Origin of the sequence: Streptomyces sp. NPDC059009 (genome assembly GCF_042740175.1) — a bacterium.
Lineage (GTDB): Bacteria > Actinomycetota > Actinomycetes > Streptomycetales > Streptomycetaceae > Streptomyces.
On the sequence record NZ_JBHYJB010000001.1, the window covers coordinates 224,790 to 271,042 of the forward strand.

A 46,253-nucleotide genomic window follows, 5' to 3' on the forward strand; every position below is an offset into this window, starting at 1 on the left:
CGGCGGCAAGGGCAGCGCGCAGATCGACCAGAGCCTGTCCTTCGGCTCGCCCGGCGAGGACCTGGAGGGCATCAGCAACACCGGCGCGGTGCAGACCTATTCGGCCATCGGCAAGCCCGGCGACGGCGACCGCTGGATCGAGATCGGCAGCAACGGCATCCCCGGCCCGAAGAAGACCAACCAGTACCTCGGTACGACGCTCACGGCCACGCCGACCAGCCTCTACATCGGCACCCCGTTCGGTCCGGCCGCCAAGGGCGCGGTCCACTCCATCCCGTGGACGACGCTGACCGGCGGTCCGCAGCAGCCGACCACGGTGTTCCAGCCGGGCAAGGACGGCATCCCCAACGAGGGCTCCCGCTTCGGGACCAGCGTTCAGTAGTCCCCTGGCCCCGCGTTCCACAACGGCACCCGGACCCCGGCTCGGCACATTTTCGAGCCTGGGTCCGGGTGTTCGGGGTGAGGTACGTGCGGCCCTGCCGGAAGTACTCAGGTCCGCGAGGGGGGGCGGGAGGAGTCGGCCGTGCCGTTCGGGCGCTGCCCGGCCGGCCGAACCGGGGCGCGATCCTGCCGTCCGCCAACCCCGTATAATGTCAGTATGACGATTACTGAGGCGGAGATCATCGCCGGCGCCCGTGCCATCGCCGCCGCGCTCCATGTCTCCCCGGACACCGTGATCCCCTTCCACCCGCCCCTCGACGGCTGGCCCTACGCCGAGCTGCGGGACGGGAAGGTCCACTACCTCGTGCGGGAACGCGCGCACGTGGATCTCATCGCCACCTTCACCGACCTCGACGCCTTCCTGTATCAGCTCGCCGAGGAGGAAACGTCCAGCCTGGCCAGAAGCTGGGAACTCGAACACCGCACAGGATCGGTCGAGGACCCGGACTTCGACTCCCGTATCGCATGGGTCGCCAAGCAGCTGCAGCTGCTGAACACCGTCGACCCGGCCTGGGCAGAGCGATTCCGCGCCACCGTCGAGACGCGGTTCTCCGGCCTCAGCCTGCAAGACGTCGACCGCCATCCTGTCGGCCCCTGAACGCGGAAGTGGGAGGGGCGCCGAAGCAATCCCCTCCCACCGGACTCGGACCCCGCAACCCCGGGTCGGTGCCATCTGCCCGTCACGCGGACGTCGACACCGGCCGAGCACAGGACACGGACGAGTCACGAGTCACGAGTCACGAGTCACGAGTCACGAGTCACGAGTCACGAGTCACGAGTCACAGGCTGTCCCTCAGCCCGTCACTTCCACGATGTACTTGTTGTCCAGGAGCCACTGGACGTCGACGCCCTTGGGCAGCAGGTACTGCGTGCCGCCGCCCGGCTGCCCGAACCACGGTGCGATCTTCCCGCCCTGGATGTTGCCGTACTTCTCCACTTCCGCCGGCCCCCAGTCCCTGGACCACCTGTACGCGTGGTATCCGGGGCCCTTCGCGCTGGCATCGGCGTTGACATTGGACGGGGGCAGGGCCCGCTCGCTGTAGGGGGTGCCGTCCCTGGGCGCGAGGAAGCCTCCCTTCGGTGAGCCGAAGCGGTCCATGTGCTCGCCGACCTTCGGGAAGTGCGCCTTGGACGCACCCTCGAAGCCGTCTCGCGGCGGGTACTCGAACCAGCCTTCCTTCGTGTTCCAGTACCGGTGGAACCACTCCCCGATGGTCAGGTTGCCGAGCGGCTTGTAGCCGTTCATCAGCTCCTTGGCCTCGGGCCGCATGCTCTCGGTGATCTTCGGCAGGTCGACGATCTGCTTGAAAGCGAACGAGAGTCCGCCGGTCTTGTCGCCCTTGATCGCGGATTCGATGATCGACGACAGAGCCTTGGCGTACTGGTTGGTGGCCACGCCGGCCTTGAGGTCGTTCAGGGCGAGCTTGGCCTTGGAGATCTGCGCGGCCGTGAAGTTGACCTCGACGAGAGGGTCGGTGGTGACCTTCGCCGAGCTGCCGATCCGGCCCAGCGTGACCAGCGAGCCCAGCTGCATGCCGGTGTCGGCGCACTGCTCGGCCGTGGCCCGGGCGAACGGCGGGGCGGCGACGGGCGGGGCGGCGACGACGGGCGGCTCGCCGCCGGAGGTGTCGCCGGAGACGCACTGCATGAACGTCTTCGGCAGGTCCCCGAGCATCTGGCCGATGAACTTGTCCCAGCCGTCAGTGATGCGGTTGTACTCGCGGCTGAACTCCTCGGTCTGCGACTCCGACGAGAACCCGGTCCAACGGATGTCCTTCTCGGGGCACTTGCTGCCGATGCCCGCCGGGACGTCGGCGGCGGTGCAGTAGAACGTGTCGACGCTCAGCACGTAGTCGAGGCGGAACTTCTGCGTGCAGTGCAGGGCACCCTCACACCCGCCGACCGTCGAGACGGTGGGGTTGTTGTTCGGGGTGCGGTCGTCATAGACGCGGGCGGCCATGAACTCGCGCGGCACACCGTAGTAGCCGTTGTCCGGCAGGGCGATGTGGTTCCGCTTCAACTGCCGCAGCGCGGAGGCGGCTCCGCCGTCGGTTTCGCCGTCCTTGTCCGTGAGGCCGTGGGCCTTGATGTCGGCGATCTTGGCCTGCTCGCGGTCGTAGCTCGCCAGGGCTTCCTTGGCGAGCTGCTGCCACTTCGCCTTCACATCGGCGGGCACGTCATCGCGTGGGTCGCCGTTGTTGTCGGAGCCATTGCCGGTGAACTTGACCGGAACGGTGTCGGAGGTCCCGGTGTCGTGCGCGGTGCGGACGTTGAGGGTGTGGGAGGCCGTGACGGGGGCGCCGCCGGCTCGCAGGCCGGTGTCGACGGTCACCGACGTCTTGCCGGCCGCGTCCACCCGCGTCCACGCCCCGTTGTCCAGCTGCCACTCCACCCAGCGGGCCTTGTGGCCGGCGGGCAGGGTAACGGTGAACTCGCCGGGCTTGCCGTTGTTCGCCACGCGGGACGGCGCCACCGGACGGTCATCCGGCGCGTCCACCTTGAACTTCGACCACGGGGACCAGTCCGCCTCGTACGCGGTGCCGTCGTAGGCCGAGGAGCGGACGAGGTAGGTCCAGCCGTCCTTCAGCTTCCCTTTCGAGACGGTGACGGAGGCCGGCGTGCCGGAGGCGACGTACCCGGAGACGAGCACGTCGTACTTGTTGTCGTCGGTGAGGTTCACCTTGGACCCGGCGGTGCCGTCCGCCTTGACGGTCCACACCTCGAAGGTGCTGGTCGTCTTGTCCTTGTCCGGGTCCACCACGGTGTTGCGGAGGGTGGGGGTCAGCGTATTGGTCTGCCATACGCCGGATGCCTGCTTGAAGGGCGGGCCGACTTCGGGTGCTTTGGGAGTGTTCGGCGCGCGGTTGGCGCTGGCCGCGGCGCCCGGGGCACCGAACGCCTGGGCCGCCGCACGCCCATCGAACACGTGGGGTGGTGTTGCTGAGGGCCGCTCGTCGGTGGGAGCGGTGGCCGACGACCGGTCACCGGTGGCGGTGGCGGCAGCTGTGGTCCGCGGGTCGTCGAGGGCGGCGGCGTTGGCCGCTGCGGAGCCGAGAAGTGTCGCCAGGGCCATGGCGCCGGCGACGAAAGACGCTCTCTTTCTGGGAGAACGTCTAGATATGGAGCTTTTCACTGTGGTCCAGTTCGCTTGACTTGATGCGGAACTTATCCCCCGCACAGATCACGGGACTCTACCCGTTGGTCTGGACCAATGCGGTTTCGGCCGCGTGAACCGGGTCACAATGCATCAACTCGCCAACTCCCCTGGCCGCCATAGGGGTTGATCACCATTAACCCCGTTCACCCTTGTTGCCCGATATACAGATCCTGTGGTGTTCAGTCGCCCATTCCCGCCATATCCGCTTGATTATTCTTGATTCGTAATGCTCGATTTAGGGAACTCTGTGGCCTGTGCCCGCTTACGTCAGACGCTGGGTGAGATCGGTACCTGCCGCCCGGTCCGGTGCTCGGCGCCGACGTCTGGCGGCGAGCTTGCGAGCCGCTGACCGGAACATCAACCGTCCGCCAGTGGGCATCGCCAACTTCTCATCGCTCCGCGACCGCATCGGTATCAACTTCACCCAGCTCCGACAGGACAGGCTGTTCATGAGTTTCGTCAGCGCTGGGCTCCGCCCTCGCAGCACTGACGAGCACGAGCTCAAGAGGAGGACGTGACCGGGGACCGCAGGCCGAGCCACTGCTCGGCGTCCCAGGCATGGATCCGCTCTACCTCGGTGAACCCCAGCTTCGCCGCGAGGCGCATCGAGCTGACGTTGGCGGTCTGGGTGGCGAGCACCATCGGCTCGCCGGGAAGGACACCGTCGAACCAATCGAGTGCCGCCGCGCACGCCTCGGCGGCATACCCGAATCCCCACGCTCGCGGCAGGAACAGGTAGCCGAGATCGACCTTTCCCACGGCAGCCGCGCGACGGTGCTCCGTTGCTCGCCTGAGCAGGATCTGACCGATCATCGCCCCATCGAGATCAACGACGAAACTCCCGGGCCACCGCCCGGGCACCCCGGGCATCTCACGCTCAAGCTCGTCGCGAGGGCGGGGACCGCCGAGATAGGCGTGCACCTCTGGCGAAGCCAGCAGCTCAATGAACGTCGCACGGTCCCGGGCCTCGGGCTCACGGAGCACGAGCCGCTCGGTCCTTATCGGGGCAGGCGGCCAGGCGACGGACCCAAGCTCAGTCATGCTGGCCACCCAACCAGCAGGCTCAGCAGCGATCAAGAGCGTCACCAACTCGCGCGCCTCACCCGCCCAAACACCCAACCAGCAGCGGGTTCGGCCTCAAGCAGCTCTCAGATTCTGCGAACCCGCTGGTTTCCCTCTACGAGGAGAGGCACGCCCCTCGGCTGCGCCGCCCCTTGCTCGACTTCACCACGGGCTGCTCCAGCCACCTGCTGCAGGAACCGGCGATCTGTTCTCCGGAGGTTCGCCATCGCGGACTGCTGCTCCGCGTCCAGGAGTTCATCACGCACCACCTACATGACGGGACCGGCCCTCACTCGCGATCGAACTCAATGCGGACGTCGGGCCCCCAGTCCATTTCGTCACCGTCATCGTCGTCACCGTCATCGTCGTCGTCCCAGTCCACCTCCGGGCCACCGGGCCGCCCCACGCGCAACGCGCGATAGAGGTAGCCGTCCTGCTCTGCTTCCTCCCAGGTGAAGAAGACGGCTTCGCCGGGTGTCAGGGAAGCGAACGCGCCGGGGTCCGTGCGCAGGGCCGAGAAGTGTGCCCAGATCTCACCCGGCACTGCGGGCGAGGTCAGTACACCCCAGCCGAACTCGTCGTCCCATGACTGGACGGTGCCGCGCACCGGGTGACTGCTGATGGCTCCTCCTACGGTGCATCCGCATGATCGTCTGGATGGCGTGCGCATTCTGGCCGTGGGTTGGCGGGAGTGTCAACGGCCCTTTGCTATGCGCCCATTGACTGATCGTTACCCACGCCCAGTACGGCGCTCACTTGCCCCTTTGGACAATTGCCGCTGTGTTCACGCTGGTGTGGAGTGCTCGGGACGCAAGTGCCCGACGTCTCACGCAGGGGGACCACACATGACGTACGTGAACAGGGTCGGCCGTATGGCCGTCGTGACCGGAACGGCCGCCGCGATAGCCCTCGGTGCGGTCGGTCTCGCGGAGGCCGCCCCGACGGCCCCCACGGCGGCACCCACCGCGGCGAACGACCAACTGAAGACCGTCTTCACGCCCAAGCACCAGGGTTACTCGACGCCCAAGGCGAAGCGGAAGGCCGGAGTTCTCCACGCCCAGGTCGATCTGCGGGGCAAGCACCCCAAGTACTACCCGATGGCCTGGAGTTTCAAGGTCACCAACAAGAAGCTGAAGGCCATCGCCCGCGGCCCCATGAGCTGCAAGGCCAGTGGTCTCAACGGCAAGTACCACGACAAGCACTACCCCATCCCGGTCGGCTACCAGTGGCACTCCACGGTGGGCAGCAAGAAGCACCCGCACAAGAAGAAGAAGGTCTACAACCTCTCCGGCACCTGCGTGTTCAAGGTGCAGGTCGGTCACAAGCCCGGCAAGGCGACGGTGGGCTTCCACTTCAAGTACGCCATCAACCCGTACAAGAAGAAGGCCGCGGTGCGCAGCGGTGTCTCCGCTCCGGTCACCACCACCAAGGTCGCTCTCAACGACTGACAGGCGTCTTCGGCGGGCCGAGGGCCGGGGCCGGGAGCCGGGAGTCGAGGGCCGGGGGGGGCGATACCCGGCCCCTTCGGCCACGCCCGAGCCTCCCCTGTCCGACGGGACGGTGGCCTCATCGGCTCGTCCACCACGCGACTCCCGTTCCGGCTGCCGCGCTGACCGCAGTGATCAGCCACGCGGGCACGCGCTCGATCGTCAAGTGCAGCCCACCACAGCGCAGTTCGACCTGCGGGTGCCGTTTCCTGCTCTCCCTGGCCTGTGTCATGCGGCCAGTGCAGCACATCAGGTGTCTCACCGGCGCGGGCCCGCTTTGGGGCCACCTTCCGGCGTCACGGAAAGCGCGTGTGGTGCGGGAATGCCACACCCCTATATCGCGCGCGAGAGTGAGAAGCCGCCGAGTCCTTACGCGACTTTCCTTGGGAATTTTCAGCCACTCTTTGTCTCGAAACTCCCCCTTCGCATGCCGCGTTCCCGCAGCCGAAGCCGGGCGCTCGAAGGCCAAAGCCCGTTGCGGCGTGCACCTGGGGGCGTTACCAAGTGTCCAGAAAGGGCTGCTGAGAGCAGGGTTCCTCACTCACCGCTTCTGTCCCATCGCGCCCAGTGGCATGATCCGGCGGATGGATTACCAGCGCTGCATAGACCTGCTCGCAAAGGTGCACGAGAACCCCTACGGGCTTCCTCGGGAGGTGCGACAGGCGAACGTCTCCCGGCTGTTGGAGGCGCTCGGCCGCCCTGAGCGGGAACTGCGCGGGATGCTGGTGGTCGGGACGAACGGCAAGGGGTCGACGTGTGCGCTGGCCGTGTCGGCGGTGGCCGCGACCGGCGCGCGGGTGGGCAGCATGCCCAGCCCGCACCTGCAGGAGCCCAGGGAGCGGATCCGGATCGACGGGGTTCCCGTCACGCGCGCCGAGTACACCGCGGCGTTCACCGAGGTCTGGCAGACGATCGAGCGGCACGGTCTGCCCGTCCTGTCCCAGGGGATCTTCGCGACCACCGCGGCCGTGCACTTCCGGCGGGCGGGGGTTGCGCTGGCGGTGGCCGAGGCGAGCATCGGCGGGAGCCGGGCGGCGGCCGCGGAACTCGGCCTGGACGTGAAGGTCGTCACCGGCATCGGACTCGACCACACCCGGCTGCTCGGCGACTCCCTGACCCGGATCGCCCAGGCCAAGGTCGCAGCCGCGCAGGACGGGGACCATGTCGTTCTCGGACACCTGGTCCCCGAAGCCGCCGCCGCTGCGGAGCAGGTCCTCAAGGAGCGGACGGGACTGTCCGTGTGGCGCGTGGGCCACGAGATCCACTACACCGCCCGTGCAGCCGACCACCACGGTCACAACAGCCGCCACGACAGCCACGGCAGCCACGGCAGCCACGGCAGCCACGGCCCGGCAACCCTGGTCGATGTCTCCACTCCCCGCGCCGTGCACCGTGACCTGCCCTGCCCGTTGACCGGTGCGCACCAGCACCACAACCTCGCGGTCGCCATCGCCGCAGTGGACGCGATGGCCGAACGCGGCCACATCCGCGAGCCGGACGGCGAGCAGCTGCGCGCACGACTGGCGGCCACGCGCTGGCCCGGCCGCCTCGAACTCGTCCCCCACGCCCGGCTGGACGACTGGACGGGCCGCGTCCTCCTGGAAGGCGCCACCAATCCGCAAGGCGTCGCGACCGTAGCTCCGGAGATCCTGCGCCATGCCCGGGCCGACGGCCATACGGAACCGCCCGTGCTGGTCTTCGCCGCGATGGACGACAAAGACGTCTCCGGCATGCTCGCCCCACTCCCCTCCCACTGGCCCCTGGTCCTCACCCGCACCGGCTCGCACCAGGCCGCCGACCCCGCCACCCTGCGCAGTCGGCTCTCTCCCGGCCGCCAGGGACCGTGTCTGACTGCCGAAGACTCCTCGTCGGCGCTGCGCCGAGCCGCCGAACTCGCCGGGCCCGGCGGCCTGGTCGTCGTCTTCGGTTCGCTGCGGCTCGTAGGCGAAACCCGCGCTGCGCTCGCTCTGCAGCCCGCGTGAGGCGGCTCGCGACGGACGTCTGTCCCGCCTTCCTTGTACGGGTGCCCCGACGGACGTCTGTCCCGTTCCTTGTACGGGTGCCCCGGCGGAGTGAGCCCCTGGCGCTGGTGCGACGATGCGGGCATGCGCGAGGTCAATGAGCTGATCGACGTCGAGGACCCCGCCTGGCCACTCCTCACGCAGGAGCTGTCCGGCAGCGACGTACCCGTCGAGGTGCTGCCCGGCGATGCCGGGACCGGCCGCGCCACCCTCCTCCAACTCCAGGTCTCCGCACGGTCGAACTTGGGCGGCACCGTGCTCAATTGCGGCGGTCTGCTCGTGGACGACGGGTGGCTCAGGATCTTCGGAAGCCCGCGCGGCGCGGAACCCGAAGCGCTGCCCGGCCTGGCCGAGGTCAACGCGATGCCCCCGGTGTTCGATCCGGCATGGAGCCCGGGAGCGGGTCTCGTGATCGCACACGACGTGCTGGGCGGGGTCTTCACTCTCAACGGAGGCAACCCCCGTGCGGCCGGGCGGCCCGGAGAGCCGGGCGAGATCCTCTACTTCGCCCCCGAAGCCCTCGGCTGGACGGCCCTGGGCGCCGGTCACTCGGCGTGGCTGTCCTGGATCCTCTCCGGGGGACTCGAGGAGTTCTACGGCGCCGTGCGGTGGGACGGCTGGCGCAATGAAGTCTCCGCGCTGAACGGCCGGCAGGGCTTGTCGTTCTTCCCGCCGTTGTGGTCGGCCGAGGCCCGCCAGGATCTGCGGGCGACCAGCCGTCGTGCGGTGCCCATGGCGGAACTCCTGGGCCTGAGCCGCGACTCGTGCCGTCAACTCGCCGGCACCGACCCGGGCTTCCTCGGAGCCGCATGAACCATGCGGCACCAGATACTCGGCATCCTCAACCGGACGCTTCCTTCGCGGAGTTGATGCCCCCGGTGCGCCGCTCCGGTGCCAGGCCGGAAGACACGGCAAGTACGGCGGCGGTCAGCACGAGGCCGAGGGCGCCCGGATTGACGTAACCAGGGATGACATCGGCGGAGTACATGCCATCGTCCGGGACATGGCAGTTGAGCTGCAACGGGAGGTAGCTGCCCTCATAACGGTCGATGGAGGCGGCTCGCGCTCCCCCCACCGCGTCCTGGCAGGCACTGCTCTGCTCCGGGCCGACCATCAGAGCGAGCTGTACGACGCCCCACGCGTACACGGCGACTGCCGCACCGGCGGCGAGAGCGGCGAATCCGCGGAGCACGACCCTCGTGCCCGAGTGCCTGATGCCCTGCCGGGCCAGGGTCGAGAAGCCGTACACGGCGAGCGTGGGCACGATGACGAGCGCGGCCAGGATGATCAGGATCAGGCCGAGAGGATCATGCCCCTCGAAGGAATCGGACGCCGTCATCTCCGTGACTCTATCTCCCTGACTCTTCCATCTCCCCGACTCTTCCTGAGAGTTGGGCGCGCAAGGTTCGCCGCCCAGGGCCGGAAAGCGGCGCAGCGGCGTAACCCGGCCGCGTACTTGGCGAGTTCTTGATCCCCCGGCCCGCACCCGCCCCCACCCTGTGACAGCACTTCGCCCCGCCGTACAGCGGCGGGGCGAAGTGCGGTCGGGCTCGGATCGGCCAACAGCATCCCTGCGAGGGGCGGGCCGCGCACCGGGCGGCTTATGCGACTGCCGGGGCCTTGGGGGCGTCCGTCGCGGCCGGGTAGTCGATGTACCCCTCCGCCCCTCCCCCGTACAGGTTCTCCGTCGGCGGCCCCGCGAGCGGGGTGCCGTTGGCGAGGCGGGCGGGCAGGTCCGGGTTCGTCATGAACAGGCGGCCGAGGGCGACCACGTCCGCGTGCCCGTCCCGCACCCACCGCGCCCCCGCCTCGGGGCTGCTGGGCACCGGGCCGTTCGTGTTGGCGACGAGCGTTCCCGACCAGCGCGTCCGCAGGTCCGCGATGGCTCCGTACGCGCCGTTCTCCAGCACGTGCAGATAGGCCAGGCCCAGCGGGTCCAGTGCGTCGACCAGCGCACGGTACGTGGTGCGTGCGTCGGCCTCGGCGAGCTGGTTCTCGGCGTTGTCCGGCGAGATGCGCAGGCCCACGCGGTCCGCGCCGACCTCGGTGACGACCGCCTCGACGACCTCCGTGGCGAACCTCAGACGGCCGGTGACCGAGCCTCCGTACTCGTCCGTGCGCAGGTTGGTGTTGTCGGCGATGAACTGCTGGATGAGGTAGCCGTTCGCGCCGTGGATCTCCACGCCGTCGAAGCCCGCCTCGATCGCACGCCGGGCCGCGGACGCGAAGTCCCGCACCGTCTGCGCGATTTCACCGGCCGTCAGCGCACGCGGGGTCACGTGGTCGAGCAGCCCGTCCCGGGTGAAGATCTGCTTCCCCTCGATGGCGACGGCCGACGGGGCCACCGGCAGCTCGCCGTCCGGCAGCGTCAGCGGGTGGGTCATCCGGCCCACGTGCCACAGCTGGGCGAAGACCGTGCCGCCCTCGGCGTGCACCGCGTCCGTCACCTCTCGCCAGCCGCGCGTCTGCGCGTCGGTCACCAGGCCCGGAATGCCGGGGCCGCCCTTGGCGAGCGCGTTGACGTACACGCCCTCCGTGATCAGCAGCCCGGCTCCGGCGCGCTGCCGGTAGTACGTCGCCGCGTACGGGCTCGGCACCCCCGTCACGTCGTCGGCCCGGCCCCGCGTCATCGGAGCCATCGCCACCCGGTTCGCCAGGTCAAGGCGGCCCGCCCGGTACGGCTCCAGCAACTCCCGCATTCCCACACCCTCTTCCAGCTCTTCCGGCATCTCCGTGTCCCGCGTCCCTCCCGTCACGGCCCCGGCGCTCATGCGGCACTCCGGTCCAGCGCGATGACCTCGACCTCGATCTGCCAGTCGGGCTGGGCCAGCGAGACGACCTCGACGAGGGTGTCGGCGGGGTAGGGCTCGGCCAGGAACTCGCCGCGCAGCGTGATCACGTGCGGGAGGTTCGTCGCCATGTCCCGTACGAAGATGCCGACTTTGATCACGTCTGCGAAGGCCAGGCCGGCCGCCTCCAGCACCCGTCCGACGTTCCCGAACGCCTGCCGCCCCTGCGCCAGGAACCCGCCCTCGACGGTCGTCCCGTCCTCCTGGAACCCCGCCTGCCCTGACACGTACACAAAGCCCCCGGCCCGGACGGCCTGCGATATCCGGTACGGCGCGTACCAGTCCGGCGTGGTCGCGATCTTCTCGACGCGCGCCACGGTGGCCGCACTCTCGTTGCTGGACATGCCTCTCCCCTGTCTCGGCAGGGACCGGAACCGGCCCCCACACGGCTGCGTTACGAAACGTTCCGTAACGTCAGGGGAAGCTAGATCATCCCGAACCCACTGTCAAAACGAAACGTAACGTCACGCGAGCGGTAGGCTGAGGCCATGACCCCCGACCCGAACAGTGAACGGCGCAGCGAACGCGCCCGCCGGGCGATCCTCGACGCTGCGTTCGACCTGGTGCGCCGCAAGGGCTTCGCGAAGGTGACCATCGAGGCCATCGCCGCCCAGGCCGGCGTGGGCAAGCCCACGATCTACCGCTGGTGGAGCTCCAAAGGCGCGGTGGTGCTGGAGGCGATGAACGAGGAGCTCGGCGACGACTTCGCCTTCCCCGACACCGGTGACATCGCCGCCGACCTCACGACCCAGATCACCGCGGTGAGCCAGCGGCTGATCACCGGCAGGATCAGCGCGGCATTCAGGGGCGTCATGGGCGAGGCCCAGAACGACCCCGCGCTGATGAAGGCGTTCCGCGAAACGATCCTCGAGCCCAGCATCGCGGAGTGCCGGGCCCGCCTGGATTCCGCCGTCGCCGCCGGGCAGCTCCGCTCCGACGTGCCCACCGACGTGATGATCGACCTCTTCTACGCGCCGATCCACTACCGGCACTTCCTGGGCTTCGGCGACGACGCAGTCAGGCGCAGCGCCGATCTCGTCCAGGACGTCCTGCTCGGCCTGCGGCCCCGGCCGGACGCGGGGTGAACGACCGGCGCACGGCCGCTCGTTGGTGACAGCTATGCACCCTGCCCCCTACTTCCCCACCCCCATGGCGTGACCCTAGTACCCCCCGAACGGTGTGTGATCCGCCAGGGCAAGCTCCCGCATGAAGCATCGGAGGCGGACGAGTTGGCGGGCGAAAGCCCGCAAGGGGGCAGGCAGTCGGGGAGCGTGAGCAGCGGTCCACAAGGCGGGTACGCGATCCATACCCAGCAGGATCCAGCGGCCCCCTCCAGTCGGTCCAACAGATCGTTTCGCTGTCTGCCATCGATAGAGTCGATGAATGGAGATGCGCCAACTACGTCACTTCGTGGCGGTCGTCACCGAGGGCACGTTCACGGCCGCCGCCCGGTCGGAACTCATCGTGCAGTCTGCGCTCAGTACGTCGATCCGCAATCTGGAGCGCGAGTTGGGGGCGGCCCTGTTCGACCGCACCGGCCGTCGCGTGGTGCTCACCGAGGCTGGACGGGCACTGCTGCCGCAGGCCAGGGCGCTGCTCGCGGGGGCCGACGCGGCGCGGGAGGCGGTGGCGGCGGTCTCGGGCCTGGCCACCGGGCGCGTGTCCATCGGGACGATCCAGACCCTCACGTGCGTGGATCTGCCCGCGGAGCTGGCGTTGTTCCACCAACGTTGGCCGGGCATCCAGGTGTCGGTGCGCGACGCTCCGGTCGATGATCTCTATGAGAGGCTGCGCGCCGGCGAACTGGATCTCGCCTACCTCGCGCCCGATGCCGCCGCGCTCCCCGACGGCTTGGTGGAATTCGCTTCCTGGCACGAGGAGTTGGTGCTCATCACGGCTCCCGGTCACCGTCTCGCAAGCGCGGGGCGCACCCTGCTCCGGGATCTGGCGCAGGAGTCCTTCATCGACTTCCGTGCGGGGACGGGCCTGGAGACCGCGGTGCGCAGGCTGGCCGCACACTGCGGGCTGGAGCGTCACATCACGTGCGATGTGACGCAGATCGGCATGCTCGTGGCCCTGGTCCGGGCCGGCATCGGGGTCGCGTTCGTGCCCCGGCGCATCGGCGAGGACGCGGGGCTGCCGTGCGTACGGATCCGCCAGCCCGAGCCCGGACGGACGGTCGTGCTCACGGGGCGCGGACCGAGCCCCCGCAACCCGGCGGCCACAGCCCTGATCGACCACCTCACGCGGTCCCGGAGCGTGAGCCCGCCGGACACTCGCCCCCTGCGCTGAGCCCTTGCCGGGCAACGGCCGCGCCAAGCGCAAGCGTCGCTGACAGGGCTGCCCGCGCGCACCGCTCTTACTCGGTGGTGTGGGTGGGGAAGACCTGGACGTCGGTGTAGGCGCCCTTGATGGCGCCGGCGTTCTCGGGCCAGTCGAGGGTGACGGAGTGGGTCTCGTTGGGGGGCGTGACCTCGATGTTGGTGGGGGAGGCGAGGCTGTTGCCGCTGCTGTCGATGTCGTAGGCGAGGTTGAAGACAGCCGCGTCGCCCGGCTTCAGGGTGGTGACGCGGGGCTGGGCCTGGCCGCGCTCGATGGGGCTGGAGGTGTTGTCGGCGTCCTTGATGTCGACGCCCGCGAAGCCGGTGGCCGAGCAGGTGGCCGAACCCCGGTTGATCATGGTGATGTTGATGCGGCCGGAGGTCTCGTCGGGCGCGGCGTCCGCGGCGTCGATGGCCAGGTCCGCGGTCTTGCATATGGGGAGCTTGCCGCCGCTCTTGCCTCCGCCGTTTGCGGCCGCACCGGCCTCGGCGCCCTTGCCCGAACCCGCCTTCCCGTCGTCCGCCTGGGAGCCGCCGGTGCCCGAGCCGCCCTCCGGCTTCGCACCGTCCTGCTGCTTCGCGCCACCGTCCGACTGCGCGCCGCCGCCGGACGACGAGGACGAGGACGAGCCCTTGTCGGCGGACGAGCCCTGCGCGGTGTCGTCGCCGTTGCAGGCGGTCAGCGAGAGGGTGGCGGCGAGGCCGAGGGCGGCGAGCGCGGCGGTGCGGGTGAGCTTCATGGTGTTCCCCCCGGAACAGGTGCGGTGCGTCTGGTCGTTGCGGTCGAAAGCATTTGTATCCCGCACCGAGTCACAGGAGATCGCCCGCGACGTCTTCGTTCTGTCACAGGCGAATTGACCGCGCACGCCCGCACACCCGCACGCCCGCATGGCCTCACCGGGCAGATGCTCGGTGCTCGGTGCTCGGTGCTCGGTGCTCGGTGCCAGGCGTATCGAAAGTGCCTGGTGAGGATGACGGAGAGCCCATCTGTGATCCAGACTGATGTGATGGTCACGCTCGAGACTCCCCGTTTGATCCTGCGTCGCTGGCGCCAGGAAGACATCGCGCCCATGGCTGCCATCAACGCCGACCCCGAGGTCATGCGGTGGATCCGTGACGGCAGCGTCCGTGACGAACAGCAGACTCGCGCCGGGGTCCAGGCGTGGGAGAGCGAGTGGGAGTCAGAGGGCTTCGGCCTGTTCGCCGTGGAGATCCGGTCCACCGGCGAGCTGGCCGGGTTCACCGGCCTCGCGGTGCCCAACTTCCTGCCGGAGGTGCTCCCGGCGGTTGAGGTCGGCTGGCGGCTGGGCCGTTCCCACTGGGGGCAGGGCTTGGCCACCGAGGCCGCTGCGGCCGCCGTACGGTTCGGGTTCGAGGAGCGAGGGCTGGAGCGGATCGTCAGCATCGCTCAAGTGGGCAACGACGCCTCTGAGCGGATCATGGCCAAACTGGGGATGCGTCCGGTCCGTGAGACCGTCAGTCCCACCGGCGGTCGGCGGGTGCGGGTTTTCGAGTTGTCGTCGGAGCAGTACGTCACAACCACTCGTTGATGGGGGGGGACTGGGCCGCTTCTACGGCCTAGTCGGGGAGGTCGCCGCCGGCCCGAGTCTGCCGAGTCTGCCGAGCCAACGGCGCCCATGAAGCCGCGGACGCTCGATAGCTTTCACCGGGACAGCCGGGAAATCCGGGGAATCCAGGAAATCCAGGAAATCCGGGAAAGGGCGTGACGATGGCCAGGGTTCATGGAGCCGCAGCGTTTGATGGAGTACTGGAGCGCCTTGACCGCGCAGCTGCGGTTGTCTGGGCCCAGTTGGCGGTTCAGGGAGCCATTTCCGCCTGCTCTGCGCCGTCGCCATGAGCACCGTCCCACTCATGGGCGCCCCGGTGGTCGCGACCAGGGGTGTCCTGCCCCAGCCCTCGGCGGATCGCGATCTCCACGGGTGAATACGCGCCGTCGGCCCGCTCCAGTTCGTACGGTCCGGTCGGCATCAGCGGCGGCTGGGCCATGAAGCGCGGCCGCGTCCCATGGTGCGGTTGCGCCGCGTGCACCAGGAACGGATGGCACAGGAAGACGTCGCCCGGGGACCCGGTGGCGAGAGCGACTGGCCGGTGGTCGGACGCCGCCACCAGGTCGGGCGCCAGGGTCAGCCCGCTGGCCCCGTCCTCCCCGTACTGCTCAAGGACCTTCGGCACGTCGAGGTGTGAGCCGACCCGGATCCGGGTCGGGGCATCGTCCGCACCGACCTCGCTGAACAGGAACAGCATCAACAACGCCCGCCCCCTCGATCGCAGGTTGGTGAAGTACCAGCTCTCGCCCTCCGGCAGATAGCTCCCCTCGATGTGCCAGCCCGCGTCGTCCGGCTCCTCCTCGTGCGGGAAGCGCAGCGGGAACGTACCCAGCGAGTAGCGCGGCTCCCAGCGTCCCGCACCGACGAGCAGGTCGTACGCGCGGTGCAGGGCCGGGGAGTTGGGCGCGGCGGCGAACGGCCCCTGCCCCATACCGGGCACCCAGTGCACGGGCTGCGTCCACGTCGACGGGTCGTCCGGGTCACAGCCCGTCTCCCGCCACAGCAGGCGAGCACAGTCCGCGGCCACGCGCGGCGCGACGGCGCCCTCCAGCTTCACGAAGCCGTCGCGGAGGAACCGGGATACCAAAGTCGTGTCATCCATGCCCCCAGCGTGCGGCGCCACCGCCCCCGATCACCCGACATTCCCCGCACCGCCTTTGTCGGGTGTTCACCGAGCCGCTTCGTGCCCTCTGGAAGAACCCCAGGCGTGCGTCAATCGCCCCTCAGCACACGATCCTTCAGAACACGATCAAGTGCCGCCCGGCCTACAGGTCCCCAGTTCGGCTTGCCACCGGGAAGTCCCCGGTCTCCGTTCTGCCCCATGAGCATCAAGAAGAGGCACTTCATGGCGGCCAGCCCGCGGGCGCGCCGGATCGCCGCCTCGTCTGCACGCGCGTACGTGTCGAAGAACCGTGAGGCCGTGCCATCGGGGAGCAGCACCCATGCGGCGGCGAGGTCCCAGGCCGGATCGCCGGCGAACAGGTCACCGAAGTCGACGATGCCCGCGAGGGTTCCGTCCGAGACGACGACGTTCGCGGGATGGAGGTCGCCGTGCACCCACACCGCCGGGCCCTCCCACGCGGGGGCCGCAACGGCGTCGCTCCAGACGGCCCGGACGGCCCGGACGGCGTCGGCAGCGATGCCGTCGAGGGCAACGGCAACGGCCGCTAGGAAGCCCTCGAAGCCGTCCGTGCAGTTCCGGGGATGGGCACCGCGGTCCGTAGGAATCGGCGCTTCGGCGGGCGCCTCCACGTGGAGCGCCCGGAGGAAGCCCGCCAGTGTGTCGGCGGCGTGGACACCGCGGCTGATCGAGGCGTGGTCCAGCGGCGCGCCGGGAACCCACGTCATCACGGTCCAGTGCTTGGGGAAGCGCTCGGACGGTTCGCCGAACCGCACCGGGGTGGGCACCGGGAGCGGCAGCCGCGGGGCCAGCACGGGCAGCCACCGCCGCTCCTTGAGCTGGAGCTCCGGGGTGGGGTCCATGCGCTGCATCCGCACGGCCAACTCGTCCCCGAGGCGCCACATTTGATTGCCCCAGCCGCCCGCCACCTCGCGGACGGCCAGCCCGGCAAGGTCTGGGTGCTGCTCCTGCAGCAGGTCACGGACCAGGTCTGCGGTGATCTCGATCTCGGCGTCGGTCATGCGACGCCACAGTACTGAGGCGGCAGGCGGAGCGGCCTCAAGGTTCAGAGAGGAGGTGGCTTTTGCGCATCCTGGTGCCGCCGACCTGGCTTACTTGGACGTCGGCGTCCAACCCCCGACGGTCGGCGCCACTCTGGTGGCCATGTGCGCCCGTACCGTGCGGCGCGAGCGCACACGGCCGTCGCACCGGAAATGATGCTGCCCATGAATGATCCCCAGCACGGCACACATGGGCTCTCACGGCGGCTGGTCCCGATGACCGGCCGCGACCCGGAGGAGCACGGCCGGGTCTCCTCCCCTCTGGAGCTGCTCTTCGATCTGACCTTCGTGGTCGCGGTCGGCACCGCGGCGTCCCAGTTCGCCGAGATGGTCGCCGGAGGGCACTCCGGTCAGGCAGTCACCGCCTTCGTGCTGGCGATGTTCGCGATCAGCGTCGCCTGGATCAGCTTCAGCTGGTTCGCCTCCGCCTTCGCCACCGACGACTGGCTCTACCGCGCACTGACGATGCTGCAGATGATCGGCGTCGTCGTCTTCTCGCTCGGGCTCCCCGCGATGTTCCACTCCGTCGAGGAGGGCCGCCACCTCGAACTGCGGGCCATGGTCATCGGATACGTCGTGATGCGGATCGCGATGGTGCTCCAGTGGCGGCGCGCCGCCCGGGAGTCCCCGCCGTTCCACGACGTCGGCATGGCCAACATCCGCTGGACGGTGATCGCCCAGGTCGGCTGGATCGTCGTGGCCTTCACCCACTGGCCGACCGTCGCCGTCTTCGTGGCGTTCGGCGTCCTCGGAGTCCTGGAACTCGTCCTGCCGGTGCTCACCCAGGGCTCCGCGGGCGGCACGCCCTGGCACCCGCACCATGTCGCCGAGCGGTACGGCCTGTTCGCGATCATCACGCTCGGGGAGGGCGTGGTCGGCACGGTCGCCTCCTCCGGTGACCTCCTGGGCGGCGGGGACGGCACGCACTGGACCTGGAACGCGATTGCCGTCGTCATCGCCGGTGTGGGCCTGACCTTCGGCATGTGGTGGGTGTATTTCGCGACGCCGTTCGGCGACATCCTGGTCCACCGCCGCGGCCGCGGATACCTCTTCGGCTACGGCCACATCCCGCTGTTCGTCGGCGTCGCCGGGGCCGGGGCGGGCCTGCATGTGGCGGGCCTGTACATGGAACACCACGCGAAGATCTCCGGCACGGCCGTCGTCCTCACCCTGGCCCTGCCCGTCGGCCTCTACCTCCTGATGGTCTACCTGCTGCACACCCTGCTGGTCTCCGTGGGCGACCGCTTCCACCTGCTCCTGATCTCCCTCACCGTCGCCGTGCTCCTTGCCGCGGTGCTGCTGGCCGTGGCCGGTGTGTCCGTTGCGGTGTGCCTGCTCGTGGTCATGCTCGCGCCGTTCGTCACCGTGATCGGGTACGAGACGATCGGCCATCGTCACCAGCAGCGGATGCTGGACCGGCTCAGTGCGCAGTAGGCGGGGCATGGGTTCCCCGTGGCGGTCGCGCTCGCCTGGGCGGCATCCGTGCTGCCGTGCGGTCCAGCGGGACGGCGGTACGAGTCAAAGTTCGTCAGCCCGCCAGCCGGTCCGGCATGCCACCCCGGACCAGGCGGCACGTTCTCTGTGACGGTGAACTTCTGGTCGGTGTACGGCAATAGCGTGCCCGTTCCGGCCGCCGGATCAAGAGGCCGCTGCCCGCGGCAGCACGACGCGTCGGCAGACTGCACGTCATGAGCAAGAGGTGTGCGTCCACGTGAAGCAGGTCGAATCCCGACGTGCGACCTGGCTGGCAGCGCAGGCCGGCCTGCGGGTCATCGGCGAGTTGCAGAGGGTGCCCCTGTGAGCTGATGGCCTGGCCGGCGAGCGGTTGCCGGAGTGGACTGAGTCGAGGGGTTCACGGGGTGCGTGCGATCGCGTCGAGGTGGGCGTTGAGGTCGACGAGGTCGGGATGGGCCATGAGTTCTTCCGTGACTCGCTGTCGCATCTCACTGATGTACGCCGCGGTCACTTCCTGCGGTGTCACGGCCAGTGCGTTGGCGAGACTCTCGGTCTGTTCGCGGGTCAGGCCCTCGTTGAGCGCTATGGACGCGTATACGACGATCGCGACCTGGGTCTCGGCGTCGTTGCCGTACCCGGCCAGGATGCTCTGGTCGAGCAGCCATCGGGCGAAGTAGGTGTTGCTGATGTTGTCCATGCGCGCGTCTCTTTCGTGCATGAGCCCCTCCCTGAGGTGCTCGGTGGGCCCGTCATCGGGGCCGGGTGCGGATGGTTCGTTGCGTTGATCTGCGGAATGAGGGCTGCTGTTGGCGGCCGCGTCTATGCCAGGGGGCGCAGGAGCGGTCCGGGGCCGGGTGCCGTGGCGTGTCCGTCTCCGCACAGTGCGGTGAGCACTCTGCTCAGGAGCGCTGCGTCCGGGGCGCCGTCGGGGCGTTGGTGGCTGTCGGGTTGGTGGATGGTGACGTCGCCGGCCTCGGCAAGGTCGGCGATGAGGATGCGGACCACGCCGAGGGGCAAGGCGAGCAGCGCGGCTATTTCTCCGACCGATCTGGCTTCGCGGCACAGCTGGCAGATCTGTCGGTGTGCGGGGGGCCGGCGCTGCACGGCGAGTTCGTCTGCCGCGGTGAAGACCAGGGCTTCGAGGGCGAGTTGGTAGGGCGGTCGGCTGGGGTGTCGGGCATGCAGGGTGTCGGCGGTCATCCGAAGGCCCCGGCGGGGAGGGCGGATGCCCAGGCGGGATGGGCGTGGTGGTGGGTGGGCGTTTGGCGTGCTGCGTTCCACAGGGGGCGGAAGGTTTCCGGCTGACCGTCGAGGGCGCTGACGAGGTGGCCGACCGTGTCGAAGTGTTCGGGGACCTGCGCCTGGTCGATCACGGCGTGGATCTCCTCCAGTGTCAGGGCGTTGTGGGTGCGGGCGCGTATGCGGGCGTAGGAGGGGGTGCAGGCGGCGAGCAGCAGGCCGCGGAGTGCGGCGTTCAGGGTGGAGGGCCCCGGGGCCTGGATGCCGCGGGCGGCGTCCCACAGGGGCCGGACGATCGCCGGGTCGCGGCCGCAGGAGCTGACGATGGTGCGGGTCACGGGCCACGAGGGGACGCGTTCTCCGCTCAGGATGCGGGAGATGTAGGAGGTCGAGACTCCGGCCTCCCCTCCCAGGGCTGTGAGGGTCTTGCCGCTGGTGCGCTGCAGGTGTGACAGGGCGCGGCTGAGCGCGGCTGCGGGGCCGTCGGCGGGCGGTCCGGCGGTGTCCTTGTCGGTGCCCGGATCGCGGGGTGTGGAGGGTGGGCGGGGCGTGCGTTGCCGGGGGATGGGGGGCGCGGGAGCCGTGGGAGTGGTGGGTGCTTGTGGTGGGGCAGGTGCGGCGGGGGGTGTGCGGTCGAGGCGGCGTTGGCGGCTGCGCGCGGTGGCGTCCGACGACAGTTTCCGGCTCACCTTGTCGGTGCCCACGTGCAGGGCCTGTGCGATCTCGGTGCCCGTCTTCTTGCGGTCACGGGCCTGCTGGACGATGGCCGCTTCGATGTCCTCGATGTCCACGCGAACCTCCACGAGCAGGCTGAGTGCCTCGAGCGTCCCGGCGTCACGCACGAGCCGGACGAGGAGCTGTGCCTTGTGGGCGAGGTCTTCGGCGACCTGTATGGCGTAGTCGTCGTGGGCGGCGGTCTCGGGTGGGAGCTTGCTGCGCATCTTGCGATACGCCTTGCCGCAGGACTCGCTGCAGTACTGGCGGGGGCGGCCGGATCCGTGGACCTGGTCCACGGTGTTGGGGCAGCCCGGGTTGGGGCACGGGAGTCCGCCCTGGCCCTTCGGGGTCATGCTGTGTAGTCCCTTTCGGGGATGTGCTGCCGGAAAACCGGTGCACTAAATGGGGGGTTCACAAAGGGCGAGGACGAAATTCCGGGCTCCCGTCGCAGCACGGGATCACGCCCTCACGCTGACCGCGAGGCTCGGGGAGAGGTCGCCTGAAGGCGCCTCCTCCCCGAGCGCGGGGCTCAGATGCGGCAAAGGCGCCGGTAGCGGGCGTAGGAGCCGCCGAGCGCGGACACCAGCAACGGCACCGCCGCGAGCGCCAACGGCGCGTCGAGCGGGCGGAAGACCAGCACGACGCCCAAGACCAGGGCCGCAATGAACTCACCTGCGTACACGTTGACTTGGCTGTCAACCAGAACGCGGTGTTTAGCTGCCCTTCCCCAAGGAATGCTAGCTTCGGGTCCCCACAGCCGGAGACCCATCGGTAACCGGCTGCATGAGTGGTCAGGAGGCATTCGCCCTCCTTGATCGGTTGATCCAACAGTGCGATGCAGTCCCGGTCTTGGTTAGCGGCCGGGCCGGGGCTGCGTTGTCGCGGCGACGGTACCCGCTCACCCATACGGAACTCCACGGCTACAGGGTGTTAATGGGCCTGTTGCGGTTTCCTGATGATTTCCATGCAAGGGCTCGGTCAATTTCAATCAACTACCGGTCCGTAACTCTCAGTTGCCTTCGAGATCCCGCCTACAGGTGCCCATTCGCTCTTCAACGACCACACGTTCGTGACACAACCGACCGCTCCCGCCCGAGCGCCCGACCACTACGCCCGAGACTGTCCCGTCGCGACCTCAGTCCAGCGGGCGCCGCCGGCCGCCACCGCCCGCCCCGTTCAGCGGAATCAGGGTCTCCAGGTGGGCGCCCTTCACCCAGGCGCCCAGCAGGTCTCGGTGCAGGGCCACGATGTCCTGGCGCACGGCCAGACCGAGCGCGGCCTTCGTGAACGTGCGGCAGGTGGTGACGAACAGCGCGACGTCCGCGCCGTGTTCGGGCCGTGCGGTGCCGACGAATCGCTGCATCTCCTGCGAGGACACACTGCGGGCAGGGGCGTACTTCTTGCACTGGACGACGAGTTTGCGGCCATCGGAGAGGTAGCCGATGACGTCGGCACCCAGGTCACCGCTCTTGCCGCTGACGACGACCCGCGTGCAGCCGTCCCGCCGACACAGGTCGGCGACGTGGCGCTCGAACTCCTGCCACGACAGCGCGTCGACCTCCGTCATCGTCAACTCCCGCTCCCGGGCCTCCTCCTGAGCCCGCCATGTGCGGTCCTGACTGACCGCGAGACGGCGCGCGCGCCACAGCCCCCACCCGACCCCGCCCACCACAGCCACGGCGAACACGGCCACGAGGACGGGCCACACCGCCGCCCAGTGCCCGACCACCCACACCGCGGCGACCGCCACCACCACCGCGCCCCAGACCTGAAGCTGCCTGCGCGTCCGCTTCTTCAGGCACCGTCGTCGCCGTCGTGCTGCCACTACTCCCCCTCCCAACGCCCGTGCTCCGCAGCGCCAGAGTCGCGTTCCGCCCCGTCGACAGGCCCGGGCCTCTGTGCTCACCGCTGCTCGACCCGGATCCGGTACGAAACCATCGGCTCTGGGTTGTCCCAGCCCGGAAGGCACACCATCCACCAGGAGTACGGCCACACCTTCCTGCCGTAGCGCGCTCGTGTTCCTCCACCCATGGAATGTCCGCCTCTCCCTGCGGACCAACCGCCGCCCACGTACTGGCCCCAGCAACTGGCCTCGAAGCAGCTTCCAGAAGGCACCGCGCTGTTGAACGACTTGCGCAGTCGGTACCGCGCACTCACAACGCAGGGGTAAGACACACTCCTACACACTGTGGCTCTGGCCAGGGTCAATTCCCTGGCCAGAGCCACAGCGACTAGAGACCTACGGATCGCCGTACCGCGTGCACGAGCTACCCCCGCAATGCCGGAATCACAGTCCCGCCATACCCGTCAATGACCGCCTCCCGGGCATCATGCATGGCATACACGGCGAACTGATCCACTCCCAGTTCCCTCAACTCCCGCAACTTCGAGACGTGTTGTTCGGCCGTCCCGATCACACAGAACCGATCCACGATGTCATCCGGCACAAACGCGGTATCCGGATTCCCAGCCCGCCCGTGATGGGCATAGTCGTACCCCTCCCGCGCCTTGATGTACTCAGTAAGCGCCTCCGGTACGAGCCCCGAGTGCTCCCCGTACTTCGCCACCAGATCGGCGACATGGTTGCCCACCATGCCCCCGAACCACCGGCACTCATCCCGCGCATGAGCCAAAGCAGCAGCCGAGTCGTCCTCCGTCAGATACGCAGGCGCCGCCACACAGATCGTCACGTCACCCGGGTCCCGCCCCGCAGCCACAGCCGCATCCCGCACCGCCTTGACCATCCACTCCGTCAGGAACGGATCAGCCAGCTGCAGGATGAAGCCATCCGCTTCCTCCCCCGCCATCTTCAGCGCCTTCGGCCCGTACGCCGCCATCCACACCGGGAGTTCGGCCCCCGGCTTGATCCACGGGAACTTGACCGGCGTACCCCCACCCGGGTCCGCCTCCTCCCCCGACCCCAGCGCCCGGATGACCTTCATGGCCTCGCTGATCTTCGCCAGCGTGTTGGGCTTCCGCCCCGCCACCCGCATCGCGGAGTCGCCGCGCCCGATCCCGCACACGGTCCGGTTGCCGAACATGTCGTTCAAGGTCGCGAACGTCGACGCCGTGACCTCCCACGTCCGCGTCCCCGGATTCGTCACCATCGGCCCGACGATCATCCGTTCCGTCTGCGCCAGGATCTGGCTGTAGATGACGAACGGCTCCTGCCACAGCACCGAGGAGTCGAAGGTCCAGCCGTAGCGGAAGCCCGCCCGTTCCGCGCGCTTCATCAGGCTGATCACCTGTGAGGCCGGCGGGTCCGTCTGCAGTACGAGTCCGAAGTCCATGCCCACGTTGTCCGTCCTTCCGCCTTGCGCCCCCGTTGACCGATGTGCCAAATCCCCCGTTGTCTCCCCCTGACCGGCTAGCCGACGCACCGGCTTACCGACGTACCAGCTAGCCGACGTATTGGCTAACCGACGTACTGAGTCGTCCCCCGCGCCACATACGCCCCATGCCCGGCCCGCCCCTTGAACTCCCGCCCCTCAATGACCACTTCACCCCGCGACAGCACCGTCTCCACCTGCCCGGTGACCCGCTTCCCCTCGTACGCCGAGTAGTCGACGTTCATGTGATGCGTGGCCGCCGACATCACCTGTTCCGCCGCTGGGTCGTACACGACCACGTCCGCATCCGCGCCCGGCGCGATCGTCCCCTTCTTCCCGTACAGGCCGAACATCCTCGCCGGCGACGCGCACGCGATCTCGATCCACCGCCGCCGCGAGATGTGACCGTCCACCACCGCCTGGTGGAGGAGATCCATGCGGTTCTCCACCCCCGGCAACCCATTCGGGATCTTCGAGAAGTCGCCCCGCCCTAGCTCCTTCTGACCCACGAAGCAGAAGGGACAGTGATCCGTCGACACCACCTGCAGGTCGTTCGTCCGCAGCCCCCGCCACAGCGCCGCCTGATGCTCCCTCGGCCGCAGCGGCGTCGAGCACACGTACTTCGAGCCCTCGAAGTCCGGCTCCGCCAAGTTGTCCGTCGACAGGAACAGGTACTGCGGGCACGTCTCACCGAACACCGGCAACCCGGCATCCCGCGCCCGCGCCAGCTCCTCCACCGCTTCCTCCGCCGATACGTGGACGACGTACAGCGGAGCGCCCGCCACCCGCGCCAGCTGGATCGCGCGGTGCGTGGCCTCCGCCTCCAGCAGGACCTTGCGGACCTCGCCGTGGTAGCGGGGGTCCGTCTCGCCGCGCGCCAGGGCCTGTTCCACCAGCACGTCGATCGCGATGCCGTTCTCGGCGTGCATCATGATCAGGCCGCCGTTCGTCGACGAACGCTGCATCGCCCGCAGGATCTTGCCGTCGTCGCTGTAGAAGACGCCCGGGTACGCCATGAACAGCTTGAACGACGTGATCCCTTCCTCCACCAGCAGATCCATCTCCTTCAGCGACGACTCGTTCACGTCGGAGAGGATCATGTGGAAGCCGTAGTCGATCGCGCACTTGCCGTCCGCCTTCGCGTACCAGGCGTCCAGGCCCGCCCGGAGCGGCTGGCCGACCGTCTGGACCGCGAAGTCCACGATCGTCGTCGTGCCGCCCCACGCCGCCGCCTGCGTACCCGTCTCGAAGGTGTCCGAGGCGAACGTGCCGCCGAACGGCAGCTCCATGTGCGTGTGCGCGTCGACCCCGCCCGGGATCACGTACTTGTCGGTCGCGTCGATCACGCGGTCCGCCGTCCAGGACTCGGCCGCGGTACTCCCCTGCGCCGCGAGCGCGGCGATGCGGCCGTCCTCGATCAGTACGTCCGCGTGGATCTCCTCCGCGGCGGTGATGACGAGACCGCCGCTGATCAGGGTGCGGTTGTTGCTCATGGTGGTGCGCTCCCTTTCCTACGACCGACTTCTACTCCTACGACCGACTTCTCCGCATCGCGCGACGAGGCCGGTGCCTCGCGCGACGACACGGGTGGCTCGTACGACTTCTGCGCCTCGCACGACTCGTGCGGCGCGCACTTCGACGTCTCGTACGCGCCCGAAGTTGCTGAACTACACGCTCCGCAGCGCCCCTTCGAGGATCGAAGCCCCCTCCTCCGCCTCCGCCACCGTCAGCGAAAGCGGCGGCGCGATCCGCAGCACACTCGTGTCGTGGCCGCCGCCCTTGCCGATGAGGAGGCCGCCTTCCCGCGCTGCCTCCAGGACAGCGCCCGCCGCCCGCGGGTCCGCCTCGCCCGTCTCGGGGTTGATGAGCTCGATGCCCAGCATCAGGCCACGGCCCCTGACCTCCCGTACGACGGGAAGCTGGGCGCAGATCGCCCGCAGCCGCTCGATCAGGAGGCCGCCGACGCGCCGGGCGTTGCCCTGGAGGTCGTGCTCCAACAGATACGTGAGATTGGCCAGGCCCGCGGCCATCGTGACCGGCGAACCGCCGAACGTCGAGATCGAGTTGGAGTCGAGCGAATTCATGACCTCCGCTCGCGCCACCACGCCGCCGATCGACATACCGTTCCCGATGCCCTTGGCGAAGGTGAGGATGTCGGGCGGGCCGCTCGCCCCGTGGGCCTGCCAGCCCCAGAAGTGGTCGCCGGTGCGGCCCCAGCCCGTCTGGACCTCGTCCGAGATCCACAAGATGCCGTGCTCGTCGAGGACTTCGCGGAAGGCCGCGTACAGACCGTCCGGTGGGGACGTGAAACCGCCTACGCCCTGGATGGGTTCGGCGATCAGCGCCGCCGCTCCGCCGCGCGCCTGGCCGAGCATGTCCCGCAGGTCCGCGACGCACGCCGAGATGAACTCGCCGTCGCCCAGGCCCGCGTACGGGCCGCGGCCGCGCACGCCCCCGTGCACGTACAGCGTCTGGAGCCCCGTCAGGCTCGTCGGGGACCATGACTGGTTGCCCGTGATGCCGACCGCCGTGAACGAACGGCCGTGGTAGCTGTTGCGCATCGCCAGGATCTGGTTCGAGCGGCGGTGTGCGGTCGCGAGGAGCAGGGCCGTGTCGTTGGCCTCCGTGCCCGATGTCGTGAAGAAGACGCGGGCGTCCGGGATACCCGACAACTGGGCTACGCGCTCCGCCAGTTCGATCATCGGGCGGTTCAGGTAGAGCGTCGAGGAGTGGATGATGCGGCCTGCCTGCTCGCTCACCGCCTTCGTCACTTCGGGCAGCGCGTGGGCCGTCATCGTCGTCAGGATGCCGCCGAAGAAGTCGAGATAGCGATTCCCGTCGGCGTCCCAGACGTGGCGGCCCTCGCCGTGGGTGAGTTCGAGGGGGCGGTCGTAGTAGAGCGCGAGCCAGTCGGGGAGCACCGTCTTGTGGCGGCCCAGCAAGTCCTTGCCAACGTCTGTGTTCACGGCTGCACCAGTCCTTCGTACGCGTCGGGGCGGCGGTCGCGGTAGAACGCCCACTGTTGGCGTACTTCCTCGATCAGGCCCAAGTCGAGGTCCCTGACGAGGAGTTCCTCCGCCTTGTCGTCGGCGACCTCGCCGACGAACTGGCCGCGCGGGTCCACGAAGTACGAGGTGCCGTAGAAGTCGTTGTCGCCGTACTCCTCGACGCCTACGCGGTTGATCGCGGCCACGAAGTATTCGTTCGCCACGGCCGCCGCCGGCTGCTCCAGCTGCCAGAGGTATGCCGACAGGCCGCGGGAGGTCGCGGAGGGGTTATAGACGATCTGTGCGCCGTTCAGGCCCAACTGCCGCCAGCCCTCCGGGAAGTGGCGGTCGTAGCAGATGTAGACGCCGACCTTGCCGACCGCCGTGTCGAAGACCGGCCAGCCGGCGTTGCCCGGCTTGAAGTAGTACTTCTCCCAGAAGCCCTTCACCTGCGGGATGTGATGCTTGCGGTACTTGCCGAGGTAGCTGCCGTCGGCGTCGATCACGGCCGCCGTGTTGTAGTAGAAGCCGGACTGTTCGACCTCGAAGACGGGGACGACGATCACCATGCCGGTCTCGCGGGCGAGTTCGCGCATGCGGGCCACGGTCGGGCCGTCCGGTACGGGCTCGGCCCAGCGGTAGTGCTCGGGCTCCTGCACCTGGCAGAAGTACGGGGCGTTGAAGACCTCTTGGAAACCGATGATCTTCGCGCCCTGCCGGGCCGCCTCGCGGGCGTGTTCCTCATGTTTGGCGATCATGGATTCGGTGTCGCCGGTCCAGGTCGCCTGGACCAGTGCGGCGCGTACGACGTTGGCCATGAGCTCCGCTCCTATATCTGCCCTTGAGGGGACGTCAGAGAGCCTCTACGCCCGTAGACTTGGTGCGTAGACAGATGAACGTATGCCTCAGCGAGGGCCTTGCCAAGACCATCGCCGTGAACCGGCCGAGTCGATCATGTTTCGCACTCGGGCGGGTCAGAAGAGGACCTTCTCGATCAGCCGGTCGCTGCATGTGGATCACGCGGTCAACCGCCGCTACGTGGTACGCGGCAGGGCACACGTCACGTGTTGAAACCCGCCACGCGCAGCGCGTGCACCAGGTCCCAGTGGTGCTCGTCCGACACCCCTTGCGCGGTCTCGAGAAGGACCGGAATCAGCCGGTACGGATCGGTGTGCGCGCACGCCGCCACCTCCTCCGGCGCCCGCACACGCACATACGCGTCCAGCAGCGCCCGCGCCTCCCTCCCGCGCCCCGCGTCGTCGAGCGCGAGCACGGCCTCGGCGATGTCCGAGGCGGGCCGGGCCACGCCCTGCCGCAGCAGCTTCCGGCAGTCCTCGGCCCGCCCCGACCCGGCGAGCGCGTCGGCCACGGCCACGAGCCGGTCGGGCGGCAGCGAGGCGGCCTCCCAGAGCAGGGTCGCCCAGTCGGCGCCGAGGCCCGCGCGGTGCAGCTCGACCGCGAACAGCGGCAGCCGGGCGGCGGGCCAGGCCGCTGCCTCGACGAGCACGCCGTGCGCCTCGCCGCTGCGGCCCTCTCCGCGGAGGCGGATGAGGGCGGCGACGGCTTCGGCCACGGCGTCGGGGGATGTGAGGTGTTGTGCTTCTGTGGCTGGGGCGTGCGGGTCTGTGGGTGCGGGGTGCTGGCCGGGACCGGGGCCGGTGCCAGATCCAGTGCCGGATCCGGGGAGACCTCCGCTCCTGCCACCGTCGTCGTCGCTGTGCGCGAACCTGGCGCCGCGCGGCGAGCATGCCCCTGCGGGCTGCGGGGCGCCCTCCGACGGTACGGAGACGGGGTCGGGGCCGGCGTCCCGGCCGCCGCCGAACCCGCCGAGCCCGGCGAACCGGGCGCCGCCGCGGCCCCGCTTGCGCGGGCGCGCTTCAGGGGCGGGTTCCGGACCGGGACCGGGACCGGGGTGATCATCTGCGGGCTCGCGGGGCTCGGGGACGCGCTCGCGTACCGATGAGCCAGTGTCATCAGCCTCCGGAGGGTCCTGCCACCCCTTAACATCGTCACCACCGTGCTCCGCATCCACGACGAAGGTCGGATGCCCACCCCACCCCCCTCCCCGCTCCCCGTCCCGCTCCCTTTCCTCCAGCCTCTCGATCCGCTCCCGCAGCTCATCGCAGCGCGCGCTGGCCCGCTCGTGGTCGTCCCGCACCCAGGCCAGGTCGAGGTTGAGCCGGTCGGTCTCGTCGGCGGTGGCGGCGGACGCGAGGGAGCTGGTCAGTTCCTGCTGGCGTTCGACGGCGTACCGCTGTTCCTGGAGCATCAAGTCGAGCCGCTCACCGAGGAGTTGGCGGGCGCCGGGCCGGGCGTCGTAGGCCGTGAGCGAGGCGCGGTGCAGCTCGCGCGCGAGGCCGGTCTCGCGTTCGGCCTCCGGTATGCCGCGGTCGGCCGCGAGGTCGTGGAGGAGCGCCTGCACGACGTCCCAGGGCGGCACCTCCGCCCCCTCCAGGCAGGCCCGCATCCCGTCAGGGTCGCGCTGCCAGAACACGCCGCACCAGCCGGCGCCTTGGTCGAGTCGCGCCAGCAGATCCCGTAGATAACGTGCGAACTCCCCTACGTGATCCGGGAGTTGTCCCACTGCCATGTTGAGCCGCCCACCCCGTGCGGAGACTGGAGTCTTCCGGTCCGGAAGATAACACCAGTCGTGTTACGGGACGACTACACGCAGTTTTCCGGCACCGGCAGGAGCAGGCTACGCGCCCCCACCCTCACACCGGTACCAGTGCGCACCGACTCATTACTTCATCGAGGGAGAGGCCGAGGGCGCCGGCGATCGCCGCGACGGTGAAGAAGGCGGGGGTAGGAGCCCGCCCGGTCTCGATCTTGCGTAGCGTCTCGGCGGAGAGCCCGGCGGTGGCGGCGATCTCCACCATGCTTCGCTCGCCACGGGCGGCGCGCAGCAGCTGCCCGAGCCGCTCGCCGCGTTCACGCTCTTCGGGGGTCAGAGGGGTCCGCACCATGCCCCCATTCTAATACCGGTCCTCGCGCCACCCTCCAGAGATCCACCCCCAGCCCCCAAGGCGCACCCTCAGCGACCACACCCCATTCAAATACCGGTATAGTTATTGGCATGGTGGAACTCAAGACAGACACATCGATCGAGGCGATGCGCGCGGCGGGCCGCGTCGTGGCCCAGGCGCTCACGGCGGTACGGGAAGCGGCAGCCGTCGGCGTCTCGCTCCTCGAACTGGACGAGGTCGCGCACAAGGTCCTGCGCGAGGCGGGCGCTACGTCCCCCTTCCTCGGCTACCGCCCCTCCTTCGCCCCCACGGCTTTCCCCGCAGTCCTCTGCGCGTCCGTGAACGACGCGATCGTGCACGGCATCCCGACCGACTACCGGCTTCGCGACGGCGACCTCCTCTCCGCCGACTTCGGCGCCCTCCTGAACGGCTGGGCGGGCGACTCGGCGATCAGCTTCACGGTCGGTACGCCGCGCCCGGAGGACGTCCACCTCATCGAGACCTCGGAGCGAGCCCTCGCCGCCGGGATCGAGGCGGCGGTCGTCGGCAACCGCATCGGCGACATCGCCCACGCCATCGGCACGGTCTGCCGCGACGCCGGATATGGCATCCCGCAGGACTTCGGCGGCCACGGCATCGGCCGCCACATGCACGAGGACCCGGGCGTCCCGAACGAGGGCCGCCCCGGCCGCGGCATGCCCCTGCGTCACGGGATGGTCATCGCCATCGAGCCGATGCTCATCGCCGGCGGCATCGACGACTACCACGCGGCCCCTGACGGCTGGACCCTCCGCACGAACGACGGCAGCCGGGCGGCGCACTCGGAGCACACGGTGGCGATCACAGAGGAGGGGCCGCGGATTCTGACGGTGCTGTAACCGATTGACGGGGCTGTGACCGACGACCGCACCGAAACCTCTGGGGGTTCGGTTGGCGCTCAGGGCGCGATGAGACCCGCGTTCGTCGGTGCGAACCCGCAGTCGTCGAAGTAGAAGTCCCGCAGCTCGTCGTCAAAGTCCACGTGCAGCCATTCGCATACGGCCGCGCAGACCCAGCCCAGACTGTGGCGTCGAACCTGCGTCAGCCAGTCGATGTCCATGATCCGGTGACCGAAGCCCTCCGCGTGCAGTGCATCGACGGCCGCGTTGTCGAAGCCGCCTCGCCACTCGTACGTGATCGTCATGCCGCGAACGTAGGGCGGCGGGGCCGACGAGCGTCGACTGATGGCTGGCGACTGGTAATTGGTGGCTGATGGCTGATGGCCACCTGACCGCACTGTGACACTCCCGGGACACCACCGGCTTCGCGCATTCGTACGATGCCGGGGTGACACACGAGATCATCGACTACGGACAGTTCGCGGACCGGCTGAGGCGTCAGGAGGGGCGCCCGCGCTGGGAGTTGCTGGCAGAAGTCCAGCGCGAGTGGGGCTTCGAGGACCCGGGCGGCGAGCCCGGGCACTCGCGCTGGGGCGGGGAGAACCAAAAGCACGGCATCGACTGGGAGTTGCCGATACCCGTCGCGCTCAACGAGTGGTGGGACTCACCGCTCAACTCCTTCGCCTTCAACCCCCGTCTGTACTGGGTCCACACGCAGTGGCCGCCGAAGATCTCCGACCTCGACGTCACCGCGGGCGGCAGCCTCATCGGCCCCGACGACGACACCCGCGTCTGCGTCTTCATGTCCGAGTACCACTACGCCCACGAGTGGGGCTACTTGGCAGCCGAGGCCGAGCACCCCGACCCCAAGGTGCTCGTCAGCCTCAACGGCGAGTGGGTGGTCCAGAGCCGTTCGCTCTCCGAGTTCCTGATGCAGCTGGCCTTCGAGCGGATGCCCGCGCACTACGGCTACTCGCTGCGCGTCGGCCGCGACACCGTCGAAGCCGACCGCGAGATCGTCCGGCGCCTTGAGTCCTCCTACACGGATCTCGGTCTCCTCCCCTGGCAGGAGATGCACACGGACGCCCTCTCATACGGAGCTCCGGACGCCGTCATACGTCACGGGCGCGGCCGGGGCGCCGACCGCCCGATCGTCATCAACGCCCGCACGCGCGAGGCCCTCACCGACGTCGCCCGGACCCTGGGCCTGGAGTGGACCGACAAGGACGTCAAGGGCCCATCCGAGGTCCCGCGCCCACTGGAGAACCTCAACCCGGCCGCGCTCCCGGAGGGCGAGCGAGACCCGCGCGGCCGCTGGGCGGTCGTCGCTCGCGGCTACCCCCAGCCGACCGCCGTCCCCGGCGCCGCGGCCGCGCTCGTCGAACTCCCGGGCGCCGTACGGTCGGTGGCCGCCGACGAGGGCGCCCTGACCCTCGCCGCCGGCGACACGGAGGGCGTCGTCCACGTCCGCGAGACCGACGACGAAGACCCCGAGACCATCGCCCTCCCCCTGCACCGCGCCCCGGTGACGGCCCTGACCTGCGTACGACTCGAAAGCGGCAAGCGGTGGGTGTTCAGCGGCGACGCGAACGGCGTGATCCGCTTCTGGCCCACGCGCCGCAAGCCGCTGCGCGCACCGCTGGACCGCAGGAGTACGCCGGTGACGGCGCTCGCCGCGGCGCTGCTCCCGACGGGCCCCGCGCTGGCCGTCCTGTGGCAGGACGGCCTCCTCCGCGTCCGGGACCTGGCCACCGACGACGTCGCCAACCTCCGCCTCGGCACGGGCATCAGGTTCCTCGGCCTCGACCCGGACGGCACGCTGCACACCACCGACGCCGAGGGCACCTCCTCGCTCCGGCTCGACCTGGAGAAGCTGTGGCCGGTGCGGGGCATGCGGCTGCGCATGGATGACATCGACTGGGGCTCGCTGTGGACCGCACGCGGCCCCGGCCACCAGATTCCGGACCTGATCGTGAAGGTGGGTTCGGACGACAAGAAGACGGCGATGGACGCGGTGCACGACCTGTACCGCCTGCTCGTCTCCAAGGAGGCGTCCTCGACCGCGGCGGTCCCCGCGATCCCCTTCCTTGCCGAGCTGATGACAGACCCCGACAACCAGGCCCGCTCCACTCTGCTCCTGCTCATCGCGGACCTCGCGGATGTGCGGGAGGCACGCGGAGGGCGTGGCGATGCTCAACTCGCGGCGGTACGGCAGACGTTGCCGATGTTGCGCTACCTGCATGACGATCCGGCGGGGCCGATTCGGTGGGCGGCCAATGAGTTGGAGCAGAACTGTTCGCGGGGGCCGGAGTCCTGAGTCCGGCCCTGGCGTCCTGAGCCGACGCCGGTGGAACACGACCCTGACCCCTTCTGCGATCACCGTGTGGTCGCAGAAGGGGGCAGGGCCCAGGTAATCGCCGTCACGCCCCCCTTTGCGCTTCGCCGGGCGAGCGCAGCGGCGTCAGGAGGACGGAGCGGGCTCGCGGAACGCGGCGAGCAGCGTGGTCTCCAGGACGGACGGGGCCTCGCCGACCTTGAGGCGACGCGTCCCGGCCTCGGCCGCCGCGCTGTGCAGCAGGCTGTAGAAGACGGTGACGAGCCAGGTGCGCGGCAGGTCGGTGCGGAAGGCACCCTCCTCCTGGCCCCGGGCGATCAGCCGGTCGACCCGGTCGAGGACCTTGCGGTGCTGGCGCCGCCTGCGGGGCTCGCCGATCAGGCCCTGGGAGGCGGTCAGCAGGAAGGAGTGGCGGTCCAGCAGACGCCAACAGGAGCGCACCATCCGGGCCATGGCCTCGTCCGCGGGACCGTTGTCCAGGTCCTGGGCCTCCAGGGCCGCGTCGGCCTCGCTCACCGCATACGCGAGGACGGCTTCGAACAGCTCCTCGCGCGAGGGGAAGTGCGCGTACAGCGTGACCCTGCTGACCCCTGCCGCCTGGGCGATCGCGGTCATGCTGGCGTTCGGGTCGTCCCGGAAACACTCCAGCCCCGCCTTCACGATGGCCTCGATGCTGCGTTCGGCGTCGGCGCGGCGCTTCGGCCCCGCTCCGGCTCCGCCCTTACGCACGTCGGCCGAGCCGTGCGTCCGCGGTTCCTGACGGCTGGGTTGCGTGGACATGGAGCGAGGTTACGTCACTCCTTCTGCCGCGCAGGACGGGGCGGCGCGGGCGCCTTTCCCGTAGGGGGCAGGGGTACCGGTGGCTTCCCCTTGGAGAGCACGGGCACGAACACGGGCAACCCTGGTCCTGGACTTCGTCCGCCGTGCTCGTGACCGCCCCGCGGGACTGCGATTCCCTCACGGTTACCGCCCGGAGGACAGAAAACCCTAACAGGGTTGTACGGATTGCCGAGATGAAGAGGCGGCAACGGCGCCCATCGGGCCCACCGCACGGGCTCTCGACCGGCACGGAAGACACCTCATAACCTTTACACTCTTGTTCGCGTTCAGTGTCGAGAGCTACGGTGGGCGGCCAGACAATCCTTACACCACCGTTAGGGATCAGGAGCGCCAGTGACCCAGGAGAGCCCGAGCAGTGGGCACCGCCACCCGGACGTGCACGACACGGCCCACCACGACAGGGACAGACACGGCACGGACAGACACGACACGGACAGGCACGACGCAGGCGGGCACGGCACAGGCGGGCACGCATCGCCGCCCGCGCCCCACCGCTGGGCCACGCTGGCCCTCCTGTGCATGGCCCAGTTCATGCTCATCGTCGACGTCACGGTCATCAACGTCGCCCTGCCCTCCATGGGCCAGGAACTCGGCCTCAGCCCGGGGCAGATGACCTGGGCCGTCACCGCGTACACCCTCTGCTTCGGCAGTCTCCTGCTGCTCGGCGGGCGGGCCGGGGACGCGGTGGGCCGCAAGCGCATGTTCCTGGCGGGACTCGTCGTCTTCACCGCCGCCTCCCTCCTCTCGGGCCTCGCCGGGAACGGGGAGACGCTCATCGCGGCACGAGCCGGCCAGGGCGTGGGGGCGGCCATGCTGTCGCCCACGGCGATGGCCATCATCACCTCGACCTTCCACGGCTCGGAGCGCACCCGGGCCCTGGGGGTCTGGGCCGCGATCGGCGGCAGCGGGGCGGCGTTCGGCGTGCTCCTCGGCGGGCTGCTGACCTCAGGGCCGGGCTGGGAGTGGATCTTCTTCATCAACGTCCCGATCGGGATCGTGGTCTTCCTCAGCGTCGCGACGCTGTTCAAGGAGACCGCAACACCCGCGCCTCACGGCCACGGCCATGACCACGGGCACAGGGACGGGGACGGGGACGGGGACGGGGACGGGCACAAGCATGGTCACGGCCACGAGCACGGGCACGGCGGCGCGCAGCCCGTACGGGGCATCGACCTGCCCGGCGCGGTCACCATGACGGCCGCCCCCGGCCTCCTGATCTACGGCCTGGTCCAGGCACGGGACGACGGCTTCGGCGCCGCCTCCGCACTGCTCCCGCTCCTCGGTGCCCTCGTGTGCGCCATCGCCTTCGTCCTCACCGAACGCACCGTGCGCGCACCGCTGGTGCGCCTCGCGGTCCTCACGCGCCGCAACCTGGCCGCGGGAGGGCTGGTGATGCTGGCGGCGTCCGGCGTCCTGATCTCGATGTTCTTCCTGTGCTCCCTCTACCTGCAGGACGTGCTCGGCCTGGGTGCCCTCAAGACCGGCCTCGTCTTCCTGCCGGTGGCCGTGGTCATCACGCTCGGCGCGCACTTCAGCTCCCACGCCATCGCCACGTTCGGCTGGCGCCCCGTGGCCACCACGGGCTTCCTGCTGTCGGCCGCGGGCAGCTTCCTCCTGTCGCGCGTCGACGAGAGCGGCAGCGCGTGGACCCAAGTCCTGCCCGGATTCACGCTCGTGGCCCTCGGCCTCGGCGCAGGATTCGTGTCGGCGACGACAACCGCGATGAACGGCATCCCGCACTCCGACCTGGGCCTGGCCTCCGGGCTCGTCAACACCTGCCACGAGTTGGGCTCCGCCCTGGGCGTGGCCGTCGTCGCGGCCGTCGCAGGCGCGAGCCTGGAGACCGGTGGGCGCACGCCGCCGCCGGTGAACGGATTCAGCAGCGCATACCTGGCCTGCGCGATCATCTCGCTCGCCGCCGCAGCACTCAGCACCCTGCTCCTCCCCCGCGGCCGCCCCGACCCCTCCCAGGGCCCTGTGTTCGCACACTAGATGCCGCCTCCCGAGGGTGAGCTGCGGCAACCGCCTCGTACAGCCGGAACCGCGTCACCAAGTGCGATCTTGTGCAGCGAAATTGCAGCAAAACAGGCGACGGAATCACGCCGCCTGGCTCGATCAATTCGGCTGCGAAGAAAGGGAAATGAGGCCGAAACAGAAGCGAAACACACTGCCTCGAGATCGCACTTGATCACGCCTTCTTGCTGCCCTAAGGTTCAGGTCACCCCAAGATCAGTTGGCGGGGAATCAGTATGGAACAAAGGGGGAGGTGGCATGGAAGTAGTCCGAATTCCCGGAATCGAGGGGCGGGCGCTGAGGGCGGTGATTCCCTCCGGTGCCGCACGTTCCGTCAGAATCGGAACGTTGGGTCCGGGCGGCACCAGTAGTGAGCACATCGCACAGTTGATGTTGCGCTGCATCGGTGATCCCGGGGGCTTCGATGTCGTCCTGAAGGACACCTTCGAGCAGTGCCTGGGCGACCTCGTCGGGGAACTCATAGATCTCGCCCTGGTGCCTCACGCCTATTCAAATATCAACGCTTTCTATATGCATCCGGCCTTGCGGCCAGTGAGCGTATTTCATGGGAGTACGCCGGAATACGGCCTCGCCACACGGGTCGACTTCGCCTTCGATGAGGAACTGCTGCACACCGAGACAGTCGTCACCCACCCCGCACCCATTCCGATGCTGGAGCACTACATCGACGGGCCGGTACATATCGTCACCGTCACCTCCACGAGTCAGGCGGCCGGACACGTGGCCGACGGACGCTACAACATCGCCCTGACGAACGAACAGGCCGTCGAGCAGTACAACTTGAAGTTCGTTCGCAGATTCTCACGGATTCCCATGACCTGGACGGTTTTCTCAAGGCGAAAGGCTGGAGATGTCCACGCTGGAAATGTCCACGGACGTGCATGAACGGCCCTACTTCCCGGCCGCCGACGCGGCCCTGCACGACAACGGCGTGCGCACCGAGTCGTACCGGCGGGACGACACCGAGGTGAGGATCTCTCATCTGGCGCCCGGCGCCGTCTTCGACGGTGAGTCCAGCGCCGAGGCACGCGTCGGGATGGTCGTGCGCGGCGAGCTCTCCGTGACGGTCGGAGACGTGACGAAGCCGATGAAGGCCGAGTACGACGTCTTCGTCGCCCCGCCCGGCGTCAGCTTCTCCGTGACGAACCCGTCCCCGTACGAGACCGTCCTCCTGGAGATCAAGCGCAACAAGCCCGGGGAGAACTACCCCGCCCCGGGCGGCTATTTCCTCGAACCGCTCGAGTCCCGCAAGTTCGTGGGGATGGACGTCACGTTCTTCCTGGCGGACTGGATCGAGCTCATGATCGCCGACATCCCCGCCGGCGGCGAGATGCCGTACCACAAGCACTCGCACGAGCAGATCGGGACGTGCCTGGAAGGGCGTTACGAGATGAACGTCGAAGGCTCCACGCATGAATTGCTGTTCGGCGGCACCTACTTCTGCGCGAGCCAGGAGGGGCACGGAGCGGCGAACCCCAACACCGCCTTGGCGCGCTCCCTCAACATCTTCATCCCGCCGCGCTACCACCGGGTCCCCAAGCAGAGCGCGGAGCAAGGCGCCGACCAAGGCGCGGAGCAGGAAACCGAGCAGGGAGCCGGGTGACCCGGCTGGCCATCGTCCTCGGGGCGAGCCGGGGTATCGGGCGCGCGACCGCACTGCGCCTGAGCTCGAAGGGATACGCGACGGTCCTGTGTGCCCGAAACCGGAACGACCTGGAGAAGGTCGCCGCGGAGGCATCCGGCGGACCCGCTCCGCACATCGTTCCGGGCGACATCACCTCGCCTGCTTTCCGGGCCGAACTGATCGACGCGGTCGACCGCCGGTTCGGAAGGATCGATGTGCTGGTCAACAACGCGCCGGGCCCGGCCCCGGGCGCCTTCGACAGCGTGTCCGCCGACGCCATCGGGCCGGCGATGGAACAGAAGCTCGTGCCGTACCTGGATCTGGTCAGAACCACGGCGCCGGTCATGATCCGTAACGAATTCGGACGGATCGTCAACATCGTGGGCAACATCGGGAAAGAGCCGGCCCCCGGAATGTTCCTCTCCGGCCTGGTGAACGCAGCCGTCGCGAACGCGAGCAAATACCTGGCGCATCAGTACGCCAGACACAACGTCACCGTGAACTGCGTGCACCCCGGAGTCATCCGCACCCAGCGCTACGACCGCGCCGTGCAGCACATGAGCCATACCGGCGCGATGTCTCTGCAGGAGGCCGAGGACCGGCTGCGCCGGGCGATCCCCATGGACCGGCCCGGGTCCGCCGATGAAGTCGCAGCCCTCATCGGCTTCCTGTCGTCCGAGGACGCCTCCTATCTGACCGGACAGCAGATATCCGTCGACGGCGGCCAATTGACATGCGTATGAGAGGAGACGGATACGTGTTCCAGGACAAGGTGGTCATCGTCACCGGTGCCGCATCCGGGATCGGCCGACAGACCGCGATCGAATTCGCCCGGCAGTCCGCGAAGGTCGTCGTCGCGGACATCGACGAAAAGGGCGGCAACGACACCGTCGCCCAACTCAAGGACGACGGACACGAAGCCGTCTTCGTGACCACCGACCTGACCGTCGAAGCGGACTGCGCGCACCTCGTCGCCACCGCCGCCGAGACCTTCGGCCGGCTCGACATCCTCGTCAACAACGCCGGAATCGAAGTCACCACGCCCCTGCACGAGTTGCCGGAGCACGAGTGGGACAGGCTGGTCGACACCAACCTGAAGAGCATGTTCCTCTGCTCCAAGCACGCGCTGCGCCAGATGATGCCGGCGGCGGGTGGCTCCATCGTGAACGTCTGCTCCGTCAGCGGCCTGGTGGCCTGGCCCGGCATAGCCGCCTACAACGCCACCAAGGGCGGTGTGCTGATGCTGACCAAGTCGCTCGCCACCGACTACGCGCAGTACAACATCCGCGCGAACTGCGTATGCCCCAGCATCATCGACACCCCGATGACGGACGTCTCCAACGGCCATGACGCGGCCGTCAAGGCAGAGAAGGCGAAGCTGAATCCGATCGGCCGCCTCGGCACGCCCGAGGATGTCGCCCACGCGATTCTGTTCCTCGCGTCGGACAAGTCCTCGTTCATCACGGGCACCGCGCTCACCGTCGACGGCGGCTACACGGCCATCTAGGCCGGTCGTTCCCCGTACCAAGTTCGGCCTTTCCCCCGTATTCCCCCGTATTCCCCCCGTACCAAGTTCGTTCTTTCCCTGCACCAAAAGGAAGGTTGGCCGGAGTGTCGGACCGTTGGAACGGCGAGGAGCGCCCGAGCGGGTTCCCGCTCCTGACCGTCCTCGCCCTGATGGCGGGCATCTTCGCCGTCGGCTCCGAGGAGTTGGTGGTCTCACCGCTGCTCGTGGGCATGGCCGAGTCGTTCGACGCGTCAGTGGCCCTGATGGCCCTGTCGGTCAGCGTGTACGGCATCGCGACGTCGGTCGGAGCCCTGATCTTCGCTCCTCTCGGCGACCGGGTGTCGCGTCGGCTCAGCCTGACGATCGGGATGGCGATGTTCGTCCTGGGAACCGTGCTGTGCGCGTTCGCCACCAGCCCTGCTCTGCTGTTCACGGGACGGGCCCTGGCCGGCCTGGCGACGGGCGCCTTCGTGCCGACGGCCTACGCCTTCGTCGGTGACCAGATCCCGTACGGGCACCGCGCCCGCGCCATGGGCATCCTCGTGTCGAGCTGGTCGCTGTCGCTCGTGCTGGGCGTGCCGATGGGATCCTTCGTGGGCGGCTGGGTCGGCTGGCGCTGGACCTTCGGGCTGCTCTCGATCCTGGGAGCCCTCGTGGCCGTGGTCCTCGTCCGGGCCGGCGGCGGGCAGCCCTCCGCCGCGGACGGCGGGACGCCGGCGGACGACACGACTCCGGCGGACGGCAAGAGGCCATCGGCCACTGACGAGACGCCATCGGCCACGGAAACGGCCGAGGCTCCGTCGGAGCACGAGCACGGCTGGGTGCGGTCCGCCGCCCGCGCCCTGCTGGCGCCGGGGGTCCCCGTCTACGTCGCCGCGACCTTCCTCAACATGCTGGGCTTCTACGGGATGTACACCTTCCTCGGCAGTGCCCTGCAGTACCGCTTCGGCACCGGAAGCTCCATGACCGGCGTCATGATCCTGCTCTACGGTCTGGGCTTCGCGACCAGCTTCCTCACCGGCCGCTGGGCCGACGCATGGGGCAAGGAACGCGTCCTCGTCGCCCTGCTCGCGGGGCTCGTCCCCGCCCTCGTGCTCATCCCGCACGCCGCCCGCTGGACACCGCTCCTCGTGGTGTGCCTGTTCCTGTGGGGCTCGATGCAGAGCCTGGTGGTCACCCTGCTCAGCACTCTGCTGAGCGAATGCTCGCAGCAGCACCGCGGTGCCATCCTCGCCTTCTACAGCCTCGCCACCAACCTGGCCGTGGCCATCGGTGCCGCGCTGTTCGGCTCTCTGTTCACGGAGTACGGATTCGCCACCCTGGGCTGGGTCTGCGCGTCGATCACTCTCGTCGCGTTCGGCCTGACCGGCTGGGCGTACCGGCGCCGCGGCGGCGGTTCCCCGCACCGCGAACAACCGGCGGACACCGCGGACACGACGGATCCGACGCACGAGGACACGACGAATCCCACGCACGAGGACGGGGCGGATCCCACGCACGAGGACAGCGCGGACCCAGCCCAGGGTGGCGCCGTGGCACCGGCCCGGGAGACCAAGGTCGTGGCGCATGAGGACTGACATCGCACGCAGGCTCCGCGACCTGCCCAGGAGCTCCTTCGCCACGACCGTGGCCAGGATCGACCAGCTCGTCGCGGCGGGCGAGGACGTCGTCAACCTGTGCCAGGGCAACCCCGATCTGCCGACCCCGCCGCACATCGTCGAGGCGCTGCGCAGGGAGGTGCTCGACGCGTCCACCCACCGCTACGGACCCTTCTCCGGACTGCTCGAACTCAAGACCGCGATAGCCGAGTGGTACGCGAAGCACCACGCGGTCCGGCTCGACCCCGAGACCGAGGTGGCGATCCTGTTCGGCGCGAAGGCCGGCCTGGTGGAGATCAGCCAGTGCTTCCTCGACCCGGGTGACGTATGCCTGATGCCCGACCCGGCCTTCCCGGACTACTGGGCGGGCGTGGTCCTGGCCCGTGCCCGGATGCACCCCCTGCCGCTGCTCCGGGAGAACGGCTTCCTGCCCGACTACACCGCGCTGGACCCGGCGACGTGCGCGCAGGCCAAGCTGATGTTCCTCAACTACCCCAACAACCCCACCTCGGTGACGGCCCCGCCCGAGTTCTACGCCGACACCGTCCGGTTCGCCGCCGAGCACGACGTGATCGTGGCGTCCGACTTCGCCTACGGATCCCTGGGCTTCGACGGTGAGCGGCCGGCCTCGTTCCTGGAGGCGGACGGCGCCAAGGACGTGGGCGTCGAGTTCATCTCGTTGTCGAAGATGTTCAACATGGCCGGTTGGCGCATCGGCGCCGTAGTCGGAAACCGTGACGTCGTCGCCGCGATCAACCTCATCCAGGAGCACTACTACGTCTCGCTCCCGCCCTTCATCCAGCGAGCCGCGGCCGCGGCCCTCACCGGCCCCGAAGACTGCGTCCAGGAGCTGACGGCGGTCTACCAACGCCGCCGGGACCTCTTCGTGGCCGGGGTGCGCGAGGCCGGATGGCACATCGACGTACCCCGGTCGGTCTTCGCCTGGCTGCCTGTCCCCGACGGCCGGAAGTCCGACGAGTTCGCCGACGAACTACTGGACCGGGCCAAGGTCGCGGTGGCACCCGGCCGTTGGTTCGGCGAGCACGGCGAAGGATACGTGCGGGTGAGCCTGCTGGCCCCGGAGGAGCGCCTCCGCGAAGCCGTAGCACGGCTCGCCGCCTTCTGAAACGCCACCACCCTCGCAGGCGACCACAACCCATGGGAGAACCACTGTGATACGCCACGTCGTACTGTTCCGATTCAAGCCCGGAATCGACTGGAACAACCCCCGCGCCCTTGAGGCGGAGCAGTCCACCGCCAAGGTGGGGAGCGCGGTGCCCGGAGTCCACGCATGGCGCTGCGGTCGCAACGTGTCCCCCCGGGCCGTCGCCTACGACTTCTACGCGGAGGGCCTTCTGGACGACATGGAGGCCGTCGACCGCTACCTGGTCCATCCGTTCCATCAGGAATCGGCCGACATCTGGCGGGAGATCGCTGACTGGGTCATCGTCGACGTTGAAGACTGACAGCGATGATCGCTGCGGCTCCGCTCCCGCTCGGTGGGCCGTCGACAATTGCTCGGCGGTCAAGCCCTTGGCATCTCTGAGGTCAGCACCCCTGTCTCCCGCTCGCCCTGCTCAACTCCCCTGCCGCACCGCTCAGTTCTCCTGCAAGAACTTCTTGGCCAGCGAGTCCCCGAGGCTCACAGCCCCACTGTGACTCTCGATCGGCGACACCTTCGAGTTCTTGAACAGGATGTACGTGACGCCGGAGTCGGTCCCGCCCGTCTCGGGGTCGGGGTCGATGCCGAGTGCGTTCGCCGTCGCGTAGGACGCCTCGCCGATGATCTTCGTGGGGCCGGTGTCACCGACGACCGCGTACTCGACCTTGTTGTTGTAGATGACGGCCACCACGCCGCCGCCCTTGATGCCGGAGTTCGCGTAGTTCCAGATGGAGCTGGAGCTGGGCACGACGACGTACGGGAGTTTCTCGGCGTTCAGGGGCTTGTCGTCGGACTGGTGGAACGCGGTGTCGTCCTGGAACCAGGGGTCGGTGTCCGCGTTGCACTTCGAGGTCACCTGGCCGTCGCAGTCGACGTCCATGTCGGCCTTCCAGAACACGGCACCGTTCTTGCCGCACACGGGGATGTTCGCCGATGTCTCGTCGTCGGACTTGTACTTGCCGTTCGATATCTGCGAGCAGGACGTGACTTTGGCGAGCAGTTCGGCCGCGCTGACCGAGCCTTCGCGCGGGCTGTCGGGGGACGCGGCGGCAGATCCGGGCAGCGTCGCCGCTGCGAGCAGGGCGGCTCCGGCCGAGGCGGCGAGGGCGAGCGTTCGAGTACGCACGTGGGGACCCTTCTGCTAGTTCCTCTGGTTCGACGAGTAGCTCTGCCGGCTCGACGAGTAGCTCCGCCGGTTCGACGAGTTGCTGTGGCTTCTCTGTTAGGAAAGTTTCCTGACCAGCAGCGCCCACAGTCCCGCGCCCCTCATGTACCCGTCAACCCATAAAGCCGCCATCTTCGTCACCACGGGCCCCTGAAGTCCCACCTGGGCAAACCGCTCCCCAAGACGGGTGAATTGGCGGAAACCCGGGCAACCGATGTGGCGGTGGACGTGTCTACTCCCATACAGCTGCCTCCGTGCCCGCCCATCACCCCATTTCCCGCTCCCCACCCCCTATTCCAACTCCCTGTCCCCCCCCCACTGGAAGGGCCCCGCCCATGCCGTCCAGCAGCCGCTCCCTCAGCACCGCCTTCAGCACCGCCCTGTCGGTTGCCGCCCTCCTGATGACCGCAGCCATCCCTGCCTCCGCCGCCTCCACCGGTGGCACCGCCCCCACACCCTCCGACTCCAAGCCGTCACACCGCCCCCCGGTCCTGGTCGACTGCCTGGGCCACGGCCAAGTCAGGCCCGGCGACCACATGCTGGCCTGCGGGGACGGCAACAACGGTCTGCGGGGCCTGCGTTGGGCCGACTGGACCGACCGCGTCGCCCACGGCGTCGGGCGCCAGGTCGCCAACGACTGCGTCCCGGACTGCGCCGAGGGGCACTTCCACACCTTCTGGGTGGGCGTGGAGGCGTACCGCCCCGTCGCCCGCAAGGGCAAGGCTCCGCACTTCTCCCGGCTGAAGGTCGTCTACCTCGACAAGCGTCCGGAGGGTTCAGGCCCTTCGCAGACCTACCCGCTCACTCCCTGACCAGTGTGGGCACACGCGCGGCGAGGCCGCACCCGTACGGTACGGGTGCGGCCTCGCGGATTACGCGGATTACGCGGACCAAGCGGACTGGGCTGATTACGCGGATGCGGACTACCTAGTAGCCGCGGCCCTTGGCGCTGTCCTTCGCCTCGATCCACCCCTTCTTCCCGCTGGGAAGCTTGGAGTAGTACCACCAGTTGCCGTGCGGGCTCAGGCCCTTGCAGTACGCCACGAAAGTGTCGTGGAAGTGCAGACCCTTGGTGATCTTGTACGTCGCGCCGGGCCCACTGTGCATGTACGACTCGTGGTTGTGACCCTCGTAATTGAAGATGTCGATGTTCCGCCAGTGGTTCGTGACGTTCTTCGAGCAGGCGGCGCTGCCCACAGCACCCGCTGTCGGCGCCACGGTGAGGCCCCCCGCGAACAGGGCGGCCCCCACCGCAGCCACGGTGCCCATCCTGCGCAACCTCGTCTTGCTCACGTACTCTCCCTCGTCGTTCCCTCCGGTCACCGCGCGGCGGCCGGATGAGAAGAACGCTAGGAAGGCGCACCAACAACTTGCCAACACCCGGCAGTTGACACTCACACGTCCCACGTGACCGGGAGATTCTTCACCCCGTAGATGTCCGCGGTCTCCGGTCGCAGCCCGACCTCTTCCGCCGGTACCGCGAGACGCAGCGTGGGAAATCGGCGCACCAGCGCCGCGAGAGCCACCCGCATCTCGATGCGGGCGAGTTGCTGCCCCAGACACAGGTGGATGCCGTGGCCGAAGGCCAGATGCCCGCCGTCCTGCCGGTGGATGTCGAGCACCTGGGGGTCGGCGTAGCGCTCCGGGTCATGGTTGGCGGTGTGGTACGAGAGCACGACCGTGGTGCCGGCCTCGATGGTCCGGCCGCCCAGCTCGACATCCACCAGCGCCGTCCGCATGAACGACTTGGCGACGCTCAGGTAGCGCAGCAGTTCCTCCACCGTCTGGTCGATGAGACCGGGATCGGCGCGCAGCGCGGCCAGTTGGGCCGGGTTCTGCAGCAGCGCGAAGGTGCCGAGGGACAGCATGTTCGCGGTCGTGTCGAACCCGGCCGCCAGCAGGATCAGACCGATCCCCTTCAGCTCCTCGTCCGTGAGGTCGCTGTCGGTGAGCTCGCTGAGCACGTCGTCGGTGGGGTGCGCGCGCTTGGCGGCCACCAGCTGTTCGAGGTACTGCTGGGTCGCGGTGTAGGCCGCGATCAGCTCCTCCTCGCTCACCTCTCCGTTCATGAACTTGTCGATCTGTTCCTGGAAGGAGGCACGGTCCTCGTACGGAACCCCGAGGAGCTCGCAGATGATGATGGTCGGGATGGGCTTGGCGAACGCGGTCACCAGGTCCACCGGCTGCCCGTCACGCGGAGGGCCCGCCGCCGCCATGGCGTCCAGGCACTCGGCGGTGATCTGCTCGATGCGCTCGGTGAGCAGCCGCATGCGCCGCGCGGTGAACTTGCCCACCAGCGGCTTCCGGTAGCGGCTGTGCTGCGGCTCGTCCATGAGGAGGAACTCGCCGGGCGGCGCCGGAGGAAGCTCGAAGTCGACCACGTTCAAGAGGTCTTTGCGCGAGCTGAACCGTGAGTCGGCGAGGACCGAGCGGACCAGGTCGTATCCGGTGATCAGCCAGCCGGGCTTGCCGCCGGGGTGGGTGAGGCGGCTGATGGGGCCGTGCCGACGGGCCTCGGTCAGCTCCGCCGGCGGATCGAAGGGGCAGCCTGCCGGACGTGCTGTCGGCAGCGTCGTGACGGTGTGAACGGATTCGGTCATGACCATTCCTTCGATCAGGAGTCAGGAGCTGGAAGGCAGGAATCAAGGTCAGGAGTTGAGAGCTTCGGTGATCTTGCGGGCCATGTCCGCCATGGCGGGGCTCACCCCGCCCTTCTGGGCCCGGTTCGAGGCTTCGATGACGACAGTGATGGTGCTGCGGAAGTTGTCGGCTTCAGCCGGGTCCTGCTGGGTCAGCAGGGTCATCGTCGCGGTGAGGGCGGGCAGGACGTGGTCGGCGAGCTCGGCGACGGAGCGGCCGTTGAGGTCCTTGATCTTCCCCCGTTCGGCGAGCACGTGCCCGACCAGACCGGTGGCGGAGGTCAGGGCGATGGAGCCGTGGGTGCCGACCTTGTGGGCCGAGCCCGCGGCACCGGCGGCGCTCATCAGCGAGACGGCGCCCCAGGCGGCGGTGCGCAGGGTGTTCTTGTCCTGGACGGTGAGGGTGACGGGCTTGGCGTTCATGGCGGGGGCTCCCTTTGCTGGTGGCGGCGGCTGTTCGCCGCGGCGGCCGAACTTCTTGCTGCCCCTACGTTCGCCGCCGGGCCTGTCAGCCCTCTGTCACCGCCCTGACACCACCACTGATACGGGCCCCATGACACGCGGGTGCGGCCACGTGATCAACCCCGTGGCCGGACACCGCCCCGCCGCCCGGCCGGGGACATCCCCGCCCCCCGCGGAAGATCCGCGGGGCCCACCACACGGCAGACCCCCCCCCCCGCGCGGGCGGTCA

General features: G+C 69.0%; 46 protein-coding genes (1 of these 46 only partly in view). 20 read left to right on the top strand and 26 right to left on the bottom strand.

Annotation, left to right across the window (positions count from 1 at the left end; genetic code table 11):
• Positions 1-382, top strand: the 3' portion of a protein-coding gene (locus tag ACFWYM_RS01055) for a hypothetical protein (protein WP_384828523.1). It extends 263 nt beyond the left edge of the window; only the last 382 of its 645 coding nucleotides appear in the window; its start codon lies off the left edge, out of view; the stop codon is at positions 380-382.
• 216 nt (positions 383-598) lie between these two features.
• Positions 599-1,039, top strand: coding sequence for an Imm63 family immunity protein (locus tag ACFWYM_RS01060; RefSeq protein ID WP_384828525.1), 441 nt, complete (start codon positions 599-601; stop codon positions 1,037-1,039).
• Between the two features lie 195 nt (positions 1,040-1,234).
• Here the strand turns inward: ACFWYM_RS01060 and ACFWYM_RS01065 are convergent, their stop codons facing one another.
• From ACFWYM_RS01065 to ACFWYM_RS01075, 3 genes are all read right to left on the bottom strand, one after another.
• Entirely contained in the window at positions 1,235-3,514 is a 2,280-nt protein-coding gene (locus ACFWYM_RS01065) for a TNT domain-containing protein (protein ID WP_384828527.1), read from the bottom strand.
• 585 nt (positions 3,515-4,099) lie between these two features.
• Positions 4,100-4,639, bottom strand: a complete 540-nt coding sequence (locus tag ACFWYM_RS01070; RefSeq protein WP_384828529.1) for a GNAT family N-acetyltransferase — start codon at positions 4,637-4,639, stop codon at positions 4,100-4,102.
• A gap of 310 nt (positions 4,640-4,949) precedes the next feature.
• Positions 4,950-5,267 carry a cold-shock protein gene (locus tag ACFWYM_RS01075; RefSeq protein WP_384828531.1) on the bottom strand — a complete coding sequence of 106 codons (318 nt, stop codon included), beginning with the start codon at positions 5,265-5,267 and terminating at the stop codon, positions 4,950-4,952.
• Between the two features lie 238 nt (positions 5,268-5,505).
• Between ACFWYM_RS01075 and ACFWYM_RS01080 the strand changes: the two genes are divergently transcribed.
• The 3 genes from ACFWYM_RS01080 to ACFWYM_RS01090 all read left to right on the top strand — a co-directional run bounded on the left by ACFWYM_RS01080 (position 5,506) and on the right by ACFWYM_RS01090 (position 8,981).
• Positions 5,506-6,108, top strand: a complete 603-nt coding sequence (locus ACFWYM_RS01080) for a hypothetical protein (RefSeq protein ID WP_384828533.1) — start codon at positions 5,506-5,508, stop codon at positions 6,106-6,108.
• 623 nt (positions 6,109-6,731) lie between these two features.
• Positions 6,732-8,129 carry a bifunctional folylpolyglutamate synthase/dihydrofolate synthase gene (locus ACFWYM_RS01085; protein ID WP_384828535.1) on the top strand — a complete coding sequence of 466 codons (1,398 nt, stop codon included), beginning with the start codon at positions 6,732-6,734 and terminating at the stop codon, positions 8,127-8,129.
• 123 nt (positions 8,130-8,252) lie between these two features.
• A complete protein-coding gene (locus ACFWYM_RS01090) occupies positions 8,253-8,981 on the top strand; it encodes a DUF2625 family protein (protein ID WP_384828536.1) in 729 nt (242 codons plus the stop codon).
• Positions 8,982-9,009: 28 nt separating this feature from the next.
• On the opposite strand, the gene ACFWYM_RS01095 is transcribed toward ACFWYM_RS01090, so the two are convergent.
• From ACFWYM_RS01095 to ACFWYM_RS01105, 3 genes are all read right to left on the bottom strand, one after another.
• Positions 9,010-9,507: a hypothetical protein gene (locus ACFWYM_RS01095; RefSeq protein ID WP_384828538.1), complete on the bottom strand. Its 498-nt coding sequence runs from the start codon at positions 9,505-9,507 to the stop codon at positions 9,010-9,012.
• Positions 9,508-9,769: 262 nt separating this feature from the next.
• Entirely contained in the window at positions 9,770-10,939 is a 1,170-nt protein-coding gene (locus ACFWYM_RS01100; RefSeq protein WP_384828540.1) for an alkene reductase, read from the bottom strand.
• Positions 10,936-11,361 carry a RidA family protein gene (locus ACFWYM_RS01105; RefSeq protein ID WP_384828542.1) on the bottom strand — a complete coding sequence of 142 codons (426 nt, stop codon included), beginning with the start codon at positions 11,359-11,361 and terminating at the stop codon, positions 10,936-10,938. The genes ACFWYM_RS01100 and ACFWYM_RS01105 overlap by 4 nt, the downstream gene beginning before the upstream one ends.
• 144 nt (positions 11,362-11,505) lie before the next feature.
• Here ACFWYM_RS01105 and ACFWYM_RS01110 point away from each other — a divergent pair, with 144 nt between their 5' ends.
• Entirely contained in the window at positions 11,506-12,102 is a 597-nt protein-coding gene (locus tag ACFWYM_RS01110; RefSeq protein ID WP_384828543.1) for a TetR/AcrR family transcriptional regulator, read from the top strand.
• A gap of 298 nt (positions 12,103-12,400) precedes the next feature.
• Positions 12,401-13,309 (top strand): LysR family transcriptional regulator, encoded by a 909-nt coding sequence (locus ACFWYM_RS01115; RefSeq protein ID WP_384828545.1) that lies wholly within the window; start codon positions 12,401-12,403, stop codon positions 13,307-13,309.
• A 67-nt stretch (positions 13,310-13,376) separates the two neighbouring features.
• Here ACFWYM_RS01115 and ACFWYM_RS01120 read toward each other — a convergent pair whose 3' ends face one another.
• Complete coding sequence (locus tag ACFWYM_RS01120; RefSeq protein ID WP_384828546.1) at positions 13,377-14,078, bottom strand: DUF4232 domain-containing protein; 702 nt, start codon at positions 14,076-14,078, stop codon at positions 13,377-13,379.
• 267 nt (positions 14,079-14,345) lie between these two features.
• Between ACFWYM_RS01120 and ACFWYM_RS01125 the strand changes: the two genes are divergently transcribed.
• Positions 14,346-14,888 carry a GNAT family N-acetyltransferase gene (locus ACFWYM_RS01125; protein ID WP_384828825.1) on the top strand — a complete coding sequence of 181 codons (543 nt, stop codon included), beginning with the start codon at positions 14,346-14,348 and terminating at the stop codon, positions 14,886-14,888.
• Between the two features lie 268 nt (positions 14,889-15,156).
• Here ACFWYM_RS01125 and ACFWYM_RS01130 read toward each other — a convergent pair whose 3' ends face one another.
• Positions 15,157-16,008: a phytanoyl-CoA dioxygenase family protein gene (locus ACFWYM_RS01130; protein WP_384828548.1), complete on the bottom strand. Its 852-nt coding sequence runs from the start codon at positions 16,006-16,008 to the stop codon at positions 15,157-15,159.
• Positions 16,009-16,118: 110 nt separating this feature from the next.
• Positions 16,119-17,048: an aminoglycoside phosphotransferase family protein gene (locus ACFWYM_RS01135; RefSeq protein WP_384828550.1), complete on the bottom strand. Its 930-nt coding sequence runs from the start codon at positions 17,046-17,048 to the stop codon at positions 16,119-16,121.
• Positions 17,049-17,252: 204 nt separating this feature from the next.
• Here ACFWYM_RS01135 and ACFWYM_RS01140 point away from each other — a divergent pair, with 204 nt between their 5' ends.
• On the top strand, positions 17,253-18,521 hold the full coding sequence (locus ACFWYM_RS01140) for a low temperature requirement protein A (RefSeq protein WP_384828552.1): 1,269 nt from the start codon (positions 17,253-17,255) through the stop codon (positions 18,519-18,521).
• A 418-nt stretch (positions 18,522-18,939) separates the two neighbouring features.
• Here the strand turns inward: ACFWYM_RS01140 and ACFWYM_RS01145 are convergent, their stop codons facing one another.
• The 11 genes from ACFWYM_RS01145 to ACFWYM_RS01195 form a co-directional block, all read right to left on the bottom strand.
• Positions 18,940-19,260 (bottom strand): hypothetical protein, encoded by a 321-nt coding sequence (locus ACFWYM_RS01145; protein WP_384828554.1) that lies wholly within the window; start codon positions 19,258-19,260, stop codon positions 18,940-18,942.
• Positions 19,261-19,361: 101 nt separating this feature from the next.
• The gene (locus ACFWYM_RS01150; RefSeq protein WP_384828556.1) at positions 19,362-19,742 is read right to left on the bottom strand and encodes a DUF742 domain-containing protein; all 381 of its coding nucleotides are present in this window, start codon (positions 19,740-19,742) and stop codon (positions 19,362-19,364) included.
• Positions 19,739-20,851 (bottom strand): helix-turn-helix domain-containing protein, encoded by a 1,113-nt coding sequence (locus tag ACFWYM_RS01155; protein WP_384828558.1) that lies wholly within the window; start codon positions 20,849-20,851, stop codon positions 19,739-19,741. The genes ACFWYM_RS01150 and ACFWYM_RS01155 overlap by 4 nt, the downstream gene beginning before the upstream one ends.
• Before the next feature lie 176 nt (positions 20,852-21,027).
• Positions 21,028-21,180 (bottom strand): hypothetical protein, encoded by a 153-nt coding sequence (locus ACFWYM_RS01160; protein ID WP_384828560.1) that lies wholly within the window; start codon positions 21,178-21,180, stop codon positions 21,028-21,030.
• A 453-nt stretch (positions 21,181-21,633) separates the two neighbouring features.
• A complete protein-coding gene (locus ACFWYM_RS01165; protein ID WP_384828561.1) occupies positions 21,634-22,323 on the bottom strand; it encodes a restriction endonuclease in 690 nt (229 codons plus the stop codon).
• Between the two features lie 442 nt (positions 22,324-22,765).
• The gene (locus ACFWYM_RS01170) at positions 22,766-23,788 is read right to left on the bottom strand and encodes a TIGR03842 family LLM class F420-dependent oxidoreductase (protein ID WP_384828827.1); all 1,023 of its coding nucleotides are present in this window, start codon (positions 23,786-23,788) and stop codon (positions 22,766-22,768) included.
• Positions 23,789-23,913: 125 nt separating this feature from the next.
• Positions 23,914-25,320, bottom strand: a complete 1,407-nt coding sequence (gene hydA, locus ACFWYM_RS01175) for a dihydropyrimidinase (protein WP_384828563.1) — start codon at positions 25,318-25,320, stop codon at positions 23,914-23,916.
• Between the two features lie 174 nt (positions 25,321-25,494).
• Entirely contained in the window at positions 25,495-26,793 is a 1,299-nt protein-coding gene (locus ACFWYM_RS01180) for an aspartate aminotransferase family protein (protein WP_384828565.1), read from the bottom strand.
• Positions 26,790-27,632 (bottom strand): nitrilase-related carbon-nitrogen hydrolase, encoded by an 843-nt coding sequence (locus tag ACFWYM_RS01185; protein ID WP_384828567.1) that lies wholly within the window; start codon positions 27,630-27,632, stop codon positions 26,790-26,792. The genes ACFWYM_RS01180 and ACFWYM_RS01185 overlap by 4 nt, the downstream gene beginning before the upstream one ends.
• A 242-nt stretch (positions 27,633-27,874) precedes the next feature.
• Positions 27,875-29,404 (bottom strand): hypothetical protein, encoded by a 1,530-nt coding sequence (locus ACFWYM_RS01190; RefSeq protein ID WP_384828569.1) that lies wholly within the window; start codon positions 29,402-29,404, stop codon positions 27,875-27,877.
• Positions 29,405-29,528: 124 nt separating this feature from the next.
• Positions 29,529-29,780: a helix-turn-helix domain-containing protein gene (locus ACFWYM_RS01195; RefSeq protein ID WP_384828570.1), complete on the bottom strand. Its 252-nt coding sequence runs from the start codon at positions 29,778-29,780 to the stop codon at positions 29,529-29,531.
• Positions 29,781-29,890: 110 nt separating this feature from the next.
• Between ACFWYM_RS01195 and map the strand changes: the two genes are divergently transcribed.
• Positions 29,891-30,658 carry a type I methionyl aminopeptidase gene (gene map / locus ACFWYM_RS01200; RefSeq protein WP_384828572.1) on the top strand — a complete coding sequence of 256 codons (768 nt, stop codon included), beginning with the start codon at positions 29,891-29,893 and terminating at the stop codon, positions 30,656-30,658.
• Between the two features lie 59 nt (positions 30,659-30,717).
• Here map and ACFWYM_RS01205 read toward each other — a convergent pair whose 3' ends face one another.
• On the bottom strand, positions 30,718-30,963 hold the full coding sequence (locus tag ACFWYM_RS01205) for a hypothetical protein (RefSeq protein WP_384828574.1): 246 nt from the start codon (positions 30,961-30,963) through the stop codon (positions 30,718-30,720).
• Positions 30,964-31,106: 143 nt separating this feature from the next.
• Between ACFWYM_RS01205 and ACFWYM_RS01210 the strand changes: the two genes are divergently transcribed.
• A complete protein-coding gene (locus ACFWYM_RS01210) occupies positions 31,107-32,975 on the top strand; it encodes a WD40 repeat domain-containing protein (RefSeq protein WP_384828576.1) in 1,869 nt (622 codons plus the stop codon).
• 144 nt (positions 32,976-33,119) lie between these two features.
• On the opposite strand, the gene ACFWYM_RS01215 is transcribed toward ACFWYM_RS01210, so the two are convergent.
• Positions 33,120-33,773, bottom strand: coding sequence for a TetR/AcrR family transcriptional regulator (locus ACFWYM_RS01215; protein ID WP_384828577.1), 654 nt, complete (start codon positions 33,771-33,773; stop codon positions 33,120-33,122).
• Between the two features lie 393 nt (positions 33,774-34,166).
• Here ACFWYM_RS01215 and ACFWYM_RS01220 point away from each other — a divergent pair, with 393 nt between their 5' ends.
• From ACFWYM_RS01220 to ACFWYM_RS01255, 8 genes are all read left to right on the top strand, one after another.
• Positions 34,167-35,825 (top strand): MFS transporter, encoded by a 1,659-nt coding sequence (locus ACFWYM_RS01220; protein ID WP_384828578.1) that lies wholly within the window; start codon positions 34,167-34,169, stop codon positions 35,823-35,825.
• A 279-nt stretch (positions 35,826-36,104) separates the two neighbouring features.
• Complete coding sequence (locus tag ACFWYM_RS01225; protein WP_384828580.1) at positions 36,105-36,752, top strand: hypothetical protein; 648 nt, start codon at positions 36,105-36,107, stop codon at positions 36,750-36,752.
• A complete protein-coding gene (locus ACFWYM_RS01230; protein ID WP_384828581.1) occupies positions 36,718-37,470 on the top strand; it encodes a cupin domain-containing protein in 753 nt (250 codons plus the stop codon). The genes ACFWYM_RS01225 and ACFWYM_RS01230 overlap by 35 nt, the downstream gene beginning before the upstream one ends.
• The gene (locus ACFWYM_RS01235; RefSeq protein WP_384828583.1) at positions 37,467-38,234 is read left to right on the top strand and encodes an SDR family oxidoreductase; all 768 of its coding nucleotides are present in this window, start codon (positions 37,467-37,469) and stop codon (positions 38,232-38,234) included. The genes ACFWYM_RS01230 and ACFWYM_RS01235 overlap by 4 nt, the downstream gene beginning before the upstream one ends.
• A 14-nt stretch (positions 38,235-38,248) precedes the next feature.
• The gene (locus tag ACFWYM_RS01240) at positions 38,249-38,998 is read left to right on the top strand and encodes an SDR family NAD(P)-dependent oxidoreductase (protein WP_384828585.1); all 750 of its coding nucleotides are present in this window, start codon (positions 38,249-38,251) and stop codon (positions 38,996-38,998) included.
• 104 nt (positions 38,999-39,102) lie between these two features.
• Positions 39,103-40,575 carry an MFS transporter gene (locus tag ACFWYM_RS01245; protein ID WP_384828587.1) on the top strand — a complete coding sequence of 491 codons (1,473 nt, stop codon included), beginning with the start codon at positions 39,103-39,105 and terminating at the stop codon, positions 40,573-40,575.
• Positions 40,565-41,722 (top strand): aminotransferase class I/II-fold pyridoxal phosphate-dependent enzyme, encoded by a 1,158-nt coding sequence (locus tag ACFWYM_RS01250; RefSeq protein ID WP_384828589.1) that lies wholly within the window; start codon positions 40,565-40,567, stop codon positions 41,720-41,722. The genes ACFWYM_RS01245 and ACFWYM_RS01250 overlap by 11 nt, the downstream gene beginning before the upstream one ends.
• 46 nt (positions 41,723-41,768) lie before the next feature.
• Positions 41,769-42,062 carry a Dabb family protein gene (locus tag ACFWYM_RS01255; protein ID WP_384828591.1) on the top strand — a complete coding sequence of 98 codons (294 nt, stop codon included), beginning with the start codon at positions 41,769-41,771 and terminating at the stop codon, positions 42,060-42,062.
• Positions 42,063-42,194: 132 nt separating this feature from the next.
• On the opposite strand, the gene ACFWYM_RS01260 is transcribed toward ACFWYM_RS01255, so the two are convergent.
• Positions 42,195-42,884, bottom strand: a complete 690-nt coding sequence (locus ACFWYM_RS01260) for a glycoside hydrolase family 75 protein (RefSeq protein WP_384828593.1) — start codon at positions 42,882-42,884, stop codon at positions 42,195-42,197.
• A 374-nt stretch (positions 42,885-43,258) separates the two neighbouring features.
• Between ACFWYM_RS01260 and ACFWYM_RS01265 the strand changes: the two genes are divergently transcribed.
• The gene (locus ACFWYM_RS01265; protein ID WP_384828595.1) at positions 43,259-43,735 is read left to right on the top strand and encodes a hypothetical protein; all 477 of its coding nucleotides are present in this window, start codon (positions 43,259-43,261) and stop codon (positions 43,733-43,735) included.
• A gap of 115 nt (positions 43,736-43,850) precedes the next feature.
• On the opposite strand, the gene ACFWYM_RS01270 is transcribed toward ACFWYM_RS01265, so the two are convergent.
• From ACFWYM_RS01270 to ACFWYM_RS01280, 3 genes are all read right to left on the bottom strand, one after another.
• Complete coding sequence (locus ACFWYM_RS01270) at positions 43,851-44,216, bottom strand: hypothetical protein (RefSeq protein WP_384828597.1); 366 nt, start codon at positions 44,214-44,216, stop codon at positions 43,851-43,853.
• Between the two features lie 101 nt (positions 44,217-44,317).
• A complete protein-coding gene (locus ACFWYM_RS01275; RefSeq protein ID WP_384828598.1) occupies positions 44,318-45,523 on the bottom strand; it encodes a cytochrome P450 in 1,206 nt (401 codons plus the stop codon).
• A 48-nt stretch (positions 45,524-45,571) separates the two neighbouring features.
• Entirely contained in the window at positions 45,572-45,985 is a 414-nt protein-coding gene (locus ACFWYM_RS01280; protein ID WP_384828600.1) for a hypothetical protein, read from the bottom strand.
• Positions 45,986-46,253 lie beyond the last annotated feature (268 nt).

Bases quoted from the DNA above. Each gene is read 5' to 3' on its own strand.
- ACFWYM_RS01060 (WP_384828525.1), top strand. From the start codon at position 599: ATGACGATTACTGAGGCGGAGATCATCGCCGGCGCCCGTGCCATCGCC.
- ACFWYM_RS01065 (WP_384828527.1), bottom strand. From the start codon at position 3,514: ATGGCCCTGGCGACACTTCTCGGCTCCGCAGCGGCCAACGCCGCCGCC.
- ACFWYM_RS01070 (WP_384828529.1), bottom strand. From the start codon at position 4,639: ATGACTGAGCTTGGGTCCGTCGCCTGGCCGCCTGCCCCGATAAGGACC.
- ACFWYM_RS01080 (WP_384828533.1), top strand. From the start codon at position 5,506: ATGACGTACGTGAACAGGGTCGGCCGTATGGCCGTCGTGACCGGAACG.
- ACFWYM_RS01085 (WP_384828535.1), top strand. From the start codon at position 6,732: ATGGATTACCAGCGCTGCATAGACCTGCTCGCAAAGGTGCACGAGAAC.
- ACFWYM_RS01090 (WP_384828536.1), top strand. From the start codon at position 8,253: ATGCGCGAGGTCAATGAGCTGATCGACGTCGAGGACCCCGCCTGGCCA.
- ACFWYM_RS01095 (WP_384828538.1), bottom strand. From the start codon at position 9,507: ATGACGGCGTCCGATTCCTTCGAGGGGCATGATCCTCTCGGCCTGATC.
- ACFWYM_RS01100 (WP_384828540.1), bottom strand. From the start codon at position 10,939: ATGAGCGCCGGGGCCGTGACGGGAGGGACGCGGGACACGGAGATGCCG.
- ACFWYM_RS01105 (WP_384828542.1), bottom strand. From the start codon at position 11,361: ATGTCCAGCAACGAGAGTGCGGCCACCGTGGCGCGCGTCGAGAAGATC.
- ACFWYM_RS01110 (WP_384828543.1), top strand. From the start codon at position 11,506: ATGACCCCCGACCCGAACAGTGAACGGCGCAGCGAACGCGCCCGCCGG.
- ACFWYM_RS01115 (WP_384828545.1), top strand. From the start codon at position 12,401: ATGGAGATGCGCCAACTACGTCACTTCGTGGCGGTCGTCACCGAGGGC.
- ACFWYM_RS01120 (WP_384828546.1), bottom strand. From the start codon at position 14,078: ATGAAGCTCACCCGCACCGCCGCGCTCGCCGCCCTCGGCCTCGCCGCC.
- ACFWYM_RS01125 (WP_384828825.1), top strand. From the start codon at position 14,346: ATGGTCACGCTCGAGACTCCCCGTTTGATCCTGCGTCGCTGGCGCCAG.
- ACFWYM_RS01130 (WP_384828548.1), bottom strand. From the start codon at position 16,008: ATGGATGACACGACTTTGGTATCCCGGTTCCTCCGCGACGGCTTCGTG.
- ACFWYM_RS01135 (WP_384828550.1), bottom strand. From the start codon at position 17,048: ATGACCGACGCCGAGATCGAGATCACCGCAGACCTGGTCCGTGACCTG.
- ACFWYM_RS01140 (WP_384828552.1), top strand. From the start codon at position 17,253: ATGAATGATCCCCAGCACGGCACACATGGGCTCTCACGGCGGCTGGTC.
- ACFWYM_RS01145 (WP_384828554.1), bottom strand. From the start codon at position 19,260: ATGCACGAAAGAGACGCGCGCATGGACAACATCAGCAACACCTACTTC.
- ACFWYM_RS01150 (WP_384828556.1), bottom strand. From the start codon at position 19,742: ATGACCGCCGACACCCTGCATGCCCGACACCCCAGCCGACCGCCCTAC.
- ACFWYM_RS01155 (WP_384828558.1), bottom strand. From the start codon at position 20,851: ATGACCCCGAAGGGCCAGGGCGGACTCCCGTGCCCCAACCCGGGCTGC.
- ACFWYM_RS01170 (WP_384828827.1), bottom strand. From the start codon at position 23,788: ATGGACTTCGGACTCGTACTGCAGACGGACCCGCCGGCCTCACAGGTG.
- hydA (WP_384828563.1), bottom strand. From the start codon at position 25,320: ATGAGCAACAACCGCACCCTGATCAGCGGCGGTCTCGTCATCACCGCC.
- ACFWYM_RS01185 (WP_384828567.1), bottom strand. From the start codon at position 27,632: ATGGCCAACGTCGTACGCGCCGCACTGGTCCAGGCGACCTGGACCGGC.
- ACFWYM_RS01190 (WP_384828569.1), bottom strand. From the start codon at position 29,404: ATGGCAGTGGGACAACTCCCGGATCACGTAGGGGAGTTCGCACGTTAT.
- ACFWYM_RS01195 (WP_384828570.1), bottom strand. From the start codon at position 29,780: ATGGTGCGGACCCCTCTGACCCCCGAAGAGCGTGAACGCGGCGAGCGG.
- map (WP_384828572.1), top strand. From the start codon at position 29,891: ATGGTGGAACTCAAGACAGACACATCGATCGAGGCGATGCGCGCGGCG.
- ACFWYM_RS01205 (WP_384828574.1), bottom strand. From the start codon at position 30,963: ATGACGATCACGTACGAGTGGCGAGGCGGCTTCGACAACGCGGCCGTC.
- ACFWYM_RS01215 (WP_384828577.1), bottom strand. From the start codon at position 33,773: ATGTCCACGCAACCCAGCCGTCAGGAACCGCGGACGCACGGCTCGGCC.
- ACFWYM_RS01225 (WP_384828580.1), top strand. From the start codon at position 36,105: ATGGAAGTAGTCCGAATTCCCGGAATCGAGGGGCGGGCGCTGAGGGCG.
- ACFWYM_RS01230 (WP_384828581.1), top strand. From the start codon at position 36,718: ATGTCCACGCTGGAAATGTCCACGGACGTGCATGAACGGCCCTACTTC.
- ACFWYM_RS01250 (WP_384828589.1), top strand. From the start codon at position 40,565: ATGAGGACTGACATCGCACGCAGGCTCCGCGACCTGCCCAGGAGCTCC.
- ACFWYM_RS01265 (WP_384828595.1), top strand. From the start codon at position 43,259: ATGCCGTCCAGCAGCCGCTCCCTCAGCACCGCCTTCAGCACCGCCCTG.
- ACFWYM_RS01275 (WP_384828598.1), bottom strand. From the start codon at position 45,523: ATGACCGAATCCGTTCACACCGTCACGACGCTGCCGACAGCACGTCCG.
- ACFWYM_RS01280 (WP_384828600.1), bottom strand. From the start codon at position 45,985: ATGAACGCCAAGCCCGTCACCCTCACCGTCCAGGACAAGAACACCCTG.